Source organism: Legionella tunisiensis, from assembly GCF_000308315.1.
In the GTDB taxonomy this organism is placed as follows: Bacteria; Pseudomonadota; Gammaproteobacteria; order Legionellales; family Legionellaceae; genus Tatlockia; species Tatlockia tunisiensis.
On record NZ_CALJ01000004.1, the window covers coordinates 1 to 45,199 of the forward strand.

The window sequence follows — 45,199 nt, forward strand, 5'->3', positions numbered from 1 at the left end:
CAAAGGAAATAACTTCTAATAAACGTTCCATTACGGTATACAGTCGGCGAGCACCAATGTTTTCGGTGCGCTCATTGACTCGCCAAGCTACTTCCGCAATACGTCGTATGCCGGTTTCATCGAAGCTTAATTGCAAGCCTTCAGTTGCCATGAGAGCAGCATATTGCTCCGTCAATGAAGCACTGGGTTCAGTCAAAATACGAACAAAATCGTCTACACTCAATGCAGCCAATTCTACTCGAATAGGTAAACGCCCCTGCAATTCAGCAATTAAATCAGAAGGCTTCGCTACATGAAAAGCGCCTGAAGCAATAAATAAAATATGATCTGACTTCACCATACCGTATTTAGTGGATACTGTGCAGCCCTCTACCAACGGTAACAAATCACGCTGCACACCTTCACGTGATACATCACCTCCGCCTTGCTCGGCTCGTTTTGCAACTTTATCCAATTCATCAATGAAGACGATGCCATGTTGCTCAACATTTTCAATAGCCCGTGTTTTAATATCTTCTTCATTGATTAGTTTCGCTGCTTCTTCCTCACGCAAAATCTTCATTGCCTTGGCAATCGTTAATTTACGTGTTTTTGTGCGGCCTGTACCCACCTGTTGAAACATAGCTTGCAACTGACTGGTCATTTCTTCCATACCAGGTGGTGCCATTATTTCTACACCAACTGGTGTCGCTGATAACTCGATCTCAATTTCATTGTTATCAAGTGCGCCTTCACGTAGTTGTTTACGGAAAACCTGGCGAGTTGATGATTCTTTTTCACTGGTGATTACAGCACCTCTCGCCGGCGGCAATAAAGCATTCAAGATCCGGTCTTCCGCAGCATCTTCAGCAAGATTCTCAACTTTTTTCATGGCTGATTCGCGTTCTTGTTTGATAGCAATATCAGTCAAATCACGAAGAATGGAATCGACATCGCGTCCGACATAACCAACTTCGGTAAATTTAGTCGCTTCTACTTTAATGAAAGGAGCCTGAGCTAATTTCGCCAAGCGTCTGGCAATTTCTGTTTTACCAACACCTGTTGGCCCAATCATCAAAATATTTTTGGGCATTATTTCGTTACGTAATATAGGATCTTTGATTTGCATACGTCGCCAACGATTACGCAGAGCAATCGCTACAGCGCGTTTTGCTTCATCCTGACCAATAATGTGCTTGTCTAATTCTTGCACTATCTCACGAGGAGTCATTATCATTGTATTATTCACTAGTCACTATCCAATTCTTCAATGGTTAAATTGTGGTTGGTGTATATACATATATCACCTGCAATCGATAAGCTTTTACGGACAATCTCGGACGCTGATAATTTAGTATTTTCCAACAGTGCTCGAGCTGCCGACTGAGCAAATGGGCCGCCAGAACCAATAGCAATCAATCCTTCCTCGGGCTCAATGACATCACCATTTCCGGTAATAATTAAAGAGGCCTTACTGTCTGCTACTGCTAATAGCGCCTCCAGGCGGCGTAAGATTTTGTCAGTTCGCCAATCTTTGGCAAGCTCAACAGCCGCACGCACCAAGTGCCCCTGATGCATCTCCAGTTTGCGCTCGAAACGCTCAAAAAGAGTGAACGCATCAGCGGTCCCACCAGCAAAACCAGCAATTACTTTATCTTTATAAAGTCGCCTGACTTTACGGGCATTGCCTTTCATTACAGTATTACCCATAGTGACTTGCCCATCACCACCGATAACTACTTTATTGCCCCGTCTGACAGACAGGACGGTTGTACCACGATATTGTTCCAAGATACATCCTCATTACAGGTCGAAGAACCTAAAATGGGGATGCAAAAAAAATCAATGGAGGATTTGAATTATTTTTTCCTTTCTGTAGGCATAAAATATGCGAATCAGCTATCTGGACAACATTTTCTGCAAAAGCCTTTTAATTCAATGGCATCCTGGCCCAAATGGAAATGGTTCTCTGCTGATAATTTTTGTACTAGGGCACGTAAGGTCTTATCGTACACTTCATGAACCTGATGACAATCATTACACACCATTAATACCTCAGTAGGCAGTTGTTTTTCAGGCTCATGGCAAAGTGTATACGATTGGATAGACTCAATTTTGTGTACCACACCGGATTCAACAAAATAATCAAGTACACGGTACACAGCAGGTGGCTTGGAGCTTTGCTTGCTTTGCAATAACCTATCGAGAATCTCATAAGCTTTTAATGGTTTTTCTGCACTCCATAAAAGAAACAAGACACTCTTGCGCAAAGAAGTGAATTTCAATTCAATCGCTATACAATAATCTAGAAAGGAGGCTGGATAAGTCATGCTCTTTTACTTTTGTAGCCCCCAAATTATATAAGTTAATCCGCTTATTCTAGGCCGTTCATAAAAGATATGCCATGTGTTAAAGGCTCAATTTGCAAATATTCCGCGAGAGTTTGGCCAATATCAGCAAAACTATCGCGACGTCCGATAAAACAACTCGCTAATTGGGGGCCAAAAGCCAAAACCGGGATATGTTCTCTTGTATGATCAGAGCCGGGAAACGTCGGATCACAACCATGATCAGCCGCGATTACAACCATATCACCAGAGTCTAATTGTGCTAGCAGCTCTGGTAAACGTTGATCAAATTGTTCTAGCGCATGGGCATACCCACCCACGTCTCGTCGATGGCCGTAAGAAGAGTCGAAATCAACAAAATTGGTAAAGACCAAACTACCGGCCGGGGCTGTTTTCATTGCAGCCAAAGTAGCATCGAATAAGGCTTGATTACCATCCGCCTTTATTGTCTGTGTCAACCCTTGATGAGCAAAGATATCGGCAATTTTACCAATGGCAATGACTTCTCGCCCTGCCTTTTTTAACGCATCCAAAAGAGTTAGCGCAGGCGGCAACGTTGCATAATCACGGCGATTGCCGGTACGAGAAAATCCACCAGGCCTACCAACAAAAGGCCGAGCAATAACCCGCCCTATCTGATAATCATCGACTAATTTGCGCGCAATTTCACATACTTCATACAAACGCGCCAAACCAAAACTTTCTTCATGAGCGGCAATCTGAAACACACTATCAGCCGATGTGTAAACAATTGGTTTACCTGTCTTAATATGTTCCTCACCCAGTTCATCAATAATTGTGGTTCCTGAAGCGTGTTTCTGCCCTAATACACCCGGTAAACCCGCTTTTTTATCAATTCATTAATTAATTTCTGCGGGAAGCAAGGTTGTTCAGCAGGAAAATAACCCCACTCAAATGTCACTGGCACACCAGCTAACTCCCAATGACCGCTTGGTGTATCCTTGCCCAAGCTTTGCTCTACTGCATAGCCATAATACCCCTTTGGAGTAGCAAGTGTTGATAAATCTACTAAAGGAATACCTGAGCTGGCTACCGTTGCATGATACAAACCCAGGTTTGTTAAATTAGGGAGATGTAAAGGCCCTTGACGCACCCCCTCTTTATTAGCGAGTCCTTCCTTACAAGCCTGATGAATGTGAGCAAAAGTATTGGCTCCTTCATCGCCATAACGGTGCGCATCAAGACTTGCACCAATTCCCAGAGAATCCATTAATAAAATACAAACACGCCGCCCCAGCATCCTTATACCTCTTTTTGTCGACAGTGAGTTTCTTTTAAACCAAATAAGGCAAACAAGGCCAGAAGTAAGCCTAGAGGTAAAATCATTGCAGCATATTGGTAATCACCTAATGAATACACGGGAATACCATCCAGCATTTTCATTTCGCCATGATGCATCAATAAAATGCTGAACAAATTCTGATAAATGATATAACCACCTTGAGTCAAAATAGAAACCATACTGACTGCGGTGGCAGTTATTAATGGAGAACTGCTTTCAGCAACCAACGCATAACTTATTACCTGAGCAGCAGTAAAAAAGCCTAAGAGAAAAACAACCCTTTCATAACGGGTAAAGAAACAGGCACAAACAATATTACAAGCATGATTAGTAAAGATGCCCATACACCAACCTTCATTGGTAATACACGTAAACCTAATTTGTCCGAACACCAGCCAATCAACGGCCCACCAATAATTGCCCCAAGAAATAGCATGGAATTAACTACTGCTGCATCTTCTTTGGCAATACCCATTCTTTGCACTAGATAAAGGGAACCCATCATAGCACCAAACACAGCAATAGCCATATTCATCAGGCTGGTATAGAGTGCAGCCCTTAAGGTTTGCGGATTAAGATACGCTTTCTTGGCCGTAACAAGTAAACTGATTTTTTGCCCCACTTTGTGGCTTACTTCCTGTGCTTTGTCAATAATTGCAAACGACATAAAAACCAGCATGGCGGTACCAAGCCAACCCACCTGCATCAAAGCATCCCGCCAACCAATCTGAGCGACTAACTTGGTTAAAGGATACTGAGCCAACATACCACCAGTCATTGCCATGGTGACAATTACGCCAGCAACCATTGCCATACGTTGTGGTGGAAACCAGCGAGAAGCCAACCGGACTGGCCCAAGGAAACAAAATGCGCTACCAATACCAGTAACAAAACGGCAAAACAAAGCCAAATAAAAGGAATGTGCATGAGCCAGAATGAAGGTGCTTAACACGCATAGCAGCATTGCTACCAGAATAGTTTTCTTAGTTGAAAATCGATCGAGAACAACACCTGCCACAAACAGGAAGAGAACATTTGAAAGGTAGTATATGCTTGATAAATAAGCCATTTTATCGGCCTGCACATGAAAGTCGTACATAATATTATCAGCAATGGATGCAAACATATTGCCTTGAATAAATTCATAAAAGAAAACAATGATGCACTAAAACAAACTAACCATGGTAAGAAAGTTGATGCCAATCTCTCACTTCCTTTGAATTCTTCCACCATCTGCATAAAAACTCCTCAATCCAAACGTTTGCAGTAAGTCTCACGAGTCATCAAAACCGCCAGTAAAGCTGCTACAGCGGTTAGAGGAAATATCCACATTGCATATTGAAAATCAGCCACTGTGTATTGTTGTGCTGAAGCAGGAGCATGGTGTTGCATTAATACACCAAATATTACTTGCCCCACACCGCCTCCACCCATGATAAGAACAGAAGCGATACCAGTTGCCGTACCTGTATTTTTGGTTGAATTACTTTCAGTCAATTAGGGGATAACTAATTACTTGAGTGCTTGTGAATAAACCTAACATGAAAACAGGATGCTTAATTGGAACTGCGATAAAGCAAGATCCATAAATAAAGGAAGTACAGCAAATAAGGTTGCTATAGCACCGACGACCATTAAGGGTTTGCGGCGTCCCTGGGTATCCGAAAGCCAGCCCACTAAGGGACAACCAAGAATACTCCCCATAAAGATAAGACTAACAACATTGGAAGCAGCCATTTCAGATAAGTGGTGAACAACCTGTAAATAACTGGCTCCCCACAAAGCGCAAAGAACCATGATGGGTAAATTCAAAAAAGAGGTATAAAAACCAGCAAGCCAGTTTTGACGATTGACCAGAGCCTGCAGAAATCCCGGAAGAAGAGCTGCTTCCTGGGCAGTATTACGCCTCGAGACAATATAAGGTCTATCTTCAACTATTTTATAAATCCAGAGTAGTAAAAGCACACCTACCGCACCATCAATCAACAATGAATTTCTCCAGCCATAATACTCATTAAGGTGAGCAAAAGGAGTATGTGCCATCATCCCACCTAAAAAGGCCATTGTTACCAAGGAGCCGATAACCAAAGCTTGGCGGCGTGGTGGAAACCAATTCGAGACTAATACTACGCAGGATAAAAAACAGAATGCATTACCAATACCAGATAGAAAATGAAAAAACAAGCTAAAACAAATGAGTTAGTCAGTGCAAATCCCAGTGTACCAATAACACAAACGAACATAGCACTAAGAATGACCTGGCGGGTAGAAAAACGATCCAGAATGATACCCGCAGGTAAAAGAAATAAAATATCTGCCCACAGATAAGTACTCGACATCCAGCTAAGCTGAGCTGCATTTAAGTGAAAATCATCGCGTAAGGGCTGGTTAATTACATCGAAAATGTTAAGTTGAAAAAACTCATAAAAGAAAAACAACCCTGCTGACAGGCAAACCATCCAAGCCATTAAGTCACCACGAGGCAAAGCTACGCCCGAATCCACTGCGACTGAATCAGACAAGATCACTCCTTAGCAAGGGTTGCAAAATTTGCGGCGAATTGTATCAAAAATCACATTGGATTGGTATCTTTATTGAACAATTTTTTCTTATCAAGCAATACGCCGACTTCACCCGTTTTAAAATGTCGCCGGCAAGTAGAAACATACAGTCCATTTCCGCCAATAACCACTTGCTCCCCCTCTGAAATCACCTCGCCTTTTTCATTAAGACGCAAATTCATGATCGCTTTGCGACCGCAATGACAAATTGTTTTCAGCTCGACTAATTCATCTGCCCAGGCAAGTAAATACTGACTCCCTTCAAATAACTCCCCTCTAAAATCAGTACGTAAACCATAGGCTAAAACTGGAATCTGCAATTGGTCGGTAATTTCTGTTAATTGATAGACCTGTTTACGAGTTAGAAATTGGGCTTCATCAATCAATACGCAAGCATAGGTTTGTCCTTGCTGCAAGCGAGAACTGACTTGTTCATACAAATCATCTTCATTGTGGAAGATTAGGGCTTGTTCTGCTAAACCAATTCGAGAATGAATAAGGCCTTGCTGGTATCGGGTATCAATGGCAGGCGTATAGAGCAAAGTTTGCATGCCACGCTCACGGTAATTATGACTTGATTGCAGTAGAACCGTGCTTTTACCTGCATTCATAGCTGCAAAATAGAAATAAAGCTTTGCCATAAGAACGATAACCTAATTAAAAGTTCTCGTACTCTACTATGGATTGCCCCAAGAAAATAGAATAAGACGAATAACCTTTTGCAAATTAGATCGACTGAGCCTATATTAACAACGATTCATGCTCATGCTAAGGATAATTCTATGATTCCAGTACAAGGATATGCCGCCCCAAAGGCAAAAGCGCCTCTCTCTCCTCACTCTTTTAAACGCAGAGATGTAGGCGAGCATGATGTTTTGATTGATATCCTCTATTGCGGTATTTGTCATTCCGATATTCACCAGGCACGCGATGAATGGGGTGGGGCACTTTTCCCTATGGTGCCCGGTCATGAAATTGTTGGGGTGGTCAGTAAAATTGGGGGCAAAGTAAAAAATTTAAAGAGGGAGACCATGTGGGAGTTGGTTGTTTTGTAGATTCCTGCCGACGTTGTGAAAGCTGCCGCGAAGGATTAGAACAATATTGTTATGAAGGGATGACAACCACATACAATGGTATGGAGCGTAGTGGTAAGCAACTCACGCAAGGAGGGTATTCAACCAAAATTGTGGTGAATGAAAATTATGTTCTTCATATTCCCGACAATTTACCTCTCGATGCGACAGCACCTCTTTTATGTGCCGGAATTACTCTTTACTCACCATTAAAACATTGGGGTGCCGGCCCAGGTAAAAAAGTCGCTATTGTTGGTTTGGGTGGGTTAGGGCATATGGGTGTTAAACTGGCTCATGCGCTAGGGGCAGAGGTCACTGTGCTTAGCCATTCATCTACAAAGGAAGCTGACAGCAAGCGCCTGGGAGCCGATCATTTTTATACAACCTCCATCATGTCGAATTTCGCCAAATTAAGCGCTAGTTTTGACCTCATTATATGTACTGTTTCGACAGGCATTGATTGGAATCAATATTTAAGATTACTCAAACGTGAAGGTACCATGGTCGTCTTGGGAGTCCCTGAAAAAAATGTCCCAGTCGGAGCATTTTCACTGGTTAGTGGGCGCCGCAGTCTTGCCGGCTCATTGATTGGCGGGATCAAAGAAACCCAAGAAATGCTTGATTTCTGTGGCAAACATACTATCACATCCGAGATTGAGTTAATTCCCATTCAACAAGTCAATGAGGCCTACGAACGTGTTTTAAAAAGCGATGTCCGATATCGTTTTGTCATTGACATAGCATCGTTGAAATAAATAATACACCTCTTTCAAAACTCACTGCAGTGAGAGCAGAGCAAGGAGAAACGGCGCAGAATTACAGTGAGCCCCGTATCGAGCAGTGATGCGCCAATGCAGTAACGTTTCGAACACAATCTAATGAGCCCGGTTTGTCGGGCTGGCTTGTAAATTTTGCCGTAAAAAATTTCTTTTACTTATTTAAAGTCGGTTAGACTTTACAAACAAGAGTGCATATAATTTAAACAGTTATTACCTGTTGTAGCCTTTGAATTGTGAAAATTTTATTTATTAACTTATCTGACCCCGGAACATTAGGACAAAAATCAGGTGAGGCTTTAGAAAAAACATAAGCCTTCTTTCTTCTCTAAGAGTAAAAGTAACGTAACCGTATTAAACCTAATGAATTGCGCTTTGCAATTTGCTAGCTCAGGAACGATTAATTTAGACCAGCAAACCTCAAAAACACTCCAGGAGTGGTTAAAAAAAGAAAAAAGACTACAAAATTATTATTGCAGCGCATGGTAAAGTCGATGATACAAATTATTGTTACGCTGAATCAGACCCTGAAGAGATTTTCAAAACCCATAAATTGCTTAATTATGCCCAGCTCGCTGCGTTTGTAAAAATTCTTCTTGCCGTTAAGGATCAGACAATACCTTTCAACATGACTTTGAGTATTTGTTATAGTGCCCGCAGTCAAGATCACGAGAAAGATCATATTCGCCAAGTTGCAGAGATTGATATACAAACCAGTTTTGCAGCAAAATTTTATGCCCTCTTGATTACTGACTGTCACCTACGTCTAAAAGCGGTTACCGGCTCTGTCCAATTTGATGAAAAAACCGGTGCCTTATTGGTTGAAAGCGAAGAGGTCATTCAGGTAATTGAACGTTATGATAGTTGTCTAAAAGCGCTTAAGCGCTTTGAACAAGAAGAAGTCCAACCTCTACTTAAAACGCTTATCGAAAAAAAGGTCCCGAAGCCTGGGAAATATATTTGCGTGATGATAGTTATAAAAAGAATGAAACACCATTAGATAAGGTATGGATTAAATTCCTTGCTTTACAAGAAAAATATGAAGAGTTGCGCCAGGTAAAAACTCAAATGAGTCAAAAACATTATGGGCAAGTCTTGTTTGATTATAATCCTCAAATGGATACAGTTACTATTTCGTTAAAACACAAAGAAAAACAAACTGTAGTAAAGACGATAAAGCGAGACGATTTTACTGCTTATTACGACAATGAAGATAGGCTGACCAGCGAAGGACAATCCTCTACCTCAGACACATCAGTGATCTCAAGCCAAAAAACAGACCTATGATTATTTTGACAATTGATTAATTCGTTGCTTAACTTTTAATAAGGTAATCCTATTAATTATAGAAGGATTTAGGGTGAAGATCATGGGCTACGTAAAAATCAAACCGTTGATAATAGGGTTAGTTTTTCTTTTGCAAGCTCGCTTTTCCCAGCCGCCTCGTTTGCGACTAGTGCTTCTGATGCTAAAAAACCGATTTTACAAGTCCGAGATACGCAATTTCAATTGGATAATCGGGGAAAAACCGTAAAAGCGTTTGAAGTAATATTAATTCAACCTGATGGTACAGAAAGTAAGGAAGGCTATACTGGTGTTAAAGGAAAATTTTTTGATGTCATTGTAGAAAATAAATCCGCAGAACCAATAACACTGCATTGGCATGGCTTGATTGTACCCAATGATCAGGATGGCGTTCCAGGTGTTACCCAAACGTTAATACAACCGGGTGAAAAACGACCATTCAAGTACAAACTAGTGCAGTCAGGCACTTACTGGATGCATTCCCACGAAGGATTTCAAGAGCAACAGCAATTATCAGCACCCTATATTATTTATGAATCAGAGCAGCAAAAAAATAATGAACAAGATGTTGTGATGTTTATGAAAGATTTTACTTATCAATCTCCACAAGCCATATTCAACAAACTACGTAATGCCCCAATGCCCGCCATACAAACCGATAGCACAAAAAATATGGCTGGTGGGAAACCTGTAAAAGCAAAAGCTGATTACAATGATGTTGATTATGATGCTTACATTACTAACAAAAAACGCTCGCAGAACCAGATATCCATTATGTGACTCCTGGTCAGGTGAGACTACGTGTTATCGATGCAGCAGCCGCCACAAATTTTGTTATTGATTTAGGGAAATTGCAGGGGACTTTGGTCGCTGTTGATGGTGCTAAAGTGAAACCTGTTCAAGGTTCTAAATTTCCAATTGGGATTGCTAACCGGCTTGATATCATTGTGAATATTCCCGCCAAGGGGGGTGCTTTTCCTATTTTGGGACAAGTAGAAGGAACCAATCAACAGACAGGCTTAATACTTGCCACTAAGGGAGCAGAAATTCCCAAACTCAGCCCAACAGCCAGTCAGACCATTGGGCGCGTCCCTTATTATGAATTAGAACAATCACTCAAGGCCGTTGAGCCACTACCAAAGAAAAAAGTTGATATCAGTTTGAATTATAACTTACAGGGAACCATGGACGGTTATCGCTGGATGTTAAATGATGAAACCTGGGCTAAGATTAATCCCAAAGTCGTCAAAAAAGGACAACGTGTAGAATTGGTATTTATCAATAAAACGCCCATGTCTCACCCCATGCATTTCCACGGCCACGTTTTTCAAGTAACGGAAATTAATGGCAAACCCCTAACAGACGGTGCCAGACGTGATACTATTTTGGTTCAACCTTTTTCAACGGTGAAGGTTCAATTCGATGCCGATAATCCTGGTATCTGGATGAATCATTGCCATAATCTTTACCATATGGCAGGGGGAATGATGACCACTATCGAATTTGCCGGTTACCCTAAACCCGCTTTTTATTTATCAACCCTAGGTAAAATTCAATAATCTACCGTACAAAGAGTTCCTGATTTTTTTGGCTCAAAAGAAGATCTGGTAAAATTTGAGCTTGATTACCATTTAAAATATGAATTTCTCGGAGACTCGAGGTTAAAGAAGCTAATATCGCTTTTACCTTGATAAGCATACCTGCTTTTACAATTTTTTCGTGAATTAGAGTTTGTAATTCAGCGGCTGTTAATTGCGTATAAACCTTCCCTTCATGATCAAAAATACCTGCTTGATCCGTTAAATAGATAAGTTGATCAACCGCCAACGTATTAGCGATCTGACAAGCCGCCAAATCTGCATTGATATTTAAAGCATTACCCTCTTCATCTGTTCCAATGGAAGCGATTACCGGTATGCAGTTATCCGACGCCAGGATATGCTGAATTATTTCACTATTTACCGTTTTTATCTCACCAACAAAACCATGTTGCTGACTGAAATAATTGCAAAGTAACATCTGCTGATCCGCACCAGATAAACCCACAGCACGTACGCCAGCTGCATTTAATTTCCTGACCAGCAATTGATTCACTTCGCCACACAGCACCATTTCTATTATTTTGATGGCCTCAGCTGAGGTAGCCCGCAAACCCGCAATAAACTCTGATTGGATATTATGCAGCATCAACGCCTTATTAATGGCTTTAGACCCGCCATGAACCAAAATAATCTGATAATTGGCTTCACTTAATTTTTTATATCGCTAGCCAATGAGCTAATTAACGCTTCATCATCAAGGATTGACCCACCTAGCTTGATTAAAATACATGGTTTAGATGATCTGGTCATGATACGTACTCAGCATTGATTTTGACGTAGTCCTCAGTCAAATCACAGCCCCAGGCTGTGGCGGAAAAAGAACCCTCAGCAAAAGCAATCTCAATCACTGTCGTATCTTTAATTAATTGTTTTTTCAGCTCAGCTAAATCCAGGTAATCGACGGGAGACCCTTGCGAAAACAGTTTCATTCCCTGAATAGAAATATCACAACGTTCAAGGGTAGCGACAGAAAGCCTCTCATTGCCAATACGAGCAAGAACACGCCCCAATTGGGTGACTCTCCATAAATGGCTGTTTTAATTAACGGACTAGTAATGATCGCTTTAGCAACGGAATTTGCCTGTGCCTGGTTCTCAGCACCACTCACTACGGCTTCAATTAATTTGGAAGCCCCCTCTCCATCTCGAGCGATACTTTTAGCAAGCGTAATAGCCACTTGCAAAAGAGCCTCGTGAAAAATTGCTTCATCGCCAGGATCAGCAAGTGATACACCGCTCATACCATTTGCCATAAGAAATACGCTATCATTTGTTGATGTTTCGCCATCAACACTAATCATATTAAAACTCTTATCACTCACTTGCTTAAGTAATTGCTGTGCTTTTGCCATATCGATTTGCACATCGGTTAGTAGATAACCTAACATGGTTGCCATATTTGGATGGATCATGCCCGATCCTTTGCAAACACCTGTAATAGAAACCTTTCCACCAGACAGTTGTATCTCCTTGTATATCGATTTAGGCACCAAATCAGTTGTTAGAATAGCCAGAGCAAAATTTTCGGCGATATCACTCGTCTTTTTAACCAGTGCAGGGATAGCTTGAGTAATTTTGCCGATGGATAGGGGCCTACCGATAACGCCAGTTGACGCGGTTAATACCTGGGTTGATTCACAGTTCAGTGTTTTAGCAAGTTCAACTGCCATACTGATGTTATCTTGGATACCTTTCAAACCAGTCGCTGCATTCGCTTCACCGCTATTCGTAATAATTGCTCTAATATTGATTGCGGGTAATAATTGCTCACAATAGTTAACTGCGGCCGCTTTGCAATGATTTTGCGTAAACACACCAGCTGCCACACTAGGTTTTTCTGAAATAATGACGCCTAAATCGGGGCGATACAATCTGACCCCGCAATTCATCCCACCAGCCGAAAATCCCAAGGGTAATTTTGTTCTAAAAATACCTGCTCCAAGTATCATGCTGCCTCCTTCATAGGTAACAGACCTGTCGCTAGCGGTAAATGATAAAGCGCATTAATATTTTCAATCGCTTGGCTTGCGGCACCTTTCAACAAATTATCAATGCAAGAGAACAGCGTAATCTGACCTTCATTAATGAAATAACCGATATGAGTATTTGCTGTGCCAACCACCTGTTTTAACGATAAAACAAACGGACTGTCGTCTTGATTAATTTCTTCATAATGGATTAATAGATAAGTTTGATAGGCCGTTTGAAAAGCTGACTTAACCGCTGCTGCAATGGCCTCATCGGATGCAAAATCAACCTTGGCTTCCGCATAAATACTCATTGAAATTCCACGAACCAAGGGAAGAATCTGAGTAGTTAGCCTGGGTTTTACCGCAATTTGCGTATGGTCATAAATCGCTTTCCTAATCTCTGGATTATGTTGATGCTTACCAATTTTATAAGGGAAAAAATTGCCCATTAATTCGCAAAACATCAGCTCTGGATTAGGGTTTTTCCCTGCACCGGAAACACCGGATTTGGCATCGATAATAATATTGTCCGTTTTAATAATGTTTTCTTTTATTAAGGGAAGAAGTGACATCAATGCACAGGTAGCATAACAACCCGGGTTAGCAATCAGTTGATAGTCATCATAGTTTGTTAACCAGGGTGATAAACCATAACCAGCCTTTTTTATCAAGTCGGGTGCTTGATGAGGTAAACCGTACCATTGAGTAAATTCATTCTCTGCCAGGCGAAAAGCGCCGCTGAGATCAACAATCTTTATCTGTGTCTTAGCCAATTTTGCAGCGATATCCATCGATATCGTTGCTGGTGTTGCAAGCAAAAGGATATCTGTTTGGGATGCTTGTACAGTCAATTCAGCGAGTGAATAGACCGGAATATGTCGTAGGTCAACATGCAATTTATCTTTATTTTGACGAGAAAAAACACCGGTCAATTCTAAATAGGGATGTTGGGCTATGAGTTTCACTAACTCTTGCCCCACATAACCTTCTGCGCCAACCACCATTACCTTATATTGCTTCGACATGCATAAATACTCTTAAATTTGGAATAAAATTAAATTTTTATTCTAAAAATTGCATAATAATTAAATAGCGGCGGTTTTGTCAATCCAAAACCACATAAATATGCATATTTTGAATAAAAAACGCATAAATAATCACAATAGTGACTATTTAATTTATCTCTATGAAAAAACGGCTGAAGGGAGTAGCTGAAGAAGAACATCCGTAATGTTAAGCTTTAGGAACAAGACTCAGGAGAAGCAGTATGTCTAGACAACAGAATAGTGGTATGAATGAACAACAAAATTTAATCCATAATTTAAGAGAACTCTTATCAGACGGCCAAATTACTACCCAGGAAGATATTTGTTCTGCATTGGAAGCCAAAGGACATTTGGTCAATCAATCAAAAATTTCACGCTTAATCAGAAGGCTTGGTGCCATTAAGTCTAAAAATGAACAAGGACAAATTGTTTACCGCTTACCTCATGAGCCAGCGCCGCCAACAACTGCAAGTCAGCTGGCCAATTTAGTCATCGATGTCATTGCCAATGAAACTCTCATCATCGTGAATACCAGTCCTGGCTCTGCACAACTGATTGCCCGTATTTTGGATTATAACAAAGAAAAAATTCAGATCATCGGAACAATAGCTGGTGATGATGCCATTATGGTAGCGCCTAAATCGATTAAAAAATCCATGAATCCATTAAAGAAATAAAAAACTTATTATTTATTTAGGGACATTACCTTCTTCATTAGTGCTCGCTTTCTGGTTAATCTGGCCAATGCCAACTGGGAACATCCAACAGATCTTGGCTCTGCAGTTCGGTTTTACCAAGCTGCTTTTCAAGCTTGATCACATTGCAACCAGGTTGCTCTTGCAAGAGGGCTATCAAACGCTCAGCATGAGAAACGACCCAAATCTGAGTATTTTCTGAAGCCCGCAAGATGAGTCTTGCCAAAGCAGGTAATAAATCCGGATGTAAGCTGGTTTCTGGTTCATTAAGGATCATGAGCGTGGGGGGACGCGGGGTTAATAGGGCTGCTAATAATAATACGTAACGTAAAGTCCCATCAGAAAACTCAGCACAGGACAGCGGTCTTAACAAACCATGCTGAGAAATGGCTAACGATAAATACCCTTCTCCATGCTGAATAATAATCAACTTTGCCCCAGGAAAGGCATCGCGAAAGGATTCATCCAAAGCATCACCGTCACCGATTTCCCGTATAGTCTGTAATGCGGCCGCAACATCGCGACCATCATGATGAAGCACCGGCGTGCGCGTACCTAATTGCGCTCTGCGAGCAGGAGCTTCAAAATCCGTACGAAAATGATCATAAAATCTCCAGTTATAAATAAACTCCCGCATACGGATTATTTCCGGTGTATGATCTAACGAGCCAATTTGATTAAAAAGACTTTCAAAAATATTCAATTGCTGTGATAAAACATCAAAATTTCGTCCGGCACGCACTTTGACGAGAGAGCCCCGCCTGTCAACCAGAAGACTCGCTGGTCGGTAATAAGCTCCAGCCCATATACATTCTCTCTTGATTTCTGGATCTAAAGAGAACGCTGATGAAGAAGGGGCTGGTAAACCAAGAGAAATAGAATAGCCAAACTCATCTGTAGCAAACCCCATGCGCATACGCTTTCTTTCTTTACGAACCTGGCCTTCAACTGCTAGGTCTCCTTTTAACATCGCCTTTGACACTGTTTCAGGGCCAGCCCAAAAGGTGGAAGATAATCCACCCTCTTGGGCCAAAGCCTGCACTACTCCACCCTGAGCTGTTTCTGCTAATAGACGTAGTGCACGGTAAATATTTGATTTTCCGCTGCCATTAGGGCCGGTAATAAGATTAAGCGAACCTAAAGGAATCATTAAATTTAAAACAGAACGGTAGTTATTTATAGCAAGCGTGAAAATCATGAGGGTTGGCTAAGCGCGAACAATTTTTGCATTGTACAATGTCAATCAGATTGGGCAAACTAGGAAATAGTGAAAATGTCTTGGCTGCCATTTTTGGAGAAACAAGGATGAAAGTAACTTTAATTGGTTTAGGGAAAATGGGTTCTGCTTTAGCACAAAGACTTTTAGCTGCCAATTTTGAATTAACTGTTTTTAATCGCACCAGGGAAAAGATGCAGCCACTGCTCGCTATGGGGGCCCAAGGAGCCAGCAGCATCGAAGAGGCAGTAACAGGCAAAGACGTCATCATAACGTCTCTTTTGGATGATAATACAGTACTGCAAACCGTAGATGGATTTGTTCATTTCATGCAACCAGGAGCAATTCACCTGGGAACTTCAACCATTTTACCGGAAACCTCAAAAAAATTGACTGATTTACATGATCAGCACGGACTCATCTATATTGCTGGCAACGTATTAGGAGTCCCCAAAGCGGCTGCAAGAGGCGAGCTTACCACCATTACAGCAGGAAAAACCGAAGCAATTGAACAGTGTCGCCCCGTATTTAATGCTTATTCAACTAAAATCATCCATGTGGGAACAATGCCTTATCAAGCCAATGTCGTTAAAATATGTATGAATTATCTGCTCGCTTCAACCATTGAAACCATGGGCGAGCTTTATACCTTTGCCGAAAAAAGCCAAGTCGATACAGGGATCTTGAATTCTTTATTTCATAGTGTTTTCGCCCATCCAGCCTTCCAGCTTTATGTGGATAAAATTAAAGAACGTAATTTTGATGATGTAAATTTTGATTTAAAGGGCGGCTTTAAAGACTTGAGTTTATTCCAACAAGCCTTAACCAACGCTCAGGTTGTCCCTCATATCGCCAATATTATTAAAGATAAATTTATTATTGCCCTGGCCCACCACCTGGAAGAAAAAGACTGGAGCGCAGTCACTGAAATTACCCGCCTGCAAGCTAACATGCTTAAATAATTTCAGTGCATACCCGGGTCTGTTGATACAGCTCCCGGGTTGCCATGCAGAAAATCAAACATGAACTATAATTAAAAATGCTACGCACTCTTGATTGAGTCTCCCGACTTTTTTGCTTTTTATTACAACAATAAAGAGCAAACTATATTTAGAGATGAAGGATCATCATCATGTTAACGAACAATGAAATTATTGCCCCTATCTTCAATATCGGTGAAGAAGATGAACAAGATCTTTGGGGAGCAGATAAAACTATTTGGTTTAAAAACTATCTACTAAAGAGCTACAAGAGCTTGTTAATGTAGAGCACTATCAATTAAAAGATATCGCTCAAGGCGGTATAGGGAATTGTTATTTTTTGGCTGCTCTTAGTTCCATAGTAGACAGAGATCCTGATTTATTAAAAAACATGATCACACTAGGTAAAGACAAAGAAGGAAATCTGCGTGTCAATGTAACGCTTTACGCGGAAGATGGCTCGCCCCGCATTTACTCTATGCCTCCCACAGTGACACGAGGTTATACCGTAGGGACCGTAAATTATCATAAAAAGCCCTGGGTTGAGATCCTGGAAAAAGCGTATACATTTCATCGCTTGACCCATTTAAAAAGCAAACCAACTCAAGAGGAGTTTGACCGCGTCCAACTTTTATTAAAGCAAGATGAAAGTGATTGGAGCGAAGAAGATAGTCAACTGATCAAACGATATAGAGAAACTCGTGAATACCTGGCCTCTCTTTCTTCTGGCTCACCAGCGGAAGTATTCAAAACCTTGCTAGGCACACCAGCTACTCGTGAAAAGCTAGGGCAACCTTCCCTTATAGTGGATGCCTTTTGCTTAATGAACGATGTCTATGATGTCATAGAAGATGAACGCCAATTGCGAAACTTAAAACTTTCCATCAAAGAATGTTTTCGCAACTCATTCGGCTTTGAAGAACTTAACGAAGACTGGTTAGAACAAAAAGCACTGCAATTAGTCTCCGGTTTTAAAGACAGGAAACGCCTCAGTCCTAGAAGAAAAATGTATTGTCATGAGTTAGAGCCTATCGTCGAATGGCTCGAGTTCTGTGTGAATGAACTGAAACAAATGTCTACAGAAAAACTACCGGAACAATGTCAACTTGGTGAGCAGACTTTAAACTCACTGAGGCTCTTTCTACAACAAAATAATTTCCCTGTTAAATCCCCGTTATCACTGAAAGAATTTCACATTGTTTTTCTATTAAATAATCTTCTGGCCAATAATCAGCTCATCACTATTTCGACAGGGCCTCGTAAAGATTATCAAAATCACTCCCTATCCCAGGTCATTTCGATGTCAGAAGAGTCTGGACATAGTTATCAGTGCCTGGGACTATGGTTAGAAGGGGATGAATTATTTCTCCATCTTCGTAATCCTTGGGGAAAAGGCCAAATCGATTACAGACGTGATTTGGGTGGTGTACTATTGCGGAATAAAAATGGAGAATTAATGCCTTTTATTATCCCTGAGAAGAAAAAACATTCTTCTTTTATGAGTTTTTTGAAGGATTGGTTATCAGTGAAGTTGATGATATGGAGGAGCCCGTTCGCATGAATTTATTTGTGACTTTAAGTGATGAAAAAATGCAGGAACAGCGGGAATCAGGTGGCGTTTTTACCTTAGTTTACAGGATGTTGCACGCTATTTTACGGATGTGGACTTCACAAATGGATTAGAGGGATTTCCATACTCAGAAACAGCACAACAAAAAATTAGCTTCCAACAATAGGAAAACAAACTACAGGCCTGCCAAGAGGCTCCTAAGCAAAACATAGCCGATTGCTCCTACTGTATTGACTTTTTTGATGGTCTCAACTCGAAAAAGTCAGAAGCACGTTATGAGGGCAATCCTTAAAATAAAAGAATTAGATACCTAGATGGTTGAAAACAAAAATATTCATTAAGGTCAAAAATAATACTATAATTTATAGCGCGATGCTTGCATGTTTTTGCCACGAAATGTTTTCAAAAAGAACACATTTTGTAAAAAACTTAATAATGCCTTAATAAATTTCTGGTAAAACTATGTGAAAGATAAAAAATCAAATTGTAGATAAAGTGTAGTGAGGGCATCATGCCAAAAACGAAAATTAGTCTTAAGAAACATGCAGTTTTTGATAAATTGGACAATGACATTGTCGTTTCTTTTCAAGAATATGACTTCAATTTAAATCAGCTTAAGACAGAATTTTCGTCTCTATTTCAACTATTTCTTTCTAATAAAGAGCGTTTGAAAAACGATAGCGAACTTGTTGCATACCTCTCCTATGTTTGCAATTTAATGATTGAATACTACAACCTGGATTATGTAGGTGAAGATTTAAACGATCTCTCAAAAAGAGAGAGCAACTTGATGCTTTTATTAAAGAAAATTTCAGCAAAGGCGAGCAGGCCAGAATTACCAAATTCTCTACTTTTGTAGTATCTGGAGCGGTCAGTAATCTTAAAGATTATGCTTCTGCCTTTGTGAGCACCTCGAAATTACGCGAACATATTTCTTCTCTAAACACCAATCGAACTCATTGGAATTACAGCCGTGCTTTAGCAAGTTCTGCGATTCTCTATCTACAAAACATTGGTTTTCCTGAGTTTATAAAAAGCTTGAATGCTAAACTGGGTAATACCTACACGCCGGATGAGTTTGTTAGTCTCTTAGATCAATCACGAGAAACGCTGCGTGCCTTGAGTGTTGGAATCTATGGGCTGCGCTTGATGATTAATTTGGTCACCATGACTAAACACATTATTCAAGCTACAGCAAATGATAAATTATCTGCAGAGAAAGTTGCCGTACAGGAAATAGAAAAACGCGGTTTCACTATGTTGAATGATGCCGTTTGGGGGACAGCCAATCTGTTGACCAACTATAATGACTATTTTCAAATTTCAGCAGCGACAGCGTCACAGCTCACTGTCGCCTTCCTCGCATTTGATATTGCCTTACTCGTAGGACGTTGGTCTTATGAAGCCTATCAATATCAGAATCGTGTACTGGAATTAAATGCGCAAATAAAAAACTGCTAACACACCATTTGAGAAAGCAGTTATTCAGCGCCAAATTGATGTATTGAATGACGAATGGCAAGCCCAATGTGCTTACTACCTATTTAATATTACTGCAGCGACCATCCTGATTGTTGGTTTCACTGCCGCCCTAACCTTTACTGGCCCTGCTGCGGTAGCTGGTCTGGCGCTATTCAGTATGCTGGGTAATGCCATGTATAACACCGCTGATGAATATAAGAAATATAAGCAAGCTAGTATTGCCGTGGAACGTGAGAATGCGAATGCTGAGAATGGCGATGCGCTTACGCATCACCAAAAATTAATAAAAGAACTAAATGACGATGCCAGTCAAGCATATACCGACTTTTGGAAAACTCTGGCGTTCAACACGGGTGGAACTGCATTTATCGTTACTGCTGCTGTCATTTCTTGGCCTGTAGCTCTTGGGCTAACTATAGGATATATGCTTTATCGCTCGAATAATAATTATCAAAACCAATTAGGCGGCAACGATAAAAAACAAGAAGAACCACGCGATATATATCGCCTGTTTACTCCTAAGGGTAAGGGTAGCCAAGACGCCGTTCCTGCCAAATCTGTATCAGAGAATAGCGTATCAGTAGTAGTTGATAGTAGTAACAAGCCTATCTAATCAACAAATTCAGCAATCTTGTAAAAACTTAATGCCGGGTTAGGTGAAGTCCTAACCCGAGTTATTTCAGTGCACAGCTATTCATTGCTTTACTCATTGGGAGGCAAAGCCAGCCGCTGACCAAAACCTCATCGACATGCGCTGAGATTACAATCACTCATGTACGACCGTTTAGGGGATTGCTACGAATCAAAGGCAGTAACGCCTCATCTGACTTATCGGTAGGTCCAATCGAGCACAATACAATTGAAAAATTTAATGATTTCAGAGAGTCACCGCCGAAGCTCATCAAACGGTAAGGAGGCATAAACAGCACTGACAGCTAATCTATTTTCGGGAATTTAACAATAAAGTGAGTATATTTCCCAAGCTCTCCCTGACAATAGATAGAACCTCCTGCTGCCTCGACGAGACGCTTGCTACAAGCGAGCCCTATCCCTGTCCCACCTTTCCTTTCAGAATAAAAAGGCTCGAAGATGATTTTCGTTTTTCGGGAGAAATTCCTTTGGCAGTATCTCTAATGTGCAAATAATTAAAATCATCATCCTTACTTCCCTCTGATATCCAAATCGATATTTCTCCTTTACCTACTTCTTCAATCAACTCAAAGCTATTTTTTAATATATTCCAGAAAAGATTCCTAAAAACCATGTCAGCAACCCATACCGAATAATCACAAGCCAGATCCAGCTGAATAAGCTCGTGCTGACCTTTTTTAAATGGATACTCCTCCAAAGCTTGTTTAAGTAATTCTTTAATGGGGTAAATAACAAATTTGCGTGTATCAAATTGGTCACTTTGAATATTACTTAATTGAATACTAATAAGCTGATTAATACTCTCAATGCCACGCTCAATGATATGAATACTATCATTTAAGCGCTTTTTCACCTCAGGGTTTCTAATTTTTTCAATTTCACCTTCTTGCAGTTGGGTCTGTAAGTAGACGCTCGCTAGTGGTGTTCGCAAATCATGAGCCAAACTCCCTGCTAAAAGGCGAATCCCAGAAACCTTGGCATGAATTACTTCGCGCTCTCTGGCAAACAAGGTACCGATCACAATCGCCGTAGCAAAAGTCATGGCCAGCTCAAAGAAAGAAGGATTATTCGGAACATAATAGATTGAACTGTTAGAACCACATAAATAACAAAAAAGCGCTACTCCACTACCAAGCAATAGCAGAATAAGCGAATCCAGCGCACTTGCAACAAGGAAAAGAAAAAAGTGGCAGAGATACCATTCATTAGCCAGAATGTTGCGCCATGATGAAGTAAGGTCAGATAGGTAAAAAAGAAGGGCAGACAAAACGCTAAAGTCAGATACCAGACAACGGGAAGAAATTTCTGGTATTGGAGTAGCCAAAATTTATGTAGTGATAAGATAGTACAAAGAACTGTTGCTATTAATCTTAGGATAATTTCTTGATTGGAAACAGGATTTTCTAAATGTCCCAACAACCCAAAAAGCGGGAAGTTAATCATCATAACCACGCCAAACAAGGTGATCTGATGGCTAGGTTCAACTGTTTTCTCTTTAAAATAACTATATAAAGGATAGGCCATTTGCACTCCCAAAAAACTGATAGTTACTTAATCTAATGGGTTTCTATTAACCAGAAGTTAATGGCAACATCGCTCCTGACTATCAAAAACTCGGCCAATTGATTGGCAGATTTTTCATTACATAAGAAAATAGTACTTAATTTGAACAGAAAAGACTAGGGGGACAAATCCCCCTAGATCTGTTCATAAATAGATCATTTTGGTATAATGAAGCTAACATGTACTTGTATATCGTTGCCTTATGAAAACTGAAGAACCACTTCTCTTAAACCACTTAGAAAATTTATTTGAATTAACCTCTGCTAACGTTTATTCAAAGGACACCAAAGGATGTTATCTAAGCAGCAATCAAGCGATGTTAAAGGTTAATAATATACGATCAGAGCAGGAAATCATTGGAGCAACTGATTATGATCTCTTGTGGAAAGAACGAGCCTCCGTTCTAATACAGAATGATCAAGAGGTGATTCAAACCAATAAAGCAAAAACTTATATTGAATCAGTTCGGTTAAATAGCAAGATATTACAATGTTATATCAGCCACAAAACACCTCTACGGACCTCATTAGGTAAAGTTATTGGCGTTTTCGGCCTTTCTTTTTACTTGAAAATGAACATTCTTTAATAAATACCGTCAATGAAATGAGTGCTCTAACCAATTCCAGCCTTTGCGAGCAAATACAGGTCGTTGGAACCCAACCATTCACTAGAGGAAGTCATTTAACCAAGCGCCAAATGGATTGCCTTTATCATTTGGTTAAGGGCATGACAATCAAACAAATTGCCAATACTTTGAATTTATCACCTAAAACGGTTGAACATTATCTTGATGCCGTGAAAGTAAAATTAAAGTGCCGCAACCGTGCTGAATTGATTACGGTAGCCTTGCAAATGCCAGCCATCAGAGAACAATTATAATATGAGATCCTACAGCTTACTCCCCTAAGGTTTGGTAATCAGTTCAAGCAAATGAGCATTAGGATCTTCACCATGAACGCCACAACCCCCATCATGATGAGCAACGCAGCAAAATCGTTATCCGATAGCTGGTTTTCTATCGCCTTGAGCGACAGGGGCTTTTAGAATATAGCCCAAAATTTAATTCTTTTAATTTCAACCTGCTCCACCTCGTTGGCAATAAATAAGGTGGAATGGGAAAGCAAGGGATAAAAAACGATGACAAAAATGCATAAAAATGAGGTAGATATAGACGAGGCTCTTGTCCATACTCTGCTTAAAGAGCAATGCCCTCATTGGGATAATTTGCCTCTCGAAGCTATTTTATCAAGTGGTACAGACAATGCCTTATTTCGTTTAGGCAGTGACTATGTTATTCGTCTTCCCCGTATCGATTGGGCTACTAAAAGTATCCATAAAGAATACGAATGGATTCCCAAGATTGCTCAATATCTGCATTTACCTATTTCTGTGCCTTTGTTTAAAGGCGATCCTTGTCAATCCTATCCCTGGTCTTGGCTCATCACTCAATGGAATGATGGTCATAATCCATCTTTTGAAAAAAAGGACGAATATGAATTACTGGCTAAAGAGTTAGCTGACTTCTTAAACGAGCTACATGAAATAAAATTGGCTGATGGCCCTCTTTCCAGGCGTGGAGTACCTTTAAAAGAGCTGAATGAAGACACAAGGCAAGCGATAAGCGAATTAGAAGGTGAGATTAATATCCAATCTGTAACCTCTTTATGGCATCGGCTATCCAATTCCCCCGCATGGCATCAAGCACCCGTATGGATACATGGGGATTTTCTGCCAGGCAATATTTTGGTAGAAAACAATCGTCTAACCGCAGTGATTGATTTTTCTGATGTGGGCATCGGCGATCCTGCTTGTGATTTAGTGATCGCCTGGAGTTTACTGAATTCACATTCAAGAAACGTTTTTAGAAAGAATTTGAAAAATATTGATGACAACACATGGGAAAGAGGCCGGGGCTGGGCCCTATCAATTGCTCTAATCATGCTGCCCTATTATAAGAACTCCAACCCTGTTTTAGCCTCCTTGGCAAGACGAATGATAGAAAATGTAGTAGATAATTAAACCCGATAAATGATAGACATCGAATAATTGAGCAGTCGTTATTCAGATAACTCTCTGAAATTAAATTGAATTTATAAATACCAAAAAGACTGTTTCTGCATCAAACATTATTTATCTTCAACAAAATCTTAAAAAATAGTCAGGACCATTTAAAATATCTCTTTAAATTTAATGGAGCAGTTGACATGTACGGTAGAGTGGGCAGTTTTTTTGAAAATAATTTTCCCCCCGAACAAGCAAGAAATATTCTGGCCTCTATTGCCAGGCTTGGCCTGACTGTACCACAGCCATCATCAATACGAGGTTGTTTAAAAAATAATACCCCGGATACTCAGCTTTGTTACAACCAAGTTAATTTAACAGACCAGAGAGAGCTTGACGAAACTATTCAAAGTCTCGTTTATGATGAAAAAGAAGGTTTCTGGGCCATTGCTAGCGAACGTCATTTCGACAAAGTGAGATTACCTACGTATCAAGTGTCAGAAGCGTTAATAAATTCGGTGGTTTTTCTATTTTCACGAGAAGGACAATTATACAGTCAAGGAGGTCATCCAGACATAGCCGTTAATTGCTGGCCTAATATGCGCCTCTGTGGGATACCAACTAGAGAAGAAGACGCGTCTTACTTCAGTGAAGTTAGAGTACCGGGAAAAAACTATGCTGTGCCCCCCTCAGAAATGAAAGCGATCTTGACTCCCTTGCATTTGGTGGAGTTTGTGAAGGAATTTTTTCCTGGAACTATGGTTATTCCCGTGACCTTGCTGGAAAAAACACTGACTGAAGACCCTATTGAATTATTTGTAACAGGTAAATCTGCTAAAAACCAAACAGTAATAGGACCCAATTTTGCTCGAGCCCTCCATATTGCCTTAGCAGCCTTCCCCAACCTTAACCAATTTGGTGTGCATTTAACTCGATTACCTATGGTCTATCAACCTGATTTATCCCTCACACTGGAAAAAAATCATGAAATCTATAAGAAAAGATGGGATACGATTACCCTGCGTTTATCCAATCTACGTCCTAATCAGCTAGACGCTTTGCAAGAACTTCATGGTGTAAGGCTTGTAAAAGAAGCACGTAACGTGGGAACTTATTTATGTTATTGCTCCCCACAGCAAAAAGAAGCTGTCGGTGAATGTTTGAAACAAGAGCCTGTATCAAACACAGGCCAAGCTAAACCCTAGTAGACGTCATTAACTTTTCTTTACAATATTGTAAACAAATTGACGTTTGAGAAACAATTAGTTACCTTTGTTTGGGAATATCACTCGTTAAGGTCAAACCAGAGATGACCAAACAAAGGAGCGCCAATGTTAATCAAGTTAATGCGTAACGTACGCCGATTCCAAGCGAATCTCTCTGAAAGGATGCAGGTTATCTTTGAACAATTAAGTAAAGGTCAATCCCCAGGTATCCTTTTCATTACCTGTATAGACTCTCGTGTTATCCCCAGCCTGATAACCCAATCCCAACCCGGAGAATTATTGATCCATCGCAATGCAGGAAATATTATTCCCCCCTATCCTAATAAGTCTAGCGAAGCCGCTACGCTTGAATATGCATTAACAGTACTCCAGGTAGAAGACATCATTATTTGCGGGCATTCTGACTGTGGTGCAATGAAAGGCCTGTTATCACCAACGCTTGAAAGCGATTTACCCTTAGTCTCTTCCTGGATTCGTAATTCACACTCCGTACTCAAAGAGATTGGGACAGAAACTGACAAAGAGGATTTCTCCCGAAAAGTACAGATGACCATTAAAAAGAATGTGTTAGCACAAATTAACCATTTAAAAACCTATCCTCTTGTTGCTGAAAGGCTTGCCTCTAAGCAACTAACACTTCATGGATGGGTTTATGACATTGAAACAGCCGAAGTGTTTGTCTATGAATCCAAGCAGAATGATTTTATTAAGTTGGAAAAGGCCCTTCGGCTTGCCATTGAAGACAGAAGAGACAGCATTGTGAAAACGATTGCCATGAATTATCTGGCACAATTTACTCACCCTCAAACTGCTAAGGACTACCGTGCTTTAATGCATTTGTTTTCGTTAATAGAAAAGGACTTAACTGCTATTTGGGGTCCAATTAGAAGACAAGTTTCACATAGTCTCTGGACTGAACTAGGTGAACTGTATACTGGTCCAACCGATCCTGAATTTAGCGCCATGGTTAAACGTGGTGTCCATGCTAAATTGGATAATTTAAAGGATTTTCAACAAAATATTCAGGAGTCTGCAGGTTATCATCAATATTGTAGTCAACTCATTCGCCATACCCTATTTGGAAAATCTGCCCCACTACCCAAATTACCTATAGTCATTCCCAGTCATGGGCATAATTTTTTCTTTGATCGCATATAACGTGCACCGGTAGAAATAGGCACCGGATTTTATGAGCCCTCCAGGGGAATTACTTGGCAAAATCGGTGCTATTTCTCCTGGAAAAAAATCAAACAATTTCTAGTTTAACCTTACAGTTAAGCGGAGCAAATATGGTATGATCTGGGGCTTAATACAAACATTGTTGTGACCAATGAAAATAAAGGTTCTCTTTTATAGTTTGCTCGTTAGTACTCAGGCTGTTGCTGCCCCTCGTTTTGTCCCTGCAGAACCATTACCCGCCAAGTATTACGAGATTAATGGACCAGCCCTCTGTGCAACAGCGAAAGAAACCTTAGCCTATTTAAATAAAGGCAATCACTACGATCCTCAGGTCATCCATGAAGGTAAGGTTTTTAAACTGCCCCTTGCACGGGTCAAAGCCACCTTAACATTTATTTGCCAACACCAAAATGAGCTGCAGGATCCTGCTTTTGTTAAAAAGCACTTTGATTTCATTCGCTGGTATCCAGACAGCAAACAAGCCAAAACGCTTCGAGCCAAACCGCTAATCGCCGGGTTACCCAAAGATAAAATTTTAATGACGACATATTACGTCCACCGCGCCAACGTATCTAGTACGCCCAGCTCAACTTATCCTTTTGCACTCTATGCACTTCCAAAAGATGAAGAAACGCTCACCCTTGAAGCAGCCAATGCCAACCCTGAACTGATTCGTTTTCACTACGGCAAACAAGCTATCTTAAAAGGCGCTTTAGCAAATAAGAACGTTCCCGTGCTCGCTTATTTAAATCGAGATGACTTGGAAGCCGCCTTAATGCAAGGTACAGTCGTTGCTGATTTTGGCGACCATAAACAGACAAAAATCTTTAATGTTAATCGCAACAACAATGTTCCTTATGATAAAGCCCAAAACCCGTATGAGCAGGAGCGCTACTGGTATTTTAAACCAGTACACGGGATCAAAGGTTATGGTAAAGATGCTGAGTATAAAATTACTGTTAATAGCGGCGTTACCTTTGCAGCCGATCTTGAGCAATTTGGCCTGGGAAAACTGCTGATGGTGCAATATCCCGACCAGACCGGACAAATGAGGACACGAGCAGGTATTCTTGCTGATACTGGCGGTGCATTTCAAAATAACCTCTATCAAGTCGATTTTTTAACAGGCAGCTATGCCGGAAAAGAGGCTTTCTATCAAGCAAACCGTCATTTACCCAATTATGTGACAGCTTACTTCATGGTGTTAAAAGCATAATATGAAAATTTGTATATCTTTCTTATTTTTTATGAGCTCTCTGGTACATGCCTTTTCTTGCCATGATGCGCAGATCATTCATAAAGCGCCAATTCAATTTGATAAAGAGCGTATTGCTTTAACCCAGCAATATCAATTAACCCATTATGGAATTAACACGCAATCAATTGAAATTGAACCCAAAATGATTGTATTGCATTGGACCTGTATACCAACACTCAAAGCAACCTTGCGTATATTTCATCCACCTACTTTCCCTCAAAGCTCACCACGCATAAAAGAATTGCCTGGCAACTTAAATGTCTCCAGTCATTTTGTTGTTGATCGCGACGGAAGCATTTATCAACTGATGCCTGAAAATTGGATGGCGAGACATGTCATTGGTTTAAACCATTACGCAATTGGTATTGAAAATATTGGAGGAGTAGACAGCAAAGACGACTTAACCGATGCGCAAGTGAGAGCGAATGCATTTTTAGTTTGTTATTTAAAAAGAAATACCCGGAAATAACGCATGTTATTGGCCATAACGAGTATTTAAGTTTTAAAAATACGCCGCTGTGGCTTGAGCGTGATCCAAATTACCAAACCGATAAAAACGACCCCGGGCCCGTTTTTGTTAGCGAGGTTATGCAGTTAGTCCGCCAGGGATAGGTGCTCATTTTGTTTGGCTGACAATTGTTTGATAAGCTCCACTCGCGTTGCCAGATCAGCAATTTCAGCAGCGGTTAAGAGTGTTGCGATGGCCGCCCACTTTTCTATCAATTTATTGGGTACAGCATCCGCAATATCGCTAATAAAATATTCTTTATCATCCGGATTTAAAACCGCGAATAGGGTTTGTAGCATGCCAACAATTTCTTCAGCGGTCATTGCTTGATATACGGGATAATCAATAGATTCGAGCTCTTCTTTACTGCACAGACGGGCCAGCTCCGGCATTAATAGTGTTTCTTCCTTGTGAAGATGTTCTAAATTCTCTCCAATAAATTGTCTATAACTCAAATAGAAATGGTATCCACCCTCAATTTTCTCTCTATCAGAGTGCATTTCCGTGATAGCAGCCAGTTTCACTTTAAGAGCATTAAAAACAGCCTCATGATTTTGGTGATCGGCCTCTACGTCCTGAAAAGCAGTGCTATTATGTTTTTTTAATAACCCATGAATTTTTTCATCTTCATGCTTAGCATGAAAACCAAGCAAGTTAACCAGGTTATTCAGATCGCTCGCAATTTCTTGTACCTGTTGTGAATCACGAAAATCAGTTTTGCCAATTTTGTGATCAAGCTCATTCATCACAAGGGTGATATATTTATGCTCTCTGTATAGACGTCTTTCTGGACGTTGATAAAGACTGTAATGAAGTTGCATCGGAATTCCTTGTGGTAAACATCAGGTCTTTCGGTTGCTGCGATTTTAACAGAAGGACCTAAATGTCATAAGCACGATAAGGTAATGTTCTCTATGCCCTGTGCTTTCTACGCGGAATCTGGCCAGGGTTCATTTAATCTGGACTTAATTACTTTTTATCTGGGATTCCGGCTTAGTACTTTTGCTTATAGAGTTGGGCAAAAACAAGGTCGCTTTTGTTGCTTCCTCACCGTTTAAATATCGTTTCCAGTCGTGATTAATTTTTCTAACTTTTCATTGAGAATTTTTCTCGTACCGAAAATGATGAGTTGAAGAGTACATCGTTTGTTAATAGATTCAGTTCTACTATTTTTGATTTAGTCGATTAATCTCCAACTGTTTCTCTTGCATTTTTACTTCCAGTATCGAAACGCGATGATGGGCAATCCAGGTTGCACCTATGGATACTGTAAACGCTAACACCAAGACTAACACATCCAATCCAGTCATATTAGAAACGCTGCTTCCTTTTCCATCTTTACCTTTTGACATGATATTCTCCTAATAATCAGCCAAGTGTTGAGAGCTCATATTTATGGACTTGACGCAGGTGGGGAGGGTGTAGTTTCTTGTTGCGTTGGTGGTATGGCCGTCTCAGGAAATAATAAAAACAGGAGTCCCACAATGACCAATAAAATGATAATAATTGACAGTTTATTCATAGTAATCCCTTACTTTAAAGAAGGATAATCTCCTAGCCCCCCTTTCTTTTTCCTTAATTATAACCTAGTGTAGGTATTTGGTTTAAAATTAAACATAACTTATTTATTTTACTAGCATTAATTTTCGTTTAGCTAACGACAATGAGAGAAGGAAGATCACTTTAAGGAACATTTATGACCTCACTACAGCGTTTCGTATGCGAACATCCTTATTTTAGTATGCTGGTATTTGCGGCTATTGGCTTTCTTCTACGCGGAATGAGACGACTAAATATCAAGACTGTGCGAATAGCAATAACAGAACTGGAATTGGCTTTGGAAGATGAAGATATTGAAAGAGCAAAACACGTCCTGCAACGATTAAAATCAGGCTTTGGTATCTAGTTATACCTCGTAAAAAGCAAACTCCTTTTTGCTATACTCTAAACAAACGATTAGTTTTGCGACTTGTTTGCTTCTTTTTTGGCTACGAGACCAGGACAAAATAGTAGAAGGACTCATCGTGAAAAACAATCGATTCCTGCGACTGATCTTCATAATACTGCTTGCGTTTCCTTCTCTTAATTATGCTGACAATAACGATGTGGCGGCATGGACACAACAGGTTCTTCTTTCTACTCTATCGATTGATTATACAGTGACCCCTGATGATTTCGCTGTTTTAAGGCAAAATTATATGCCCACAGCCTGGACAGCCTTGCAAGAGTTTGTTGGTGATCAAGTCAATGTTATACGTGCCGAGAAGTTAACCCTGCATCCTGTCGCCTTGGGCCCTGCTACAGTTGTTAACTCGGGCCTCGCTTTTAACATCCATTATTGGCGAGTAAATCAATCCATCGCTATTCCAGAATTAAATATGACTATTGATTTTTCCGTGATTGTTATCAAAGCAAACTCTCCGCCTTTTTTAATTCAGGATATGACTATGATCAGGCACGACACCTAAGGTGTGGAAAATGCAAGGAAGAAAAGTTCACCTCCTTGCAAGATTCTATCATTAAGGCGTCAGTACCAAAGTATCCTCTTCATACGTAACGACTAGAATATCTTTCGGATCCTGAGGATTCACCCAGGCTCTTTTATTGATTGTAGCTTGTTCTCTAAACTCAACAAGCCACATCCCATCTTCCTGACTAACATACTCTACTAGCAGACTTATACTCTCACTCTTATACATGTCAGCATAGAGCGCCAGATCTTGTTTATAATAATCGCCCAAAGACTGCTTTATAAGATCTTTCACTGTTTTCAATTCACTCGCTGAAAGCTCTGTAATGCTAAAATATGGCTTAAACCCTATATATAATTTTATACTCATAATATCCCATCAAAAAATGGCAAATCTTGCCAAGCTAATAAAAACGAGCTAACACGTCTAAAGTTTTAACTCAGGTTCTGCACTCGTTATTTTAAAATAATGTTTATCCAATACATCAATTTCAAGAAAAATTTGTAATTGCAACTTGTTAAGCGATGCAGAAAAATATTGTCTTAACACAGCAATTAATTTCTCACCCACTTTTTGCAAAGTATCATCACTGCGACCAGTCAATACGGTCAAGTTAACAAGAATAAATGCATGTTGTGGTTGTCCATCAGCAATATAATAATCCTTGCATTCTACTGCTCTGCTTTTGCAATTACCTAATCGTGCGGGCAGATCTTGCGACAAAACAGTATGGAGCAATGGAAACACAGCATTGATCTTATCTTTTTCAATAACATTGGCACTATATTCTAAAAGCAATTGCGGCATACAACTCCCTCCTCTGTTTTACCGAGCTTTATACCCGATTTCAGTTCTTCAGGACATATAGTTACTTTAAATTTTTCATCACCTAAAAATAAATATCTGGCCATAGTGGAATTTTCAAAATTATCTGATAGAATCATCTCGCTTGTCCTTATAATTCATTGTGAATAACTTTTCTTCGTTCGTTGCAACCCGTCATGTTCTGAAAACCAATTTCCTCATATTTCCTTGATTTAAAAGCATTTTCTGCTTTTACTCACAATAGTTCCATAAATTTTTATCCACAAATTCTGTGGATAATTCTGTGTATTAACTGCTTGAAACCCCTTGGTAGCTATGCTAAAGATGATATACTCTTGCCATGTTGACTAAAGCCACCATTTAGAATGCGTTCCTTACCGAATTTCATCATCAGTGTTCTATTGATTTTATTTGCCAGTTTTGTCCGTGCTGAGGGCAACCTAAAAGAATTTGAACAAAATTAAGCGACTCGGTTATCACGACAAAAATTACTGCCAAATTTACTAAAAACCGTGATCTGAATCCCTTGAAAATTTATGTCTCAACGAAAGATGGGGTTGTCACCTTACGCGGCCATGTCAAAAATAGACAAGCCTTTGTAGATGCCCTTCGGCTTGCCAAGGTAACCACCGGTGTAAAAGCCGTTGAAACTGATGAGTTGGTTATCAAACAGGTCAACACAGCGTTTACTGATGCTTATATTACTGCCAAAGTCGAAGCAGCTATTTTACGAGCTAAGGTATTTGATGATGAATCAATTCCTTTAGTCGGTATTAATGCAACGACTACGAATGGTACCGTCACCCTGTCTGGACATTTAAAGCAAAAAAATCCATTGTCGCGATAATAAAGCGTGTCAATGCCGTACGAGGCGTAAAGAAAATAGTTTCTAACTTACAGGTTGTGAACAAGGAAGCTTAATGAAGGACTTCACTCGTTTTAAATTTTTCCTCTGGTATTTTGGCCATTTTCAAGTTCCTTTAATCGGCCACTTGAAACCTAAATTAATCGCCCTCGATGAGAAAAAAATTGTTGCTAAAAATAGCGTTAAGAAGACGCAGTAAGAACCATCTTAACTCCATGTATTTTGGCGCCTTGGCAGTGGGAGCTGATCTTGCTGGCGGCTTACATAGCTTCTATCATGCAAAGCGTGCCAATTTGAACGTATCCGTTGCGTTCAAATCGTTTCAGGCCCAATTTCTTCGCCGACCTGAGTCTGATGTTTATTTCGTCTGTGAAGAAGGAGAGCAGGTGAAAGAGATGCTCCTGGAATCCAAAAAACCGGAGAACGGGTAAATAAACCGATACAAATCAGGGCCTTTACTGATTATCTTAAAAACCCCGAAGAAGTTGCTACCTTTAGTCTGGAGTTATCAGTTAAGGTATTAAATTAGGATTTGTTTATATTCCTAACTATGCTGGTGCTTAGGGTTTGATTGTCTGCACTGCGATGCTCGGAAATCAAACCATAAGCACCTAAGCCAGCGAAATATAAACCGTCCCTAATAAAGCTGGAATAAACGGTCAATGAGTGCAAAAATGAATTTTCACCGCTGGCAAATTGCTGTATTACTCATTCTTCTTAGCACTTATAGTGTGTTATTTTATTTTATTTTTACTTATCAATATAAACTCGATTTTTCCTCATTTTATTCGGCCTTTCAGCTCTTTAGTAATAAACAGAATCCCTATCAAATTTTATATACCACTTATCTACCTACTGTAAAAAGGTTATCAGCTAACCTCAATCCACCAATCGTACTCTGGATGCTGACTCCTTTATTACGGCTTAGCTATGATCTCGCCTTGATTATCTGGTCGGCTATTTCTTTGCTGCTAGGATTAATCGGAGCTCATTTTAGTTTTAAGCTCGCCTTTCCTCCCGACTTCATGAAAAAGAATTGGGTAAGTTTATATCTCATGTATTTATCCTTGTTCGCAACAGTCATGGATACTGCCATTGCGCAATTCGGTTCCATTTTATTTTTCTTTATAATCACAGGTTATTATTGTTACCTTAAAAATAAAGAGAACAGTGCCGGCATCCTTTGGGGAGTCATCATTGCGATGAAGTTCTTCCCTGCCTTACTTTTTTCTTTGCCTTGAAACAAGGCCGTTACAAAGTCTTTATGATCATGTTAACCACCGTGTTGTTGCTGTCTTTCATTCCGTGGTTAGTTTTTGGGTCTACTATTTATAAGCAATATTTTTCCATGCTGACCTGCGTTCTTTGGTACGGCGATAGTTGGAATGCCTCTCTTTATGGTTTTCTGTTCCGTTTATTTATTGATGTGCATGATAAAACACAGAGTTTAATCGCCATTAAAACAGTCTATATTTTTCTGTTTTTCAGTCTTCTTTTCTGGTACCTGAAAAAGAGTACCGGGAAATCAACAGCACTGAATCACCAACCTTTTTGTTTGACCTTGATCATGATGTTATTAATGAGCCCGTTCGGTTGGTTATATTATTTTCCTTTATTAATTCTTCCTGTTGCCTGTGTCTGGATAACAGCCATTAATAAAAAACTGGGAGGGATAACTTACTCTTCTTGTGGCTTATAAATTTATTTCTGCTTAACTTTCCAATTGACTATGTCCGTACCCCTTATATGCCTACCTTCATAGGTAAGCTTGGCTTTTATTCTTTTTATTTTTATGGCTTATTACTATTAGCTTATCTGCTGACACGACAAGTTATTACGCCTCCCACAAACAAGCTGAGCATAGGCAACGCACCTACTTACTTCACGCCCTCTCTCTTCATTATTCTTTCTTTCGGTCTGTTAATTCCCATTATTAGTTTTATTATGCGCTTATTCTCAATTCCAGGTGTTCCTCTCCTATGTTATTAATTGACAAACGAATGTATGCCGTCTAACGTTAACAAGGAATGCTTAATCTCTATGAGACTGGACATAGGCCCATGATCGACTTAACCATTCATACACAACCTGATGATGAAACTTGTGGCCCCACCAGTCTACATGCTATTTATCGCTATTATGGCCTGGACCTCAGTCTCGACCAGGTAATTAGTAAGGTAGAGCGTTCTCTTTCTGGTGGAACTCACGCCCCCATGTTAGGCAAACATGCTTTGCAACACGGATTTAAGACAACCATTTATATTAATAATCTTAATGTCTTTGATCCAACCTGGTTTAGAGCAGACAAAGGTGAAGCCAATCAAGAAATGCTGATGCTTAAACTCAAAGCACAAATGAAACATAAGAAAGAAAAAGGATTCGCTCAAGCAAGCCATGCTTTCCTGGAGTACTTGGCTTTAGGCGGTCAAATCCGTTTTCGTACTTTAAGTGTGCAATTACTTAAAGAGTATTTTGCTCAAAACATTCCGATATTAACCGGGCTTAGTGCGACTTATTTATACCGTAGTGCGCGCGAGCGTTTTACTAAACAAGGAGAATCCATTTATGATGATATCCGAGGCACTCCCTGCGGCCATTTTGTTGTGCTCTGCGGTTATGACAATAAAAAAAGACTCATTGTTGTTGCTGATCCGCATCGTGAAAACCCGATTTCCCATGACAATTATTACAAAGTAAGCGGCCACCGCCTAATCAATGCCATCATGCTCGGCGTCCTGACTTATGATGCTGTGTTATTAATAATTCAACCCCAAGAGCCTTGAATGCAAACTATAATAGTCACCGATGACCCCCCAAGCTGGGAATTTTTAAGCCCACTCGCCAATATTGTTCATGCTTTAGATTATTTATCCAGTGAAAATTATCACCAAAGCAAGTCCATGCGAGTAATCAATCTTTGTCAATCTTATGGCCATCAAACGATTGGTTATTATGTCTCGCTACTGGCTCATGCCCGTGATCATAAAGCGATTCCCTCGGTCCATAATATCCAAGATGTGCTTAATGTGAGTCTATCAATTCTTATTTCACAGGATATTGATGAAGAAATTCAACACAGTCTTCAGGACATCAAAGGTGAAGAATTTATTCTAAGTCTTTACTTTGGTCAAAATATGGCTAAACGTCATGCAGCCCTTGCTAAAAAACTGCATGGCTTGTTCCCCTTACCGATGATTCGTTTCATCTTGGAAAAAAGAAACAGTGGCGTATTAAAAAACTACTGCCTTTGTCACTTAATGATGTTCCAGAACATCATATCGAATTTATGAAGCAAGCCGCTGAAAGTTATTTGTCGAAGAAACGCTTTCACCAATGGCGTAAAAAGCAACGTTTTCATGATTTAGCGATTCTCATTGATCCTTGCGAACTGAATGCACCATCTAATAAAAAAGCCCTGGATTTTTTGTTAGTGCTGGTGAAGAAATGGGATTAAACATCGACTTCATTGAAAAAAGTGATAACAAATCAATTGCTGAATATGACGCCTTGTTTATACGCGCAACGACCTCTGTTAACCATTACACGTACCGAATGGCAAGACGGGCTGCCCAGGAAAATTTGGTTGTGATTGATGATCCACAATCCATTGTCAAATGCAGTAATAAAGTTTACCTGGCTGAACTCATGCGTAGTCATCAAATATTGACGCCAGAAACCCTTTTTATCAGCAAATACGATAAAAATCTTCCGGCAATAGAGTTTCCCTGTGTCTTAAAAAGACCAGACAGTGCGTTTTCTCATGGTGTTCTCAAACTTGATGATGCCAAATCCTTACAGAAATCACTGAATCAGTTTTTCAAAATTTCTGATCTGGTTTTGATCCAACCGTTTATCCCCACAGAATATGATTGGCGTATCGGCATCTTGGATAACAAACCCATTTTCGCCTGTCGTTATTACATGGCAAAAAATCATTGGCAAATTTACAATTGGAATGCCTTGAGCGAAAAAAGAGAAGGGGCAACGGAAACAGTTCCTCTCCATGAAGTACCGGAAACCGTTATTAAAACAGCATTAAAAAGTACACGCTTAATTGGTGATGGCCTCTATGGTGTCGACATTAAAAGTCAGGGTGACAAACACTATGTGATTGAAGTGAATGATAATCCCAATATTGACTGTGGCATAGAAGATAAAATTTTGGGTGATTCGTTATATGAACACATTATGAGCGTTTTTTACAACGTATTCGCAGGAAACATGGTTATGTCTGATTTTTCGCTTTTCTCTGTTTTAGGCATCGAAATTGAGTACATGCTGGTAGACCGTAATAGCTTAAATGTACAACCCAAAAGCGATGTGATCTTAAGCACGCTTGCAGGAAAACAAGTGAATGAGGTAGTCCTTGAGAATGGTGACATTGCTGCAAGTAATGAACTGGTGATGCACGTACTGGAGTTAAAAATAATGGCCCCAAGCCACCAAACGCGCCTTTAGTAGAGCAATTTCAGCACGCAATACAATCCTTACAGCCTGTATTAGATCAGCATAATTTACAACTATTACCCTCAGGTGCTCATCCCTGGATGAATCCACTCACAGAAACCGAACGCTGGCCACATGGTAATAACGCCATTTACCGCCAATACGATTCTATTTTTAATTGTCAGGGGCACGGCTGGGCGAATCTGCAAAGCATGCATGTTAATTTACCGTTTGCGAATGATGACGAATTCTGCCAACTACACAATGCCATTCGTCTGCTGCTGCCTTTACTACCCGCCCTCGCAGCCAGTACTCCTTTCCTTGATGGTAAAGCAACCGGATTAAAAAATTCACGCTTGTATTTTTATGGTAAGAACCAACAACGTATTCCATCAATCAGCGCTGAGATCATCCCTGAATTTATCCGTTCAGAAACAGAGTACAGAGAAACGATTTTTAGCGCCCATGTACGACGATATCCGCCCCTATGATCCTGAAGGGATTTTGCAACATGAATGGCTGAACTCCAGAGCAGCGATTCCTAAATTTGACTACAAAGCCATCGAAATTCGTATTCTTGATTCACAGGAATGTGTACAAGCTGATCTTGCTATTGCACTGGCCATCCATGCCATTTTGAAATACTGGCAACAGAACTCCCATTATTATTTAGACACACCTTGTGACTCTAAACGCTTAAAAACAGTCTATGATCAGGCCATCAAGGATGGTTTAACAGTTACCGTTGATGATGCTGAATTATATAAACAATGGCAATTACCCCAAAAACGAACTCTCAGCTGTCGCAATATCTGGTCGCAACTTCTTGAACGAGTCAGCGGCGATCTGGATATCCATTGTCAACGTGCGCTCGAATATATTTTGAGCCAAGGCAATTTAAGCGAGCGGCTTTTGCGAGCTTGTGGCAATGACTACACGAAGCCAACGCTTTCCAGACTTTATCGCCAATTAACGCATTGTCTGTACACTAACCAACAGTTTAATCCATTATGAAACCCTTAGGTCTTGTAATAAGTTGCGAACATGCAGTAAATACTGTACCTGTTGCTTATCAAAAGCAGTTTGCACCTTATCATCATCTGTTAGAGTCCCATCGTGGAATTGATTTTGGTTCTCTGTCAATTGCCAATCATTTACGACAGGTTTTTAATTGTGATTTTATTCAAGCACAGGCAACCCGCTTGCTAATTGACTGCAATCGCAGTTTGACTCATTCCCATTGTTTTTCTGAAATTACGATTAATTTACCCCAGGCAGAAAAGCAGCAACTTATTCAGCAATATTACTTACCCTTTCGCCAGGCAGCAGTAGCGAAAATAAAAGAACAGATTGCCCAGGACCGACAAGTGCTTCACCTATCCATTCACAGTTTTACACCGATACTCAATGGGAAAGAGCGTAACGCAGACATTGGTTTTCTCTATGATCCAAGACGTGCGAGTGAGAAAATGTTTGCCAGAGACTGGCAACAACAGCTTAAACAGTACAACAGTCAGCTGCGTACTCGACTGAACTACCCTTATCTTGGAATCAATGATGGCTTTACTCGCGCTCTACGCAAGCAATTTCCGGATGAGAATTATGCAGGTATCGAAGTTGAATCCAACCAGGCCTTGGTTCAGGATGAGAAAACCCTCACCCAATTAACAGACGCGTTGACAACGACGTTGAAGGTCTTGCTCAACATGAAGAGGAGCTATTGAACGCTGCGGGAGTGGCTGTGGGCTTTCTGCGATAATTGCCTGAAAATACTGGATGAACCTAATAGAATTTGGCCATTTTAATCAAGAGTATGGAGTCATTCTCCATAATACGCTTTTTCTATACAAGAATGACGGCCTGTTACTGCTTACCCCGGATAAAATTGACTACCTCGGTAGCCTCAAAACGAGTAAAAGGCTTAGAGATAAAACCACTTATGTAAGCATCTTTCGCCTGCTCATAAAATTGCGCTTCGCTATGAATACTGACGACTATAATAGGCGTGTTTCTATTGTGTATGCTTTCGGTTTTAATGGCTTTCGCAACCTCGAACCCATTCTCACCCGGATATAGACCTAAATCCATTAGAACTATATCGTAAGGAATGGTATTGCATTTTTCGATCGCATTGTCACCATCCGCTGCAATATCGACCAAACAATCCAGTTCTGTCAAATGTTGTTTAGCAACTATCTGGGCCGGTTGAGAATCCTCTACTACCAATATTCGATAGGGCTTATTCATTTTAATTTCCTATATGTATCAATGGCTAAAACATTTGATGGTCGCGCGCCTGCTGCTTAATTTTTAGCCTTCCATAGCGCACAGCTTTTGTTTAATTATAATTCAAAAAGTGCTATTTATGCCATATTACATGCGCATAAATTTAAAGTGTAGTCCAAATTTAAAAAAAGTGTTTCAATTTCCTGCCCATAGCTGGTTAAAGTAATCCATACAGTGAGGCAAATTATGGGGCAATCTACTTTCTTCTTATATAAATATGGCCTGTTCAAAATAACAGGGGAAAAGCGTTCTATATTTCTGGCAAAAAATTGCGGTCAATGCGCCTCCTATAGAGCTAGTCTAAAAGATGGATTACGCATGCATATAAGAACAAATACCACAATAACTATGTTCTACTACGAGATATACCGCCTCAGTCATCCGGCCTTACGAATCAATTTGCTAATTATTTCGGTTATCGTTATTGACTGGTCCTAGAACACCAGAGCTGGTGCATACCGTGGAACCATTCTCAAGAACTTTACAAGAATGTTGGGTTTGGGTTTGCGGACTACCTCCACTCACTCCTTTTAACTCTTTATGCGTAATTTTTTGGCTTTCTTGGCACCCGCCTTTGCTCGTTTCATTGAAGTCTCCAATATGGCAATATTTTAATAGATAAGGATTTGATCGTTTGCCAGTCTGAGCTGAGTATGAAGTAATAACAGTGGATCGTTATAGAAAATTTTTATTTATTCTTAAGTTATATAGACATCTAATTAAACAAGAATTGCTGGCTCCTCGGCTTAACCTGGTGTGCCCATAAAATACCGCTTTGATTTCTCTCACTTAAGTCTTGCAACAAATGTTAAAATATATTACTTTAAGTAAAAAATTAAGGTATAATGACTTTTAATTAGTCAATTTGGGGATTTGAAATGCCATCTGCCGATAAGCCAAACTATGTAGAAACAGATACTGTACCAGATCCAGATAATCCAGGATATGCTAGATTTCGTCCTCACGTTTTCTTTGGTGGACCTGCCCCCACTCATTTTGGAAATTCAACCCCTGAACCCACAGCAGGTTTATACCGTATCAATAGAGGTCTCAATGATCCCGCTGTTCGACAACAGGTCGCCGATAAACTACAAACCATCGCTCGAAATCAACAAACGTCCGAAGCATTGGAAGATATTCTGCCAGAAGCGCTTATTTCGCTCGTGAACAAGTTCTAATTCAATGAGCAGGGTAGACTCTCACAATAAGCGTCGCGCAAGCGGGGCTTATTGTGAAGAAACCCGTCTCTTCTGAAGTAGAAGTAAACGTCAGGAACAAGAATCAAATCCAGGATTTAATTTAATAATTTATTGTTTTAAACGAGATTTCACTCAATTCAGTCAGAATTTAAATGGTATACCTACGGTATTTGTCCATTGCTCCAACGTCTAACGGTGTCCAAACCAGGTTTATTCAACAGGAAGCCCAAACACAATAACCAGAACCATAACGAAAGTTAATCCAACATAAAATAATATGGATATAGCAGAATGACCCAACTGCTTTTTTAATAAGATAGTAATTATAATTTGTAAGGCATAATAAATAGCAAAAGCTTTAGAGGCTATAGTAATAATTTCATAAATATTCGTTAGCCAGGTTAAAGCGATGGCTACGCAGCTTAACAGTAAATAGCATTGTTTCGTGTTTAAATGATTATGAAACGCTTCTGATAGCAAGCCTCCGCCTCCGACCGTATCCGCTATTGCTGCAGAAAATTGACTCATTATTGCTGCCACTATGAGTAAAAAGGGTAAGACGGGAGCAATGACTTTGCAAAGATCAATAATGGACGTTTCTGATATAGAGTGGATGTTATTAAAAATCGACAAGGCTAAACCGACGAAAATAAGATAAATAGCGCCAGAGATCCACTGTGCATATTTCATGGTTCTAATACGGAAATCGGCATTGTAATCTTTCCCCAAATAACGTGAGGTTTCGAATCCTTGTATGATGATAAGCATTCCAAGGACTTCGCGTATGCTTAACCATAACGAGTCGTGTGAAAAGCTTTTTATTAGCCATTGACCCTCTTGTAATTGAGCAACATTAAATACAGCAAAACTAATCAGAATGGCATTGATAATCGCTAATTTAGTATTAACAGAATAAATTTCCAGCCATTCCAACATGCTTAACCCTCTGAAGCGGCCAACAACTCCAATAAAAATTAAAATGACGGTTGTTAAGCTTTTTTCAATGAACAAATGATGAATACCTGCTCCACGAAAAATAAACGCGGCCAAAAGCTTTAAATAGAATGCGACAGAGATGACGTAGGCAATACTTAATATAGGGTGTGAAAGGGTTTCAATGAGGCTCATAAAACGAGGAAGGCTATTATCAGCTAATTTGGGTTCTAAATAAGCGATGTTAAAACGTAAACTTGAGCCCAGTGCATAGGCAAGCATTACGATAATAAACATGACGAGGGGAGCTAGAACTCCAGTCGAATAAATTAGTAAAGGAGCTGAAATTAAAAAGCCACTGCCAATGATTGACGCTAAAGGCGTCACTGTTGCATGCCAAACGTTGGAGTATCGTATTGTCTTATGGAACAGGCGCCATACACTAATCAAAAATACAATAATGACAAGGGCATTATACATTTTGCTCCCTGGAGGAGTGCGACAAAAAAATACTAATAAACAGGTAATTATAGCTATGAATGATTCTTCGAGTAAACTGAAGAGCCGGGTAACCCTACAATAGCAATAAAAATTTATTGACCCGACTGTACTTTCATCGTGAGGTTCTCGTAATATTTTCTATCAGAATTCTTACTCCCTTCACTCATCAACACCCTCCAAACCACCACCAAAACCACCCCCCAGAAAACAATATTCAAAGCCCCTGCTTCACCCGCCATATAAATGTAATAAGGGTTTTTTACATTGAATTGATAGGAACAGATTTGCCACGTGGCATTAGAGGCTGAGTGGAATAGGACGCATGGCCATAGGCTTTGGCTTTTCCAGCGGATCCAGCCTATTGCAAAGGACATTAGTACTATTGTGGTCGTAAACAGTACCGTGTTTATAAATAAATTACCTTCTTCGTAATAGGTGCCGGAAAAGATAAAGATAAAATGCCAAACAGCCCAGGTGATTCCAGTAAAAAACAGACCCTGTCGTAGGCCAAATAAGCTGATGAGCTTTGGCTGTAAAAATCCTCGCCAACCTATCTCTTCCGTCATTGCCCAAAGCAGAGGCCACATGAACATAAATAGGAAGGTGCGATAAATTATAGTATACGCGGGTAGTTTTAAATCCAATGAGAAATACCCTAAAAGAGTTGCTACTAGATAACTGGTTATAATCGCAGCAATAGGTAAACTAATAGCAAGGAAATACCATTGCACTTTGCCTAAGCTAAACAGTCCTAACTCTTTAAATTCCGCCGTTCTCTGTTTAGAGAAGAGAAGCAAGCATAGTACGACTACAGCAGGCGCGGCTTGTGAAAGTGCATTCGCTAAAATTGAGTTTGAAATGGTTAATAAAAAAGTTAATGCGCATGTCATTATCGTGAAAGCGCTTATAATTTTTAGTTTATTCATGAATTCTCCAGACTCACATTCGATTAATTCAAGCTAAGAGAGCAAGGATTAACACTCTGCAGCGGGTCTCTGAAAACACTCAATTTTTCCGGGGCGCACAGCAAAGTAAAATAAGACTATTAAGCATTTTTGGACTTTTAAATGCACTTTATAAGTGCTGATAGAAGGAACGGCAATCAACTACCAGCTGACCACAATTAAACTATAATTGACGCCATACTAGACGATTTCACGGCTATTTTTCAATGGGTTCTTCGCAAGAAAATTTTTCTTCCTTTACGTTATCCCTTCCCTTAAGTCTTGGTGGTTTTTTATGGGCCAGGTCTCTGCTCTATTGTGTTAATAGGTTTAACGAGGGACTCCGGAACAGAAAACACATGAAATTTGTAATGATTATTTTGTTGAGGAATTAATTTTCCCATGTATTTCCATTGCGAATAAATGGTATTCCAATATTTTTTATATATCGTTAATAACTGGCCATCATTTTCCATTTTAACTAATGCCGCATCCATTAGAGAGATTAATTTTTGATTATTATAAAGCCCTACAATACGCATGCCTTCCGGCAAGGTAATTGCCGGCCCTATGATTTCATAGAGATTACTTGATTGCTCCTGCCAATACATGGCGGCTCCTGCGTCAAGCAAAATCATATCAACTGTATGATTATCTAACCCTGACAATAACTGGGGTAAATTATCAAAATATAAAATATTAATTAAATCATCATGTTGTCCTGGAGTGTTGAGCTCGTCAATTAGAATATAGTTTTTATATAATGGGATCAGAGTTTGCCTAACGACACCGAGTGTTTTGTCATTGAGTGATGTGATGCGACTGCTACGCAATGCCAATATGCGGGCCTCGCTTATAAAGTAAGGATATGTATAAACGTACCTATCTTGACTAAGGTATAAACTAATACCAACAATAGCAGCATCAAGCGCCCCACTATTTAGCGCATCCATTAATTTATCAAAGCGCATTGGAACTAATTCACAATTGTAATTTATCAACGTGCAAACGGTATTGATTACTTCAAAATTAAAGCCAAAACCATAGCGTTGATCCAAGATGGCCATTTCATAAGGGGGATTATAAATAAGCGTACCGATTTTGGCTTTATTTAATGCCAAAACCTGGATTGGCAGCAATAAGAAAACTATTAATAAGATAAATCCATTTATTTGTTTAATCATAGTATTTTTAGTTTAACAGTTATATCTTATTAGATTTGATTTCTTAGGTTCTTTCAAGAGATTGTTCATGCTTTAAACGCCAAAGAGTTTTTTAGTAGAAACGTTCGATTAGCACCCTCAAATTAACAAGCATGTTAATATAGCTACTCCATACTATGAGTAAAAAGAATCTACGAAAAAAATTTTGACCAAAGTATAAATAGCGCTAGCACCATCTGTGCAAAAAAATCCAAATAAAATTCATATTAAATACATTTAATATCAGCGAGTTATCATATCCCCTTCTTTTTATTGGCCTTATTTTTCAACACAAGGTCAATGAATGGGATTACCTGGCTAATAATCTCTTACTAATATTCATGTATAATAAGCGCGCGGAGCGATTTTAATTTATATGAAGACTGTAGTAATTGCATGAGTTAATAGGGGGATTAATATGAGTAAAGGCCGAGTCAAAAAAATCTGAATGAACGTACCCAATTAATTCAAAGTCAACTAACAGCTCGTCATAAAGAATTATCGAAAACTATTCAAGCAGCAAAAGAAGGCAGCCTGGATCTCGAACGCTTAAAGCAATTAAAAACGCGTTAGAAAAGCCTGTTAAATTATCAGAAACGTTGTCTATTCAAATAGAGGACTGCCATCCTTCTACAGGTAGATACAAACGCGCACTACCCAAAGGGTACCTAGCAAATATTGCTGCAGTAAAGAAAGCAATGACTCAAGCTCAACCCAAGCCAGCGGAGATGAAAAAGGAACTCCAATCAAGGCAGAGAGAACTTGTTGACGCGTTTAATGCGAAAGCTAGCGATGGTATTCAAACAATAAAAAACATATGTAAAGCGCATCATATAACGGGTTTAAATGACGTTGGAGAACAGATCGCCGCTTTTTTTCATGAACAACATCGAAATCTGGATTTAGAAGCCGTTGGTGACTATTTAAGTGGTCCAGACGGTGAGCATCAGGCAGTATTAAAAGCGTTCACGGCTACAATTGCTTTGGCAGGCCAGCCTTTTTTACCAGCTTTAAGAATTTATTTAAAAACCTTTCTATTGCCAAAAGAATCGCAAAAAATCGAGCGGCTTTTAGAAAGTTTTAGCGCAGCCTATTGTGCTCAAAATCCTGGAGGGAACATTGCCACTAAGCAGGCCGGATATATTTTAACAGTTCAAGCCATGATGCAAGCTACCGTTTTTCATAACCCAAACGCAGCCCAGTTTAAAATGGATTTCGATATAGACTAAAAGTATAA

The 45,199-nt window shown here is 39.8% G+C and carries 51 protein-coding genes and 8 pseudogenes; 35 read left to right on the forward strand and 24 right to left on the reverse strand.

Annotated features, from left to right (window positions below; all coding sequences use genetic code 11):
* From hslU to BN58_RS00185, 8 genes and pseudogenes are all read right to left on the reverse strand, one after another.
* Positions 1 to 1,216 (reverse strand): ATP-dependent protease ATPase subunit HslU (gene hslU / locus BN58_RS00155; protein WP_026069151.1); only part of this gene is annotated, 1,216 nt, incomplete at its 3' end.
* 11 nt (positions 1,217 to 1,227) lie between these two features.
* A complete protein-coding gene (hslV, locus tag BN58_RS00160; RefSeq protein WP_019215097.1) occupies positions 1,228 to 1,770 on the reverse strand; it encodes an ATP-dependent protease subunit HslV in 543 nt (180 codons plus the stop codon).
* A 104-nt stretch (positions 1,771 to 1,874) separates the two neighbouring features.
* The gene (locus tag BN58_RS20665) at positions 1,875 to 2,309 is read right to left on the reverse strand and encodes a transcriptional repressor (protein WP_019215098.1); all 435 of its coding nucleotides are present in this window, start codon (positions 2,307 to 2,309) and stop codon (positions 1,875 to 1,877) included.
* A gap of 44 nt (positions 2,310 to 2,353) precedes the next feature.
* A pseudogene (locus tag BN58_RS20670) lies at positions 2,354 to 3,585 on the reverse strand (phosphopentomutase).
* 5 nt (positions 3,586 to 3,590) lie between these two features.
* A pseudogene (locus tag BN58_RS20675) lies at positions 3,591 to 4,869 on the reverse strand (MFS transporter).
* 9 nt (positions 4,870 to 4,878) lie between these two features.
* On the reverse strand, positions 4,879 to 5,127 hold the full coding sequence (locus BN58_RS37350; RefSeq protein ID WP_019215101.1) for a hypothetical protein: 249 nt from the start codon (positions 5,125 to 5,127) through the stop codon (positions 4,879 to 4,881).
* Between the two features lie 39 nt (positions 5,128 to 5,166).
* Positions 5,167 to 6,098: pseudogene (locus tag BN58_RS20680) on the reverse strand (MFS transporter).
* Positions 6,099 to 6,202: 104 nt separating this feature from the next.
* Complete coding sequence (locus BN58_RS00185; RefSeq protein ID WP_019215104.1) at positions 6,203 to 6,832, reverse strand: thymidine kinase; 630 nt, start codon at positions 6,830 to 6,832, stop codon at positions 6,203 to 6,205.
* A 141-nt stretch (positions 6,833 to 6,973) separates the two neighbouring features.
* Here BN58_RS00185 and BN58_RS20685 point away from each other — a divergent pair.
* The 5 genes and pseudogenes from BN58_RS20685 to BN58_RS27785 all read left to right on the forward strand — a co-directional run bounded on the left by BN58_RS20685 (position 6,974) and on the right by BN58_RS27785 (position 10,904).
* A pseudogene (locus BN58_RS20685) lies at positions 6,974 to 8,019 on the forward strand (NAD(P)-dependent alcohol dehydrogenase).
* A gap of 574 nt (positions 8,020 to 8,593) precedes the next feature.
* Positions 8,594 to 9,040 carry a hypothetical protein gene (locus tag BN58_RS00195; protein WP_019215105.1) on the forward strand — a complete coding sequence of 149 codons (447 nt, stop codon included), beginning with the start codon at positions 8,594 to 8,596 and terminating at the stop codon, positions 9,038 to 9,040.
* Entirely contained in the window at positions 9,001 to 9,327 is a 327-nt protein-coding gene (locus BN58_RS00200; RefSeq protein ID WP_156812279.1) for a hypothetical protein, read from the forward strand. Before BN58_RS00195 ends, BN58_RS00200 begins: the two co-directional genes overlap by 40 nt.
* A gap of 222 nt (positions 9,328 to 9,549) precedes the next feature.
* A complete protein-coding gene (locus BN58_RS27780) occupies positions 9,550 to 10,125 on the forward strand; it encodes a multicopper oxidase domain-containing protein (RefSeq protein WP_051131812.1) in 576 nt (191 codons plus the stop codon).
* Entirely contained in the window at positions 10,122 to 10,904 is a 783-nt protein-coding gene (locus BN58_RS27785; protein ID WP_051131813.1) for a multicopper oxidase family protein, read from the forward strand. Before BN58_RS27780 ends, BN58_RS27785 begins: the two co-directional genes overlap by 4 nt.
* Before the next feature lies 1 nt (position 10,905).
* Here the strand turns inward: BN58_RS27785 and argB are convergent.
* From argB to argC, 3 genes and pseudogenes are all read right to left on the reverse strand, one after another.
* Positions 10,906 to 11,592 (reverse strand): annotated as a pseudogene (argB, locus tag BN58_RS20695) (acetylglutamate kinase); the annotation flags it as partial.
* A gap of 100 nt (positions 11,593 to 11,692) precedes the next feature.
* Positions 11,693 to 12,894, reverse strand: a pseudogene (argJ, locus tag BN58_RS00220) (bifunctional glutamate N-acetyltransferase/amino-acid acetyltransferase ArgJ).
* Positions 12,891 to 13,940, reverse strand: a complete 1,050-nt coding sequence (argC, locus tag BN58_RS00225) for an N-acetyl-gamma-glutamyl-phosphate reductase (protein ID WP_026069152.1) — start codon at positions 13,938 to 13,940, stop codon at positions 12,891 to 12,893. Before argC ends, argJ begins: the two are co-directional and overlap by 4 nt.
* Positions 13,941 to 14,182: 242 nt before the next feature.
* On the opposite strand from argC, the gene BN58_RS00230 reads away from it, so the two are divergent.
* A complete protein-coding gene (locus BN58_RS00230) occupies positions 14,183 to 14,638 on the forward strand; it encodes an arginine repressor (protein ID WP_019215111.1) in 456 nt (151 codons plus the stop codon).
* Positions 14,639 to 14,693: 55 nt separating this feature from the next.
* Here BN58_RS00230 and BN58_RS00235 read toward each other — a convergent pair whose 3' ends face one another.
* Positions 14,694 to 15,854 (reverse strand): AAA family ATPase, encoded by a 1,161-nt coding sequence (locus BN58_RS00235; protein ID WP_019215112.1) that lies wholly within the window; start codon positions 15,852 to 15,854, stop codon positions 14,694 to 14,696.
* Positions 15,855 to 15,961: 107 nt separating this feature from the next.
* On the opposite strand from BN58_RS00235, the gene BN58_RS00240 reads away from it, so the two are divergent.
* The 7 genes from BN58_RS00240 (at position 15,962) to BN58_RS27800 (ending at position 20,517) form a co-directional block, all read left to right on the forward strand.
* The gene (locus tag BN58_RS00240) at positions 15,962 to 16,834 is read left to right on the forward strand and encodes an NAD(P)-dependent oxidoreductase (protein ID WP_026069153.1); all 873 of its coding nucleotides are present in this window, start codon (positions 15,962 to 15,964) and stop codon (positions 16,832 to 16,834) included.
* Positions 16,835 to 17,004: 170 nt separating this feature from the next.
* Positions 17,005 to 17,139 carry a hypothetical protein gene (locus BN58_RS35645; protein ID WP_019215114.1) on the forward strand — a complete coding sequence of 45 codons (135 nt, stop codon included), beginning with the start codon at positions 17,005 to 17,007 and terminating at the stop codon, positions 17,137 to 17,139.
* Between the two features lie 35 nt (positions 17,140 to 17,174).
* Complete coding sequence (locus tag BN58_RS00250; RefSeq protein ID WP_232220217.1) at positions 17,175 to 18,413, forward strand: calpain family cysteine peptidase; 1,239 nt, start codon at positions 17,175 to 17,177, stop codon at positions 18,411 to 18,413.
* The gene (locus BN58_RS35650; RefSeq protein WP_019215116.1) at positions 18,410 to 18,535 is read left to right on the forward strand and encodes a hypothetical protein; all 126 of its coding nucleotides are present in this window, start codon (positions 18,410 to 18,412) and stop codon (positions 18,533 to 18,535) included. Before BN58_RS00250 ends, BN58_RS35650 begins: the two co-directional genes overlap by 4 nt.
* A gap of 398 nt (positions 18,536 to 18,933) precedes the next feature.
* A complete protein-coding gene (locus tag BN58_RS27790; RefSeq protein ID WP_019215117.1) occupies positions 18,934 to 19,281 on the forward strand; it encodes a hypothetical protein in 348 nt (115 codons plus the stop codon).
* 44 nt (positions 19,282 to 19,325) lie between these two features.
* On the forward strand, positions 19,326 to 19,883 hold the full coding sequence (locus tag BN58_RS27795) for a hypothetical protein (protein WP_051131814.1): 558 nt from the start codon (positions 19,326 to 19,328) through the stop codon (positions 19,881 to 19,883).
* A gap of 43 nt (positions 19,884 to 19,926) precedes the next feature.
* Positions 19,927 to 20,517, forward strand: a complete 591-nt coding sequence (locus tag BN58_RS27800) for a hypothetical protein (protein ID WP_051131815.1) — start codon at positions 19,927 to 19,929, stop codon at positions 20,515 to 20,517.
* A 322-nt stretch (positions 20,518 to 20,839) separates the two neighbouring features.
* On the opposite strand, the gene BN58_RS32200 is transcribed toward BN58_RS27800, so the two are convergent.
* From BN58_RS32200 to BN58_RS32210, 3 genes are all read right to left on the reverse strand, one after another.
* Entirely contained in the window at positions 20,840 to 20,998 is a 159-nt protein-coding gene (locus BN58_RS32200) for an ATP-binding protein (protein WP_332247901.1), read from the reverse strand.
* Positions 20,950 to 21,597, reverse strand: a complete 648-nt coding sequence (locus BN58_RS32205; protein WP_232220213.1) for a sensor histidine kinase — start codon at positions 21,595 to 21,597, stop codon at positions 20,950 to 20,952. The genes BN58_RS32200 and BN58_RS32205 overlap by 49 nt, the downstream gene beginning before the upstream one ends.
* Positions 21,598 to 21,674: 77 nt before the next feature.
* Positions 21,675 to 22,079, reverse strand: a complete 405-nt coding sequence (locus BN58_RS32210; RefSeq protein WP_232220214.1) for a hypothetical protein — start codon at positions 22,077 to 22,079, stop codon at positions 21,675 to 21,677.
* Between the two features lie 241 nt (positions 22,080 to 22,320).
* Here BN58_RS32210 and BN58_RS27805 point away from each other — a divergent pair, with 241 nt between their 5' ends.
* From BN58_RS27805 to BN58_RS20715, 7 genes and pseudogenes are all read left to right on the forward strand, one after another.
* Positions 22,321 to 22,704 (forward strand): PAS domain-containing protein, encoded by a 384-nt coding sequence (locus tag BN58_RS27805; RefSeq protein WP_019215118.1) that lies wholly within the window; start codon positions 22,321 to 22,323, stop codon positions 22,702 to 22,704.
* Positions 22,705 to 22,721: 17 nt separating this feature from the next.
* Complete coding sequence (locus BN58_RS27810; protein ID WP_019215119.1) at positions 22,722 to 22,997, forward strand: response regulator transcription factor; 276 nt, start codon at positions 22,722 to 22,724, stop codon at positions 22,995 to 22,997.
* A 258-nt stretch (positions 22,998 to 23,255) separates the two neighbouring features.
* The gene (locus BN58_RS00280; protein ID WP_019215120.1) at positions 23,256 to 24,137 is read left to right on the forward strand and encodes an aminoglycoside phosphotransferase family protein; all 882 of its coding nucleotides are present in this window, start codon (positions 23,256 to 23,258) and stop codon (positions 24,135 to 24,137) included.
* A 185-nt stretch (positions 24,138 to 24,322) separates the two neighbouring features.
* A complete protein-coding gene (locus BN58_RS00285; protein WP_019215121.1) occupies positions 24,323 to 25,324 on the forward strand; it encodes a hypothetical protein in 1,002 nt (333 codons plus the stop codon).
* Between the two features lie 126 nt (positions 25,325 to 25,450).
* Complete coding sequence (locus BN58_RS00290; RefSeq protein WP_019215122.1) at positions 25,451 to 26,503, forward strand: carbonic anhydrase; 1,053 nt, start codon at positions 25,451 to 25,453, stop codon at positions 26,501 to 26,503.
* A gap of 172 nt (positions 26,504 to 26,675) precedes the next feature.
* Positions 26,676 to 27,740, forward strand: a complete 1,065-nt coding sequence (locus tag BN58_RS00295) for an MltA domain-containing protein (RefSeq protein ID WP_019215123.1) — start codon at positions 26,676 to 26,678, stop codon at positions 27,738 to 27,740.
* A gap of 1 nt (position 27,741) precedes the next feature.
* A pseudogene (locus tag BN58_RS20715) lies at positions 27,742 to 28,394 on the forward strand (N-acetylmuramoyl-L-alanine amidase).
* On the opposite strand, the gene BN58_RS00305 reads toward BN58_RS20715, so the two are convergent.
* The 3 genes from BN58_RS00305 to BN58_RS35655 all read right to left on the reverse strand — a co-directional run bounded on the left by BN58_RS00305 (position 28,377) and on the right by BN58_RS35655 (position 29,812).
* On the reverse strand, positions 28,377 to 29,111 hold the full coding sequence (locus BN58_RS00305) for a hemerythrin domain-containing protein (RefSeq protein WP_019215125.1): 735 nt from the start codon (positions 29,109 to 29,111) through the stop codon (positions 28,377 to 28,379). The pseudogene BN58_RS20715 and the gene BN58_RS00305 overlap by 18 nt on opposite strands.
* 345 nt (positions 29,112 to 29,456) lie before the next feature.
* Positions 29,457 to 29,642, reverse strand: a complete 186-nt coding sequence (locus BN58_RS00310; RefSeq protein WP_019215126.1) for a hypothetical protein — start codon at positions 29,640 to 29,642, stop codon at positions 29,457 to 29,459.
* A gap of 41 nt (positions 29,643 to 29,683) precedes the next feature.
* Positions 29,684 to 29,812, reverse strand: a complete 129-nt coding sequence (locus BN58_RS35655) for a hypothetical protein (RefSeq protein ID WP_019215127.1) — start codon at positions 29,810 to 29,812, stop codon at positions 29,684 to 29,686.
* Between the two features lie 174 nt (positions 29,813 to 29,986).
* Here BN58_RS35655 and BN58_RS00320 point away from each other — a divergent pair, with 174 nt between their 5' ends.
* The gene (locus tag BN58_RS00320; RefSeq protein ID WP_019215128.1) at positions 29,987 to 30,196 is read left to right on the forward strand and encodes a hypothetical protein; all 210 of its coding nucleotides are present in this window, start codon (positions 29,987 to 29,989) and stop codon (positions 30,194 to 30,196) included.
* A 118-nt stretch (positions 30,197 to 30,314) separates the two neighbouring features.
* A complete protein-coding gene (locus BN58_RS00325) occupies positions 30,315 to 30,758 on the forward strand; it encodes a hypothetical protein (protein ID WP_040915939.1) in 444 nt (147 codons plus the stop codon).
* A gap of 51 nt (positions 30,759 to 30,809) precedes the next feature.
* Here BN58_RS00325 and BN58_RS00330 read toward each other — a convergent pair whose 3' ends face one another.
* Both BN58_RS00330 and BN58_RS00335 read right to left on the reverse strand, forming a co-directional pair.
* Positions 30,810 to 31,130, reverse strand: a complete 321-nt coding sequence (locus BN58_RS00330) for a hypothetical protein (protein ID WP_019215130.1) — start codon at positions 31,128 to 31,130, stop codon at positions 30,810 to 30,812.
* A gap of 57 nt (positions 31,131 to 31,187) precedes the next feature.
* Positions 31,188 to 31,568, reverse strand: a complete 381-nt coding sequence (locus BN58_RS00335) for a 5-carboxymethyl-2-hydroxymuconate Delta-isomerase (RefSeq protein WP_019215131.1) — start codon at positions 31,566 to 31,568, stop codon at positions 31,188 to 31,190.
* Between the two features lie 535 nt (positions 31,569 to 32,103).
* Here BN58_RS00335 and BN58_RS32215 point away from each other — a divergent pair.
* The 11 genes and pseudogenes from BN58_RS32215 to BN58_RS00375 all read left to right on the forward strand — a co-directional run bounded on the left by BN58_RS32215 (position 32,104) and on the right by BN58_RS00375 (position 38,621).
* Positions 32,104 to 32,433, forward strand: coding sequence for a BON domain-containing protein (locus BN58_RS32215; RefSeq protein WP_232220219.1), 330 nt, complete (start codon positions 32,104 to 32,106; stop codon positions 32,431 to 32,433).
* 73 nt (positions 32,434 to 32,506) lie between these two features.
* Positions 32,507 to 32,980 (forward strand): annotated as a pseudogene (locus tag BN58_RS20725) (PaaI family thioesterase).
* Between the two features lie 145 nt (positions 32,981 to 33,125).
* Positions 33,126 to 33,692 carry a glycosyltransferase 87 family protein gene (locus tag BN58_RS27815; RefSeq protein WP_232220215.1) on the forward strand — a complete coding sequence of 189 codons (567 nt, stop codon included), beginning with the start codon at positions 33,126 to 33,128 and terminating at the stop codon, positions 33,690 to 33,692.
* Positions 33,689 to 34,150: a hypothetical protein gene (locus BN58_RS27820; protein WP_019215137.1), complete on the forward strand. Its 462-nt coding sequence runs from the start codon at positions 33,689 to 33,691 to the stop codon at positions 34,148 to 34,150. The genes BN58_RS27815 and BN58_RS27820 overlap by 4 nt, the downstream gene beginning before the upstream one ends.
* Before the next feature lie 361 nt (positions 34,151 to 34,511).
* Positions 34,512 to 35,234 carry a cysteine peptidase family C39 domain-containing protein gene (locus tag BN58_RS00360; protein ID WP_019215139.1) on the forward strand — a complete coding sequence of 241 codons (723 nt, stop codon included), beginning with the start codon at positions 34,512 to 34,514 and terminating at the stop codon, positions 35,232 to 35,234.
* Positions 35,235 to 35,741 (forward strand): RimK-like ATPgrasp N-terminal domain-containing protein, encoded by a 507-nt coding sequence (locus BN58_RS32220; protein WP_232220216.1) that lies wholly within the window; start codon positions 35,235 to 35,237, stop codon positions 35,739 to 35,741.
* Complete coding sequence (locus BN58_RS32225; protein ID WP_019215140.1) at positions 35,738 to 35,905, forward strand: hypothetical protein; 168 nt, start codon at positions 35,738 to 35,740, stop codon at positions 35,903 to 35,905. The genes BN58_RS32220 and BN58_RS32225 overlap by 4 nt, the downstream gene beginning before the upstream one ends.
* Positions 35,896 to 36,909 carry an ATP-grasp domain-containing protein gene (locus BN58_RS32230; RefSeq protein ID WP_019215141.1) on the forward strand — a complete coding sequence of 338 codons (1,014 nt, stop codon included), beginning with the start codon at positions 35,896 to 35,898 and terminating at the stop codon, positions 36,907 to 36,909. The genes BN58_RS32225 and BN58_RS32230 overlap by 10 nt, the downstream gene beginning before the upstream one ends.
* 20 nt (positions 36,910 to 36,929) lie before the next feature.
* Complete coding sequence (locus BN58_RS32235; RefSeq protein WP_232220220.1) at positions 36,930 to 37,388, forward strand: glutamate-cysteine ligase family protein; 459 nt, start codon at positions 36,930 to 36,932, stop codon at positions 37,386 to 37,388.
* Positions 37,363 to 37,911 carry a hypothetical protein gene (locus BN58_RS32240; RefSeq protein ID WP_019215143.1) on the forward strand — a complete coding sequence of 183 codons (549 nt, stop codon included), beginning with the start codon at positions 37,363 to 37,365 and terminating at the stop codon, positions 37,909 to 37,911. The genes BN58_RS32235 and BN58_RS32240 overlap by 26 nt, the downstream gene beginning before the upstream one ends.
* Complete coding sequence (locus BN58_RS00375) at positions 37,908 to 38,621, forward strand: N-formylglutamate amidohydrolase (RefSeq protein WP_019215144.1); 714 nt, start codon at positions 37,908 to 37,910, stop codon at positions 38,619 to 38,621. The genes BN58_RS32240 and BN58_RS00375 overlap by 4 nt, the downstream gene beginning before the upstream one ends.
* 139 nt (positions 38,622 to 38,760) lie before the next feature.
* On the opposite strand, the gene BN58_RS00380 is transcribed toward BN58_RS00375, so the two are convergent.
* Complete coding sequence (locus BN58_RS00380) at positions 38,761 to 39,144, reverse strand: response regulator (RefSeq protein WP_019215145.1); 384 nt, start codon at positions 39,142 to 39,144, stop codon at positions 38,761 to 38,763.
* A 917-nt stretch (positions 39,145 to 40,061) separates the two neighbouring features.
* Here BN58_RS00380 and BN58_RS00385 point away from each other — a divergent pair.
* Positions 40,062 to 40,361, forward strand: a complete 300-nt coding sequence (locus BN58_RS00385) for a hypothetical protein (RefSeq protein ID WP_019215146.1) — start codon at positions 40,062 to 40,064, stop codon at positions 40,359 to 40,361.
* Between the two features lie 231 nt (positions 40,362 to 40,592).
* Here BN58_RS00385 and BN58_RS00390 read toward each other — a convergent pair whose 3' ends face one another.
* From BN58_RS00390 to BN58_RS00400, 3 genes are all read right to left on the reverse strand, one after another.
* Entirely contained in the window at positions 40,593 to 41,795 is a 1,203-nt protein-coding gene (locus tag BN58_RS00390; RefSeq protein WP_019215147.1) for a hypothetical protein, read from the reverse strand.
* A 113-nt stretch (positions 41,796 to 41,908) separates the two neighbouring features.
* The gene (locus tag BN58_RS00395; protein WP_019215148.1) at positions 41,909 to 42,742 is read right to left on the reverse strand and encodes a CPBP family intramembrane glutamic endopeptidase; all 834 of its coding nucleotides are present in this window, start codon (positions 42,740 to 42,742) and stop codon (positions 41,909 to 41,911) included.
* 311 nt (positions 42,743 to 43,053) lie between these two features.
* On the reverse strand, positions 43,054 to 43,944 hold the full coding sequence (locus BN58_RS00400; RefSeq protein WP_019215149.1) for a transporter substrate-binding domain-containing protein: 891 nt from the start codon (positions 43,942 to 43,944) through the stop codon (positions 43,054 to 43,056).
* 716 nt (positions 43,945 to 44,660) lie between these two features.
* Between BN58_RS00400 and BN58_RS20745 the strand changes: the two genes are divergently transcribed.
* Positions 44,661 to 45,191 (forward strand): Sec7 domain-containing protein, encoded by a 531-nt coding sequence (locus BN58_RS20745; protein ID WP_051131816.1) that lies wholly within the window; start codon positions 44,661 to 44,663, stop codon positions 45,189 to 45,191.
* The last annotated feature ends 8 nt before the right edge of the window (positions 45,192 to 45,199 follow it).

Excerpts from the sequence above, each read along its gene's own strand:
- BN58_RS20665 (WP_019215098.1), bottom strand. The coding sequence starts at position 2,309 with ATGACTTATCCAGCCTCCTTTCTAGATTATTGTATAGCGATTGAATTG.
- BN58_RS00185 (WP_019215104.1), bottom strand. The coding sequence starts at position 6,832 with ATGGCAAAGCTTTATTTCTATTTTGCAGCTATGAATGCAGGTAAAAGC.
- argC (WP_026069152.1), bottom strand. The coding sequence starts at position 13,940 with ATGTCGAAGCAATATAAGGTAATGGTGGTTGGCGCAGAAGGTTATGTG.
- BN58_RS00230 (WP_019215111.1), top strand. The coding sequence starts at position 14,183 with ATGTCTAGACAACAGAATAGTGGTATGAATGAACAACAAAATTTAATC.
- BN58_RS00235 (WP_019215112.1), bottom strand. The coding sequence starts at position 15,854 with ATGATTTTCACGCTTGCTATAAATAACTACCGTTCTGTTTTAAATTTA.
- BN58_RS00240 (WP_026069153.1), top strand. The coding sequence starts at position 15,962 with ATGAAAGTAACTTTAATTGGTTTAGGGAAAATGGGTTCTGCTTTAGCA.
- BN58_RS35645 (WP_019215114.1), top strand. The coding sequence starts at position 17,005 with ATGTTAACGAACAATGAAATTATTGCCCCTATCTTCAATATCGGTGAA.
- BN58_RS35650 (WP_019215116.1), top strand. The coding sequence starts at position 18,410 with ATGAATTTATTTGTGACTTTAAGTGATGAAAAAATGCAGGAACAGCGG.
- BN58_RS27790 (WP_019215117.1), top strand. The coding sequence starts at position 18,934 with ATGCCAAAAACGAAAATTAGTCTTAAGAAACATGCAGTTTTTGATAAA.
- BN58_RS32205 (WP_232220213.1), bottom strand. The coding sequence starts at position 21,597 with ATGACTTTTGCTACGGCGATTGTGATCGGTACCTTGTTTGCCAGAGAG.
- BN58_RS32210 (WP_232220214.1), bottom strand. The coding sequence starts at position 22,079 with ATGGCCTATCCTTTATATAGTTATTTTAAAGAGAAAACAGTTGAACCT.
- BN58_RS27805 (WP_019215118.1), top strand. The coding sequence starts at position 22,321 with ATGAAAACTGAAGAACCACTTCTCTTAAACCACTTAGAAAATTTATTT.
- BN58_RS27810 (WP_019215119.1), top strand. The coding sequence starts at position 22,722 with ATGAGTGCTCTAACCAATTCCAGCCTTTGCGAGCAAATACAGGTCGTT.
- BN58_RS00280 (WP_019215120.1), top strand. The coding sequence starts at position 23,256 with ATGACAAAAATGCATAAAAATGAGGTAGATATAGACGAGGCTCTTGTC.
- BN58_RS00285 (WP_019215121.1), top strand. The coding sequence starts at position 24,323 with ATGTACGGTAGAGTGGGCAGTTTTTTTGAAAATAATTTTCCCCCCGAA.
- BN58_RS00290 (WP_019215122.1), top strand. The coding sequence starts at position 25,451 with ATGTTAATCAAGTTAATGCGTAACGTACGCCGATTCCAAGCGAATCTC.
- BN58_RS00295 (WP_019215123.1), top strand. The coding sequence starts at position 26,676 with ATGAAAATAAAGGTTCTCTTTTATAGTTTGCTCGTTAGTACTCAGGCT.
- BN58_RS00305 (WP_019215125.1), bottom strand. The coding sequence starts at position 29,111 with ATGCAACTTCATTACAGTCTTTATCAACGTCCAGAAAGACGTCTATAC.
- BN58_RS00310 (WP_019215126.1), bottom strand. The coding sequence starts at position 29,642 with ATGTCAAAAGGTAAAGATGGAAAAGGAAGCAGCGTTTCTAATATGACT.
- BN58_RS35655 (WP_019215127.1), bottom strand. The coding sequence starts at position 29,812 with ATGAATAAACTGTCAATTATTATCATTTTATTGGTCATTGTGGGACTC.
- BN58_RS00320 (WP_019215128.1), top strand. The coding sequence starts at position 29,987 with ATGACCTCACTACAGCGTTTCGTATGCGAACATCCTTATTTTAGTATG.
- BN58_RS00330 (WP_019215130.1), bottom strand. The coding sequence starts at position 31,130 with ATGAGTATAAAATTATATATAGGGTTTAAGCCATATTTTAGCATTACA.
- BN58_RS00335 (WP_019215131.1), bottom strand. The coding sequence starts at position 31,568 with ATGCCGCAATTGCTTTTAGAATATAGTGCCAATGTTATTGAAAAAGAT.
- BN58_RS27815 (WP_232220215.1), top strand. The coding sequence starts at position 33,126 with ATGAATTTTCACCGCTGGCAAATTGCTGTATTACTCATTCTTCTTAGC.
- BN58_RS00360 (WP_019215139.1), top strand. The coding sequence starts at position 34,512 with ATGATCGACTTAACCATTCATACACAACCTGATGATGAAACTTGTGGC.
- BN58_RS32220 (WP_232220216.1), top strand. The coding sequence starts at position 35,235 with ATGCAAACTATAATAGTCACCGATGACCCCCCAAGCTGGGAATTTTTA.
- BN58_RS32225 (WP_019215140.1), top strand. The coding sequence starts at position 35,738 with ATGAAGCAAGCCGCTGAAAGTTATTTGTCGAAGAAACGCTTTCACCAA.
- BN58_RS32230 (WP_019215141.1), top strand. The coding sequence starts at position 35,896 with ATGGGATTAAACATCGACTTCATTGAAAAAAGTGATAACAAATCAATT.
- BN58_RS32240 (WP_019215143.1), top strand. The coding sequence starts at position 37,363 with ATGTACGACGATATCCGCCCCTATGATCCTGAAGGGATTTTGCAACAT.
- BN58_RS00375 (WP_019215144.1), top strand. The coding sequence starts at position 37,908 with ATGAAACCCTTAGGTCTTGTAATAAGTTGCGAACATGCAGTAAATACT.
- BN58_RS00380 (WP_019215145.1), bottom strand. The coding sequence starts at position 39,144 with ATGAATAAGCCCTATCGAATATTGGTAGTAGAGGATTCTCAACCGGCC.
- BN58_RS00385 (WP_019215146.1), top strand. The coding sequence starts at position 40,062 with ATGCCATCTGCCGATAAGCCAAACTATGTAGAAACAGATACTGTACCA.
- BN58_RS00390 (WP_019215147.1), bottom strand. The coding sequence starts at position 41,795 with ATGTATAATGCCCTTGTCATTATTGTATTTTTGATTAGTGTATGGCGC.
- BN58_RS00395 (WP_019215148.1), bottom strand. The coding sequence starts at position 42,742 with ATGAATAAACTAAAAATTATAAGCGCTTTCACGATAATGACATGCGCA.
- BN58_RS00400 (WP_019215149.1), bottom strand. The coding sequence starts at position 43,944 with ATGATTAAACAAATAAATGGATTTATCTTATTAATAGTTTTCTTATTG.
- BN58_RS20745 (WP_051131816.1), top strand. The coding sequence starts at position 44,661 with ATGACTCAAGCTCAACCCAAGCCAGCGGAGATGAAAAAGGAACTCCAA.